Source organism: Pseudomaricurvus sp. ABR4_320 (assembly GCF_056159445.1).
Genome location: NZ_JBSWVF010000005.1, coordinates 1 through 57671 on the forward strand (window position 1 = coordinate 1; position 57671 = coordinate 57671).

The following is a 57671-nucleotide window of genomic DNA, read 5'->3' on the forward strand; positions in this document are numbered from 1 at the left end:
AGACAAAGCGCGTAGCGGTTTGGCTGTCCCTCTGGCTGGCTTTGTTATGTGATTGGTTAGTCATGGCATACAACGACGAGTTTATTGCCCGTTGGATCGCGAATATAGGTGGCATAAAAATTTGGGTGGGCTTCTTCTCTAATACCTGGAGAACCTTCATCAATACCTCCGGCGTCTATTGCTGCTTTATAAAAAGCATCTACTTGCTTTCGTGAGCCAGCAAGTAGAGCAACATTTACCCCATTCCCAGGACTTGCTTCTTCACCATTGAATGGCTTTCCTATCCATAGACAATTCATACCAGTTGATATATCGGCTTTATTTCCATAACCGGCAAATGATGCACCTGTAGATTGTCGTGAATAGCCTAATATTGGCATCACCTGATCGTAGAACTTTATTGATTCTTCAAGATCATTAGTTCCTAACATTATATGGCTAAACATCTTTATCTCCAGCTATGGTTCACATAACGCCGCGGTAAGCTGCGGCTATGTAGTTGATTTTTTTGTGGCAGCGTAGCCACCGCCACATAAACAAGCGACGGAATAGCCGTCAGACTTGACCGCTTTGTTATGCATTTGTTTCTCTTATATGTTTTGCTAAAGCAGCCAATTCGTTGTCATTAGCTCGCTGACAATCATGAGAGGACAAATACCCTTCATATTTTTCAATGAAGGGTCCAAACGTCGGCTCTATATGCTTGAACTCTGACGACTCGCCTGTTCCATGCATCGGAGATAGTTTGCTGTGTAGATGATCTATTTCGTAACCTTCTAAGAACATACCTGTTCGCCCAACCCCATCCAAAGCCTTATCCAGTATTAATGCTACCTTTTTTGTAGCAACAATCAGATCCATAAGCACTTCATCTGTTTGTGCAAAAGCGTAGCTTGAAACGTGCTTTTTTGGTATTACAACGGTAAATCCTTTTGTATTCGGATAAATTGAGAGAAAGGCCAAGTGATTTTCATCTTCCCATATTTTATGGCATGGCTCTTCACCACTAACGATTTTGCAAAATACACAATCCATTGCTATTCCTCGTTTGCATAACGCCCGGCTCACTGAGCAAATTTTTGATGGCGGCTTTTGTGCGTGTCTTTGCACAAAAGGTGACAGCGGAAATTTATCCGGTGCAGCCGCTTGTTAGTTGCTGCCATAGTTTCCAATGCCTGTTTTATATGATTTCTCTGCCTCGGCAAAATAGTGAAGGCTAAAAATATAGCATGGGAGCCAAATTACCCCCAAGCCAACGTATGGGAAAATTTTGGCAAAAATCTCAATGTAAATACCCACAAACGAAAAAACGAACAATACAATTGCTAGCGAAAAGTGCTTTGCAAGTGTTACCCATTGTTTCCTTTCTTTAATTGGTGAATAGGCAATTTTTTTAGCGACATCATAAACAAAGTTGCAACCAAAAATTACAGCAACAAACGCCATAAATGACTTATTAACTGCGAAGTTTATCAAGAATAACAGGCCCATGGATGGAACTAACCATAGAGCGAGAACACCGACCTTCAAATAATCAATTTGTATCTTTTTCACGAAACTATCCCTGTGGGCAACTAACGCCTCAAACACCGGCTTGGTGAAGTTGGCGGCTTTTTTGGAACAAAAAAGGTGACAGCTTTACCAAGTCCGCGTGCTTTGACTTGTTAACCCCACTCAACGAGACTCTCCCCTTGCCGAGTTATTTCAACAACCAGGTCCGAATAGGGCGACACATCGGGATATTCATTACCGGGGTCACACCTTACTTTAACCTCAAGCGAATTTACGATACACCTCGCAAATTCAACATCGGATTTCCATTTTACTATGCCCTTTAAATAGATTGACATGTAACCGTCTTGGATTCCGGTGTTAATGAGAACCTTTGCATCACCATATGTGTAAAGGACATGTCCTTCATCAATTTCTGAATCGTAAGACAAAGTGCCGATCTCATTATTTAGGAATGAAACCACCTGTTCTGTTTCGCTCCCTTCAATGTAGATTTCTATATCTTCTGAATCGCTCATATGGGTTAACGCCTCAATTTGCGGCGAGCGTTAGCGAGTCCGACAACATTGACTTGTTAGCCGTGACTAGCTCGACGTCTGGCAAATTATCAGCGACTTCTTGATAAGTTGTACTCTTGAGAAGAGTATCCGTAACAACCGGCAATGGCTCAGCCCAAATTTCAAGCAAATCTGCTTCACCTTGCGTTACTATAGGAAAAGCCAATTTCTCAACTGGTGGACAGAATTCAGTTGAAACCCCTTGCTTGTTGCCCCGCGCATCCATGCGATACCAGCCATAGCTTTTTAAATATATGGCGTTTAGACCATGAAGACAAAACGGGGGTACGTCGGTAATAGTTAAACGTTGGTAGCATAGGCCCGCTGGAATTTCATTTGCACGTAACAACGCTGCCAATAAATGACTTTTGGCATAGCAATAACCTGTAAGATGTTTTAGAACATCTGATGCTTTACAAGTTACGGGGTTTTTCTTGTAATCCCAACTATGCTGAATCTCATCGCGCACAAACTCAAAACATCTACGAGTAATTTCTTCTGGCTCAGAAGCGCCGCGTGCAAGTTCTTTTGCCTGCGCGAAGACGTGGGTTGTTTTCCAGTCAATGTATTCTGAAGATGCCAAATACTTGTTCATACTCTCAAACTCGGAAGACGGCTAACATTTCTATATGAGGCATGCCTCTTTTGCCGATTTAGAATAAAACTATCTCTTTGATTTCATTTAAAAATCCTAGAGAATGTAACCGAGCAAGCTCGCTTTGTACAAATACCTAGGCATGCGCGTTATCACCTTTATTGGTGGATTAACCCCTTGATCTATAATCCTTTTTTCTAGACCTCAGTAAAAATACCGCGTTGCTTTGATTTTGCCCACAAAAAAAGGAGCCGTAGCTCCTTTTTGTCACTTCATTCAACGCTTAATTTTAAAGTAGCGCCTGATACGTCTTTTCCAGCTTCTTCTGCTGTTTCTTGCCTAGTTCACCAAAGCATTGGTTGAGTGCATATCTCAGTCGTGCACGACTCATATCCGGTCCTAACAGCACCATGGCGTCCATGACAGAAATCGATGAATCCGAACCGGTAATCCCGATAAACATTGGCGTGAGGAAATCCTTAATTTTGATCTCCATTTGCGTCGCCAGGGTCTTTAACTCGTTGAAAATGGCATCCCGCTCCCAGGTTCTGAGGGCTTCCAGTCGCCAGAGGGCAAACTGCATGACTTCTTTGAGTTTGTCGTCTTCCATTTTGCAGCTGGCAAAGCTGTCTTTGGTAATGGGCAAATTGCCGCTGACCAGGAAAGCGACCAAGGGAATAAAATCACTGAGGGTTTGCATTCGAGGTTGGGCGTGGGGCAAGACCGACAGCAGAGTGTCTTTATTCAGTGCCCAGTTGTGTAGGCGTTCCGCCAGCTGTTCAACGTTACAGTCTTCACGGATCCACAAGCTGTTGAGCCAGGAGAGTTTTTCCACGTCAAAAACAGGACCACCCAGGGATACCCGATGGATATCGAAATTGTCGATCATATCGGCGAGGGTGAATTTCTCCCGCTCGTCGGGCATGGACCAGCCCATACGCCCCAAATAGTTGATCACTGCTTCAGGCAAAAAGCCCATGCGCTCATAGTAGGTAATGGAGGTTGGGTTTTTGCGCTTACTGAGTTTGGAGCTGTCAGGATTGCGCAGTAGCGGTAAGTGACAGAGCACTGGCATTTCCCATCCGAAGTATTCGTACAGCAATTTGTGCTTGGGCGCGGAGTTCAACCATTCTTCCCCACGCAGTACGTGAGTGATTTCCATCAGGTGGTCATCAACCACATTGGCCAGGTGGTATGTGGGCAGTCCGTCGGATTTTAACAGTACCTGGGCATCCACTTGGCCCCAGTCCAAGGTTACTGTGCCGCGCAACAGGTCTTCTACTGGGCATGGGCCGTCTTCTTCCGGTACGCGCATGCGAATCACGCTGGGCATGCCCGCTTCGCGGCGTTTGGCCTGCTCTTCTTCCGATAAAATCAATTCACTGGGCTTGAGTGCAGTAAAGCCACCTTTCTCTCGACGGGCTGTACGCAATTCGTTCAATTCTTCCGGGGTACGGTAGCAATGGAAGGCTTTGCCTTCGGCAACCAGCTGCTCGGCATACTGCTTATAGATGTCGCTGCGTTCGGACTGACGATAAGGCGCATGGGGTCCACCCACATCCGGCCCTTCGGCCCAGCTTAGTCCCAACCATTTCAGGCTATCCAAAATGGCCTGTTCGGATTCCGGTGTCGATCGCACTTGATCGGTATCTTCAATACGCAGGATAAATTCACCCCCTTGCTGTTTGGCAAAGCAGAGGTTGAACAGCGCGATATAGGCGGTGCCGACGTGGGGATCTCCGGTGGGAGATGGAGCGATACGAGTACGAACCTTCATGAGTGTCCTGTCTTACTGACTTACTGGGTGAGAGTGCTGGCAGCGAAGAGCATCGCCACAGCAGAACGAAATTAGGGCGCGATTATACGCATTCATCTGGCCGGCCTCTACTCAGCCAGACCATCTGCCGAACGAAAACTTTACATGTAAACTACTTGAGGTTTTGGGCAAGTCACCACACAATGGCGTCCCGCTCATCACCTGCTCCTACTCCATGAAATCCTGGCAAGCCGAACTTTGCATTTTCAGTGCTGCAACCATCGGCGCAATTACCTACCCCATTGCCCAGTGGACTTTGGGTCAGATGGATCTACTGCTGTTCCACATTATTCGTTTTCCGCTGTTGGCGCTGATTTTTTTGCCGGTAGCGCTGCATCGCAAACCGGACTGGCGCCGCCTGTGGCAAGCCGCGCTGCCAGGGCTCTTTATGTGGTTGGGCATTGTGGCCTGGTCTTACGGCATTATGATCACCGATCAATTGGGGAGCGTCGCCTTTATCATTGCGCTGATGAGCATTATCGCGCCCTTTCTCGCCAGAATTATCTTCGGCACGCCACTACAAAAGTCAACGCTCATCGGGTTGCTTATTGCTACGGTTGGCTTGGCGTTATTGACGTTGAAAGACGGCCTGCATATTAGCGAAGCCAGCCGGTGGATGTTGTTGTGTGCGTTTATGCAGGGTCTCTATCTGGTGACCAATTCCCGCTATTCCAGCCGCTTCGATCCCATCGTGATGAGCTGGGCGCAATTTGTCACCTGCGGCTTGATGTCGCTGGCTGTAGCACCCTTTCTGGGGCATTGGAATCTTGCGCCATCGGCCGGTCTGTTCGCCGCCTTGTTTTATATGATTTTTATCTCTACCGGTTTGCGCTTTGTGTTGATGACCTATGGCCAGGGCAAAACCTCGGCAGATCGCGCAGCGGTATTGGTGTTGATTGAGCCGGTGTTTGCGGCACTGATCGCCGTTGTCGTCTTGGGGGAAACCATGTCTGCTCAACAGTGGTTGGGCGCCGCCTTAATTTTGGTGACGGTATACGCGGCTCGCCCGAAACCCAAAGTGGCGGAACAGACGCCGGTGTAAAACTCGTGACAAATTAGTGTCGGAAAATCTAACGCCAAATGGCATAATCGCGCGCCAATTTGCCGGTGACCGCCACGGCAACAGAACATCGATTGAAATACCGTAATTAATTCAAAGACCTGCCTCAAATGGCGCGTAAATTGCCATTTGCAATGGTGTGAAGTAAAGAAGTTCGTTCCACACCGAGTGTGTTGTCCGGAGTGATGCCACCCATGAAGAAAGTCAGCAACACCAACTGCCCTTTGCAGGAAGAAAACCGCCGCTTTGCCAACACCGCTGGCGTTAGTGCCAACAATCAACACTGCGGCTGTCGCCCGGCGTTTCGCGATAACGCAACAGGAAACGTGTTTCTATCCTGCTTTGCCGATGGGCGCCCTGCACCGATTCATCTTTTGGAAGGGCTTCCGAAGGAGGTGATCGAGGAATTCAGTGATCAGGGCCGAGCGTTGCGCTCTATTCCCAGCCTGGAATCCGGGTTTGTTAAGGAAGGAAGGTTTTACAACCGCAGCGAGATGATTCGCGCTCTAGCAAAAGAAGCGGGATAATTAATCGCAGGCAACTCGCCTCTCGGTTGCCTGCGATTTTTTTGCGCCTTACATCCGTTCGATAATAATGGCCGGTGCCATACCACCCGCAGTACACATGGTGACCAAGCCAATCTGCTGATCGCGACGCTCTAACTCATCCAACACGGTTCCAATCAGAATTGACCCTGTCGCACCAATCGGATGCCCCAACGCAATCGAACCACCATTCACATTGACCTTTTCGCGGTCCAGCTCCAGATGGCGCATAAAGCGCTCGGCAACAACCGCAAACGCCTCATTAATTTCAAACAAGTCGATATCGTTAACACTCATGCCTGCACGCTTCAGAACTTTGCGCGCAGAGGCGACGGGTGCGTTTAACATCAAGGTCGGGCAATCGCCCATGTTTGCGGTCGCAACGATGCGGGCACGCGGCTTCCAACCCTGGGTGCGCGCATAGTCTGGTGAGGCCAGTAATAGCGCGCCAGAACCATCAACCACGCCAGAGGAATTTCCCGCATGGTGGACGTGGTTGATGTTTAAATCCGGGTACTTGGCCAAAATCAGCTGGCGATAGGTGGTACCCGCTTCGTCCATGGGCTTATCGGCCAATTCAACGAACGACGGGTTCAATTGCGACAGAGCCTGCAAGGTGGTTTGTGGCCGAGGGTATTCGTCTTTGGCCAACGCCAGCTCGCCATTGTTGTGGTAGACAGGAATCAAACTGCGATCAAAGCGCCCATCTTCTATCGCCGCTGCGGCACGTTGCTGACTGACCACCGCCCATTCGTCCAGTTCTTCACGGCCAATGCCTTCAAGCGTAGCAATGGCATCGGCACAAATCCCCTGGTGGCCCTGGGGATGCATCTCACGCAGGACCAAATTGCCGCTGTCCATAAACGTGGGCAGACCGTTGTCGAAACCGTAACTGGACATCATTTCTGCCCCGCCCGCAATAACCACGTCTTCCATACCCGACAGCACAGACGCTGCCGCAAGGTTGACGCTGGTAATGCCAGACCCACAAAAGCGATCCAGAGTGACGCCACTGCTGCGAATATCATAACCCGCCGCCAATGCCGACATACGTCCCATATCGCCACCGTGTCGACCATGTTGACAGGAGGTGCCCCAAATCACGTCATCCACATCGGCGGTATTGAGTTGATTGCGTTCCACCAACGCGCGCAAGACCGCGGCACCCAACTGCTGCGGGTGAATATCGGCCAGGGCGCCTTTGCCCCGCTTGCCAATACCACGCGGGGTACGGCAGGCATCAATAATCCAAGCTTCGTTTGTCATAACTACCTCCAGACGTGAATCACAGGGTTATTTGACGGCATGGCATAAGGACGGTTCTTTTGATGATCGGCCAATGATCCGCGGAACTACCGTCTTGCTTCTTCATAAAGGTTGCATGATTGACCCTTTATGAAGACGCTTTTTTGCTCGCTTTCTTGCACACTTTTTGTGCAACCATACCCTCATATTGGGGCGTATGATAGGGATCCCATAGCGATCAAACAATGACCGGGCTTCCCGAAGAATTTGATAATTCGTTATAATCACAGACTCCTAAAACTGCCGTGATTCCCTATGCGAGCCCCTTCTGTCGCGATTTATTTTGTCAATGCCACACTCACGCACCTGCAGGATAAACCCTGGCTGAGGGACAGGCTGCTGCGGCAAAATCACATACCAACGGACATGCTCAGCAGCCCCACAGCGCGCATTCCCGGCGATGATTTTGCCAATCTGGTCCGCGATGTCGTCCTCGAAACCCGCGATGAGCAAATGGGCCATGCCTACACCCTGCAGCCGGTGGGCAGTTGGGTGACAATGACGCAACTGGCCATCGGCGCCCGGGATCTGCACGAAGCTCTTAGGCGCATGGCGCGGTTTTATCGTTTGGTCCCCTGGGGCATGACCACCCGTTTAAAAAAGCAGGGGGACGAAGTCCACTTTGTGGTGGAGCCGGGGCACGACTTCCATGTAAACGACTACTTGTACGAATCCTTCGTCTTTTATATTTACCGCTTCAGTAATTGGCTGATCAACCAGCAAATCCCGCTGATTGGCGTTAATTTCCCGTTTGCAGAAACACCGCAACGCCAGGAATACCGCTACCTTTACTTTACCGGCAATATCCACTTCAACCAACCGCGCTGTGCACTGCGCTTTCCCGTCAGCCTGCTGCAGGAGAAGGTCTGCCAGGACGACTACAGTCTGCGTAAATTTCTTAACCACGCCGCCTTGTCGATTCTTACCCAGCGCTTTCAGCAGAAAAACTGGCGCAGCCAGGTCGAGCACGCCCTGCTGCCACAATTGCCAGAAAACCCAGACATCGTCGATATTGCATCGCAACTTAAGGTACACCCGCACACACTGCGCTCGTACCTGCGCCGGGAAGGCGTGCAATTTAAAGAAGTACGGGAAAACCTGCGCTGCGAAGTCGCCATCGATTTGCTGCGCCACGAGAACACCAGCATTGAAGAAACCGCTTTGCGGCTCGGCTATTCAGAAACCAGTGCTTTCAGTCGTGCCTTTAAACGTTGGATGGGAATTTCACCCCTGGCCTATCGCCGCGGGGAAGACGAACAGACTGCGGGCTGATCTGAGTCAATGTTCACAGGCATCACAGCAATTAAGCTATTGCTAATATTTCTTCGGAGAGGTTAGCGCGATGATGATCAACGAAGGCAAGATCGATCGAATTTTACGCATTGTGGTTGGCTTAGTGTTGCTAAGCCTGACGTTTATCGGTCCGCAAACCCTGTGGGGTTTGGTTGGGCTGATTCCACTGGGCACTGGATTGATAGGTTTCTGCCCCGCGTACAAAATATTTGGGCTGAGCAGCTGTCCGCTGAAAAAATCCTGAGCACTGCGTCATAGAATACGGAGCCGCTATTACCAGCGGCCCCGTGAAAGAACATCAATACAATCAGTGTGCTTTGTAGTGGCGTTTGGGTTTGGCTTTACGTTGTAGCTGTAACTGGGCGTCCCGTGCTTTTTGCAAAACACTGTAAGCCTGCTGCTTGCCAGACAGGTAGGGTTTCTCCCAATCCTGATCATCCGCCACACCATAGTAGGCAGCACACTGTCGGGTGAAGAATGGGTTCCATAAATGTGGTCGGCCAATCGCGACCAGATCGGAACGTCGTGTGTGCAAGATGGTGTTCACTTGCCCGCCGTCGGTGATATTGCCAACGGTCATGGTTGCCATCTTGTTAACGTTGCGAATCGCCTCGGCAAACTGCACCTGGAACATGCGCCCGTAAATCGGCTTTTGATCGGGTACAGTCTGACCGGCAGACACATCCATCAAATCACAACCGGCCTCTTCAAAAGCACGGGCAATGGCAAAGGTATCTTCTTCAGTTAAACCGCCCTCTTTCCAATCCGACGCGGAAATACGCACAGACATGGGCTTGTGTTGCGGCCAGATATCGCGCATGGCATTAAACACCCGCAGCGGAAAACGCAGACGATTATCAAGGCTACCACCAAACTCATCGGTGCGTTGATTGGTCAGCGGCGACAGAAAAGAGGCCAACAAATAACCGTGGGCACAATGCAGCTCGATCATGTCGAAGCCTGCACGCTCTGCCCGTCGGGTTGCCTGACAGAAGTCTTCCAGAATTCGATCCATTTCGCCGCGATCAAGCTCTATTGGCGTTTGCGACACACCGTCAAACCAGGGAACGGGTGACGCAGACAACAATGGCCAGTTATCACTCTCGTTATTCAACGGATAATCCGCTCTCTCCCAGCCGAGTTGCGTCGAACCCTTACGACCGGCATGGCCCAGCTGCAGACACATTTTTGTGCTGGTGTAGGTGTGAACTCGATCAACAATGGCGGCCCAAGCGGCTTCCTGTTCATCCGTCCACAGTCCGGGACAACCCTGAGTGATGCGGGCGTCTGGCGATGGGCAAGTCATCTCGGTAAACATCAATCCCATACCACCACGGGCGTTGCCAGCGTAATGAAGCATATGCCAATCGGTGAGATTGCCGTTTTCATCGGCGGAATACTGAGCCATGGGCGACATCACAACCCGATTACGTAATTCCAGATCACGCAATTTATAGCGGGTGAACATGGGCGTTGGACGAGATTCGCGATAGTCGTAGCCGCTCTCTTGAAAATAGCGTTCGTACCATTCTGAATCTGCCTGCTCGACAAATTTTGGATCGCGCAAAACCAGATTGTCATAGGTGATCGACTTGGCGCGGCACATAACAACCATGGCGAATTGCATCGGATCCATATCCCAGGAACGATCCATATGTTCAAACCAGGACAGAGACACATCGGCATTGTGCTGCACCACTTGCACGGGGACACGGCGACGATCGTCGTAGTCTTTAAACGCCGCTTCAACACTGGTTTCAGCATGGGCGATCACCGCATCGTGCAGACCAATGGCGCATTCCATCGCCAGCTTGGTGCCAGAACCAATGGAAAAATGTGCCGATGCTTTCGCATCCCCCAGAATCACAATATTGTTGTGCCACCACTGCTGACAGAAAATTCGCGGAAACTGCCGCCAAATGGAACGATTCAAAATGAGCGGATGCCCTTCCAGTTCGTCGGCAAAAATCGCCTCCAACTGCTGACGGGATCCCTTTTCGTCGGTCTCCGTAAAGCCCCACTTCTGCCAGCATTCGTCAGACATTTCGAACACCCAGGTGGAACGCCCGGGCTCATACTGATAGGTGTGCGCGCAGATCAGGCCGTGTTCCGTTTCTTTAAAAAAGTAGGTGAAGTCCCGCAGCGGACGCGTCGAGCCCATCCAGCAAAACCGATTGGATTTCATGACGGTGGTCGGCTTAAACGATTCTGCGTAACGCTCGCGGATGGCAGAGCCAATTCCGTCGGCCGCCAGAATGATGTCACTGTCGGCAAATTGCACTTCCAAATTATCAACGTCAATACGGGCTTCAAACTGCAGGTTGACGCCCTCTTCCCGGCAACGCTGTTGTAAAATATCCAGCATTTTCATTCGCGATGTACCGCAAAAACCGTTGCCTTCGCAGTGAATATCCCGCCCTTTACGGCGAATAACAATATCGTCCCAGTAGGCAAAATTATCGCGAATACGTTCGTAGGATGGCATATCCCGTGAAAGAAACTCCTCGAGAGTTTCATCGGAAAAAACCACTCCGAAACCAAAGGTATCGTCCGCCTTATTTTGCTCAAAGACAGAAATGTCCCAGTCGGGGCGCTGCTTTTTGGTTAAGAGTGCGAAATATAGCCCGCCTGGGCCGCCTCCGATGACAGATATCTTCACGGTCAATCCTCCTGCCGCATACCAATTAAATTACTTACAACTTATTTACATGTAATATATATACATAAAAGTGACCCGCTTTTTGCGGTCACTGCTAACTAACGAATCAACCCCGCTTTGCTCTACAATAGCGGTCGTCACTGGACCCAATGAACAGAATTCTATGAACCCACCCAAGCATTTGGATCTGCCCGCTGCAGATACCCTCTACTTGAAGCTCTGGCTGCAACTGGCAAAAAGCTCCAAAATCCTTGAACAGGAAATGGAAGCTCGCTTCCAGAAAAACTTCCGCCAAAGCCTGTCCCGCTTCGATGTGCTCTCACAGCTGGATCGCTGTGATCCAGAGCTGTTGTCTATGGGAGAGCTCGCCAGCCAGCTGCTGGCCTCGCGGGGCAATATCACTCGCCTGGTAGATCGCATGATCGCGGAAGGCTTAATTCAGCGGCAGCCCAGCCTGGAAGATCGCCGCAGTATTCACGTCGGTCTCACCGATAAAGGTCGCGACCTCTTTGCAGAGATGGCCAGTGCCCACGCCCAATGGGCAAAACAACTGTTGGGCAAACTCAAAAAAGACCAAAGCCGTCAACTGTTGGAACTGCTAACCCAGGTCAACACATCGTTTAAAGCGGGAATCGATCGCTAACCGCTGCGATCACATCACCTCGCCACCGGCGACAGCGATTGCCTGGCCGGTTACTGACATTGCAGCATCGGAACAAAGCCAGGCGACTGTCGCGGCAATCTCATCCGGCTGAATGAAGCGCCCCTGGGGATTGTCTTTTACCAGTTCTGCACGGGCTTCAGCCTCGCTTCTGCCGGTTTTTTCACAAATGGTTGCCACGGCAGTACTGACAATATCGGTCTCTGTATACCCTGGGCAGACCGCATTAACGGTAATACCTTTGGTCGCCAACTCTGTCGCCAGCGCTCGCGTTAACCCGATGACACCGTGCTTTGCCGCACAGTAAGCCGCGACATATCCATAACCTTTAAGACCCGCAGTACTGGCGATATTAACAATGCGACCAGCGCCTGCGGTGCGCATGTCATTAAGCACTTCACGGCAGCAGTAAAAGACGCCATCCAAATTAACAGACAGCATGCTGCGCCATTGCTCATCAGATGTTTTGTGCGCGGGCGCAGTACTGGCCGCCCCTGCGTTATTGATCAGGGTATCAACGGGACCAAAAGCCGCCCTCGCTTTTGCAAAGGCCTCTTTAACGCCGGCTGAATTCGTCACATCGACGGTGACGACTTGGGCATTTGGTAGTTCAGCCGCCACCGATTCCAACGAAGACGCCTGCCTGCCCATCAAGGTGATACGCGATGCTGATTCACCCAAACACTTAGCAATGGCGGCACCGATGCCGCGTCCAGCACCGGTAATAACGATATGTGAATTCGATGTTTTCATGGATAACCTCGATAACTGCAATTCAATATATATTACATGTAATATATTTGCGAGTAATTTTTTTATTCGCTACACTAACGCCATTCTTCAGCGACGACAGACAGCGTGCTATGAACAGAAAGAATTCTCTTAACCCAGAAACATTTTCGCCAGAGCACTTCCTTTGGTCTTTTAACAAGGGTGTTGCCACTGTCACCCTAAACATTCCGGCGCGCAAAAATCCGCTGACCTTTGATTCTTACGCCGAGCTGCGCGACACCTTTCGAGAGCTCGTCTACTGTGATGAGGTAAAAGCCGTGGTTATCACCGGCGCCGGTGGGAATTTCTGTTCCGGTGGAGATGTTCACGACATTATTGGCCCACTGACCGCCATGAATATGCGGGATCTTTTGGCCTTTACGCGCATGACCGGCGATCTCGTTAAAGCGATTCGCAATTGCCCGCAACCCGTTATCGCCGCAGCCGATGGCGTGTGCGTTGGCGCTGGCGCCATTGTCGCTATGGCGAGTGATCTGCGCATGGGTACTGCCAACACCAAAACCGGCTTTTTGTTTACCCGTGTTGGTCTCGCTGGTTGTGATATGGGCGCCTGCGCGATACTTCCTCGAATTATTGGTCAGGGACGCGCCGCTGATTTATTGTTTACGGGCCGCATTATGACCGCAGACGAAGGTGAGCGCTGGGGCTTTTTTAATCGAATGTCAGCGCCTGACTCCCTATTATCCGACGCCGAAACTTGGGCTCAAGAGCTGATAAAAGGCCCGACCTTTGCCCATGGCATGACCAAAACCATGCTCAACCAAGAGTGGAATATGAGCATCGAACAAGCCATCGAAGCCGAGGCGCAAGCGCAAGCAATCTGCATGCAGACAGCCGATTTTGAGCGTGCTTATAACGCATTCGTGAATAAAGAAAGGCCGGAATTTCAAGGCAATTGAACGTCGACGCCAACAGCCACACACAGAGATTCAAACATGGAAATTGTAAACCCCGAACACTGGCCACGCCCTAAAGGCTATTCTAACGGCATCGTCGCCGATGGAAAAATGGTGTTTATTGGCGGACAAATTGGCTGGAACAGTGAAGAGAAATTTGAGAGCGATGACTTTGTCGATCAGATCCGCCAAACCCTGGAAAACACCGTCGCCGTATTAGAAGCAGCCGGCGCAGGCCCGGAACACATTACCCGAATGACCTGGTATATCACCGATCGCGACGAATATCTGTCACGCTTAAAAGACGTAGGCGCTGCGTACCGAGACATTATCGGCAAACACTTTCCGGTTATGGCGATGGTGCAAGTCGTTGCATTAATGGAAGCCGAGGCGAAAGTCGAAATCGAAACAACAGCGGTCATTCCTCATAGTTAGGGGATAACAGTTTTCCTTGAAACCCCAAGGTATCGCTTTGGGGTGGTAGAAGACCCTTATAGATCTACCACCCACTTTTTCTTTTTTTTCTTTCTCAGCGCGTTTTCTATTCACTCAATGAATAAAAGCGCCCTATTCAGTCGCAGCTTTTGAATCGCTATTGTTGGAACAAGTCTTCCCTCGAGCGACGTGATCTCCCGCACCCGTTTTTAATCGCACACTGTCAATAACTGCGATTAAAGACGTCAAAGCAACAATCAAAAACGCAATTCGAAATGGCGTTGCAGGATCCGTACTAACAGCAACGGCCTCCCCGATGCGCCAACCCACGGCCCCAAGGGCAATCCCTAATCCCATCGCAAGCTGAAATGCTGTCGAAAAAAGTGTATTCGCATCGGACATGGACTCATCAGGAATGTCTGCAAACGCGATGGTATTAAACGCGGTAAATTGCATCGACCGAGTCATTCCGCCGACAAACAGTACACTACAAGAAATCCAGAGTGGGGTTTCGGCATTAAACAATGCACATGTACCGATCATGGCTGCATTCAGCAAACCGTTGGTAATCAAAACAGGACGAAAACCAAAACGCTGCATCACAAAGGTTGTCCATGGCTTCATGATCAGATTACCGGCAAACACCGCCATTAACATCATACCTGCTTTAAAAGCACTAAAACCAAAAGCGATTTGAAACATTAATGGAATCAAGAAGGGAACTGCACTGATTCCCATGCGAAACAGAGAGCCGCCCCAAACAGTGACCGCAAAGGTTGGAAAGCGCAGCGACCCAAGATCAAACATAGGCTGCTCTGCTCGCCGTAAATGTCTGACGCTCGCAACCATCAGCCCCACACCAGAAAGTAACGCAGCAACGGCAAGGGGCCAGCTCCCTTCTGGCCGCGACAAAATTTCCGCCCCTGCCATCAACAAAAACAAGCCACCACCGGTCATGAGGAAGCCGGGCCAATCAAACGCTTTATGGCTTCGCTCATCTGAGTGAGGCAACAAACGCAGAGCAAAGAACAGTGCGATAACGCCAAGGGGTAAGTTGAGCCAAAAAATCCAACGCCAGTCGCCGTAATCCGAGATCAATCCTCCAAGGGGTGGTCCCAAAACAGGTGCAATAAGCGCAGGCCATGTCAGCACTGCAATCGCTCTTACTAAGCCATCTTTAGGCGTTTCCCGAAGCACCACTAGACGCCCAACTGGCACCATCATGGCACCGCCAATACCCTGTAATATTCTAAGCCCCACAAACATTGGCAGAGAGCTAGCGAATCCACACAGTAACGAAGCCACGGTAAACAAGGCAATTGCCGACGTGAATACTTTACGCGCACCAAACCTCTCAGCAGCCCAACCACTGATGGGAATGAATACACCAAGAGTTAGCATATAAGCGGAAACCCCGATATTCAGTGCAACAGGTTCTACCCCAAAACTCTTAGCCATGGTGGGAATAACTGGCGTTATCACCGTTGCATCGAGGTTTTCCATGAAAAAAGTAGCCGCTACCAGTAGGGCTAGAGCTGTGCGTAATTGCATCAAAGTGTGTCTACCCCGCGTCTTTGGCTTTTGCTCGCAAGTCGTCAACCAATGGCACATGGCAACGCTCAGACATCTGCAATGTATAACCAGCGACGGCTTCTGGTAGCTCTAGCTCAGGTAGAATCGTTAAGGATCGCAATATGGGAAATAAGAGAATATCGTTGATATTACCGGCACCCAACTCGGCCAGTAGTGGTATTAATTCATCTACTCCTACCGACAGCCGCTCTTTAAATTCAGTGGTTCGATCAATCAAGCTATCGAAGTCGCCAAAGGTCCGCTCTTTTTTTCCCGTAAAATAGGCTCGAGCTGATTGGCTTGCAAATTCAGGAAAAACAGGGTCAGGTGTACGCGGAATGACCAGGCCATTAATGGTTGAGTCCCACTTGTTCAACCAATCTACCAGTGCCTTATTCGGTTCACCTTTGAATAAACGCGTTCCCGACAGACCATCCACTTTGGCAACGATGTCGAGACTCTCCCCAATATAGCGGCCACCCTGCTCAAGAATCGGCAGCATTTTCTGACCGATCATTCCGATAGGTGTTTCCTCGTCATCATTGGGCAGAAAAACCTCTTCCACCGGAATATCTTTTAGTCCAAAAGGCATTCTCGCCCGCACACAAAATGGGCAATGATCGTACAGATAGAGTTTCATGTTGCTATACCTCGCCAGTGACAAGCGAGGTGAATTTCCTCGCCAAAAAGGAGTGTACGCCTTTTGCCACTAGGCCAGATTACTATCTGACAACAGAATAATGACGAGTTTTAATAACTCAGTATTCGATATTAATTGATAATCAATGCCGTATTATCAACCTCATCGTGAACAATCGGCAACAAGGCCAATCGTACTGCGAACGTGACCGAAGTCCCTCTCCTTCGAAATTGGATTAGGCGACGGCATCCAATCTGACCGTATTCATATGAGTAATCAGCGCTTGGAATGACTTACCGTCTTCCCCAGATTGTGCCGCAACAAGCAATTCCCGGACATCGTCACCCGACAAGGAATGTGTTTTATCCGTCGCTAAAGCCATAATGGTTTCGAATCGAGACAACCCTCGCGTATGAGTATCGCCATACCCTTTAATCAAACAGGGCAATTCAGCCATGGCAAGCGCAAGATCGTAATTACGCGTAGCAACTTCGGCGATACTCGCCAACCAACTATCTATGGCTTTTGCTTCACGCAGAAACCGTTGGCTTTTTGGGCGTAAAAACTTAAAGCTGGCCAAGGTATACAGTAAAAGAAACCCGCCAATCTTTCCGCTGTGGATTTTTAATCCCCGACAGAAATATCGATCTATGAATTTTTTTAACCGCGGTGACGACTGAATATAGCGAGACAGATTGTCCGGAAGCGTATCACAGACTTCTTCTAAACGCGGATGGAGAAACTCGACAGGATAGACAAATTGGCCCTGCGCCGCTTTCACTTCGGTTCGAATATCATGGGTTCGAGCTTGACGAATCTTCTGTTGAGCAACCTGAATCGTATCCTGAAAAGCCATCCATAGTGCCAGTTGACGTGCCGTTGCGCTGGTTAATTCACCCAGCTCATCATCAAAACACGCCACCTTCTGCAAACGTTCGAGATACAGTTCTGCATAGGCTGTATCCTGGTATTCCGCCAACTGACGAACACCTTCCCACACGGTCGGTCGACTGGCTTCAGGAAAGTCTTTCTGCACACGGTCCAAGAATGCTTGCCCTCTTGCAGTCTGAGCCCTTTCCGGTAGCAGCAGTTCGTCTCCGGATTTCTTGATATCCATTTCCGTTTCACGACCACTGCTGGCACGCTCAAACGCGGCAGAAAACGCACGCAGGTTTGTGTCAACGGCGATGCCTTGTTTGCGAATAGCGGCTTCAAAATCTTCACGGACGAAGGGCAAGGCACCAGAACCTGCCACCGCGCCGAGCAAAATGGCACTGATAACTGACCCTGTCTCTCTGGCCATTTTTTCCATATCAAACGCAATACAAACTTTCGCTGCCGCTTCACAGGCTGCCAGTATCTTGTCGCTGTCGGCCAGGCCATTGGCCATGTGTTCTTTTTCTACTACGGTATACGACCGGTGGGTCGTGGTGACCAGCGTTGTACAATTCTGAGTGACGAAGCCTCGCTGTAGCGCTCTTGCGGCCTCTACAAGCTCAGCTGCGATTAACAGATCAACATCGCCGGGGATTGGCGTCAATCCCAACACAGGTCTTGAGGCTAGCCGCTGGGCTTCTTCGCCGGGAAAAATTTCCAGGTAATAGATGGTCGCTCCGGTGCGTTGTGCAACACCAGGAACTGAGGTGGACTGAGCCAAATAGCCGTTAGCCTCTGCCACATCTCTGATCCAATTGGAGAGAACCCCACCACCTTGTCCGCCCATGGCGGAAATGGCGATTTTTATTGGCTGAATATTGGATGCAAACATAAAAATTCCATTCACAGTGGAATGCCCGTTATCGAGCACTCCAGAAAAAAACACTTACAACTGACTGGTGGTGTGCAGTCGTTTTTCGAAACGACGCTGTAAAAATCCGATAACGGATTCACGCATCCGCCCTAACCAGCGATCCGATGCGGTCGGATTAAAAACAATTTCGGTTCGAGAAAACGACGGACAAAGAACGGCGGTATGAGCGTTTTCACCACACAGTCCACAGCCCAAGCAATCGTTGTCGACGTAGGCGACCGGGTCTGACTTCAACGGATTTGGGTTATCTTTTACGGTTAATGACGGACACCCGGAAAGCCGAATACAGGCGTGGTCCCCCGTGCAGGTATTGGGATCGACGTAAAATCGCTCCCTCACAACCCGCTCACCAGACTTCATTTTCTGTTTGAGAATTGGCTTTTCACGGCGCTGGCGGTTCAGCATACATTCGTTGCGAGCAACAATAACCTTCGGGCCTTTGGCCTTGGTGGTCATGGCCTCTTCTAACGTGGCTTTCATATCACCCACTTTGTAGGTATCCACGGTTTTTACCCAGCTAACCCCTACGCCCTGCACCGCTCGTTCGATGGGATGCTGAGTGGAACGATTGCCAAGCTCCCCCTTGGATGACAGCAAATCCTGGCCACCGGTCGCCGCCGAATAATTGTTGTCGACGATGACAATCACTTCATCGCTGCAATTAAACACGGCATTGCTGATACCACTGGTCAAACCGTTGTGCCAAAAGCCGCCGTCGCCCATCACAGAGATACTGCGCTTGTCCGATTCGACGTTAAACGCGGAACCACCGGCAGCCCCAAGGCCATACCCCATGGTCGAATTACCAATGTTGAACGGCGGCAGAATTGAAAACAGATGGCAACCAATGTCACAGCTCACATGTAACTCACCCAGTTCCTTTTGTACCTGTTTCATGGCGCTGAAGATGGGTCGCTCCGGACAGCCCACGCAAAAACCCGGTGGCCGCCCAGGCACGTCGTCATCCAGAAGTTTTGCGGGGATTAATGCATTACTGGAGGCTTCACGTGCATTTGATGATGGCACCTGAGGGTCAAACATTTCGACCGCTGCGGACTCTGACGACAAGAGCGCAGGTCGCACCGCTTCAACAAACTTGCGGATACCTTCTTGCAGCACACCACCTTGGTATTCACCGTAAGACGGCAACACATCCTTACCGAATATGCGCGTCTGCAAGTCGGCTTTGCGCAGAATTTGACTCAGGGCTTGCTCGATATATTCCGGCTGCCCTTCTTCAATCATGAGGACCGCTTTCTTCCCGGCGCAGAACTCGATGATTTCGTCATCGACATAGGGATAAGTCACGTTCATAACGTACATGGGGAAAACACAGTTGCCGAAGCTGTCGGCCAGTCCCAGGGTACACAGCGCACGTATCACCGTGTTGTAGAGCCCACCTTGTAAAATCAAGCCAAAGTCGTTCTCTTCACCTTCAAAGAATTCGTTGAGTTTGTTGTCTTTAACAAACTGAATGGCAGCAGGCTTGCGCTTCTCAATTTTCTCTTTCTCATGGAGGAACACTGACGGCGGCAAAACAATACGACTGTAGTCGCGATTGGGCGACTCTTTCGCCTCTCTCACAGACATGACTGGGCGCCGATTGTCCTTAGCGGTAAAGCTGCCGTGCACATGACATGCTCTAACTCTAAGCTGTAACATTACCGGCGTATTGCTGGCTTCTGATAGCTCAAAACCTTGCTCTACCGAGCGCATAATTGACGGTAAGTCCGGTCTTGGATCTAACAGCCACATCTGGGATTTCATGGCAAAGGCATGGGTTCGCTCCTGCATAATGCTCGAACCTTCGCCGTAGTCTTCACCAACAATCACCAAAGCGCCACCGGTTACACCACCCGAGGCCAGATTCGCCAAAGCATCAGAGGCTACGTTTGTCCCCACTGTTGATTTCCAGGCTACCGCTCCCCGTAAGGGATAATTGATCGATGCCGCCAGCATCGCAGCTGCGGTGGCCTCACTGCCGTTGGATTCAAAATGTACGTCCAATTCTTCCAGTACATCCTGCGCATCATTGAGCACATCCATAAGATGGGATATCGGTGACCCCTGATAACCACCAACGTAGGCAACGCCAGACTGCAACAGCGCCTTGGTAACGCCGAGAATACCTTCCACATGAAGGGTTTCGCCGTCGCCTTTGCGCAGTAGCTGGACTTCTTTTTTAAACGATCTCTCTGCCATCAGAGAATCCTCCTGAACACAATAAAAAGGACGGCCGACCGGTCAGTCACCAATCGACGCGCCTAAGAGGAAGTCAGATTATTGTCCCGGTACGAGGGCCAATACTCGAACGGGACTGCCAGAACCATTTTTGATTTTCAGAGGGGGCGCAATGATCACTGCACCCGTCGGAGGCAGTTGATCAAGGTTACACAGGCTGGCAAGCCCGCACTTATTAGCGCCGTGCATTAAATTATGGCAGGGAAACATGGGGTCTTGCGTTGGCGCCTGACCGGCATCGGTACCGACGGTTTCAACACCCACGCCGATGATGTTTCGCTCTTCGGCAAGAAATTTCACCGTTGCAGGATCCCAACCGGGGGTATGACCGCCATCTTCCGACATATTTAGATAGTCGTCGTTAGAGGTTTTTTTCGACCAATCAGTCCGATACAACACCCAGGAACCTTCAGTGATTACTCCGTGCTTTTCTTCCCAGGCTTTGATGAAGTTAACACTCATCAAAAAGTCAGGATTGGCCGCGGCTTCTGCTGCGGCATCAATCACGAATGCCGGAGCGACGAAGCGGTCGGTTGGTAAGGTATGAGTTGCGTTGTTCTCGAAGTCTTTTCCGGTGACCCAATGGATGGGGGCATCAAAATGCGTACCTGTGTGCTCGCCACATTTAAAATTGTTCCAGTACCAGAAAGGGCCCTTATCATCGTAACGAGACACTTCCTCCATGCTAAACGGCCAGGATTCTCCCCACCCCATTTCCGGAGGTAACTGCAAAATTGGCGTGGAGTCTTCAAGGGTACGGGTAAGATCGACAATACGAATATTACCGTTAACGAGCGCTAGAGCGAGATCACCCAGCAGATTTTGCGCGGACATACGCGTCTCCTATAACAAATGGACAGACCAAGTCGGCAATCTCTGAGCGGTACGTGTCAGCATCCCTTTTACCCGCGCATCACAAAAGTGATGTTTGAAACTACCGAAAGACCGCTTCCCCCCGGTATTAGGCACAGTCTTCCGGTAGCAACCGGTTGGATTCGCTGGATCTGATCTTTGTCAGACCTTCACGTCCTTTCGCTTTCTGGCAGCCAGCCAGCAAAGCGTTCTCGCAGCTCAAGGGGAAAACCTCGGCTGCGAATTTCTGTAGTATGTGTCGCGACATAGACTAAGGATATGTTCGCGTTAAGCAGAACTGTCTCACCCTTTTCAGCAAGCACCTCAATCTGGCAAGAGCTGTTACCTAATTTCAGCAGTTGCAGGTGAAAATCAACAATATCACCCAATCGTGCAGGGGCATGAAAAGCGCACTGCAAGTTCACGGTAGGTAAACCTTCCTGACGCTCGCCATGGATATACCCAAAAGACCAACCAAGCTCGGCTAACCAGTCTTCCACCAGGCCATTGATCATCTCGAAATAGCGAGGATAGAAAACGATACCAGCAGGATCACAGTGAGCGAATCGAATATCCAACTGCCGACTGAATCTATGATCTGCTGTTCCCACGTTTACCTTTCCATTTTCTTCGCCTGATCAATGCCAGCAATGGTTTATAAAGTACTGAATACCTCGACTCCATAACAGGACAGATCACTATCCATTTTTTGCAACCCATGCCATTCAGGCAATGTTGTCAGACGGCAAACCTGGCGCGAATAGCTGCACCAGAGTGCGTTTTTCGCTAACATCAGTCCATATTGACCTGAAGACTGCCCATGGATTTCAAAATCAACGACAATCCGTCAGCCACGATGGCGACAGCCTTCTCCGCCGAGACGGACCTGCCTGACGACGCCTGCCAATTGATGTCAGACTTTATGGTGTCTCACCACCTGTCCGTCGCCAATCCTGACGCCGTCCGCTTCCGCCATTCCGGCATTCAGATGACTGAGGTCAACGTCAGCCAAATTCAATACGGTACGAAGGTGACCATTGACTTGGCGCCCATGCAGGAGCACTACTCAATCAGCTTGCCGATCAGCGGGTATCAAACCCTCACGACGGGCGATCGCGTGGTGCATTCAACCCCCAATCAAGGCCTGATTCTCTGCGCCCACCAACCGGGGCAACTGCTGATGAGTGCCGACTGCCGCAAACGGCTGGTTCGAATCAGCACCGCAGCATTGGAACGCCAATTACAGCGGCTGTTAAATTGTGAATTGGAAGAGCCTGTCTTGTTCGAACCGTCCGTCGACGTTAACAGTGGCCGTATGTCGTCCTGGTGGCGCATGGTCAAAAACCTCGAAAATGAGCAGAAACAACCCGAATCCCTGTTTGCCGAAGGCCCGGTGCTCTCCTCCATAGAAGACATGCTGATCACCGGCTTGCTGTTTGGTCAGCCCCACAATTATTCCCAAGATTTGGAACAGATTACGACGGTTACTGTGCCAGTACCGGTACAGCGCGCGTGCCGTTTTATCCACCGCCACGCTCAAGACCCGATTCGATTTGAAGAAATTATCGCCGCGGCCGGCGTGCCAAAACGCACCCTCTATGATGCCTTTAAGCGCTGCTATGGCGTGCCCCCGATGCGCTATTTGCGAGAAGTGCGCTTGCGAGGCGTACACGGAGAACTGCAAAAAGGCCCCAACGCCGACGACATCACGACAATCGCCTTGCGCTGGGGATTTACCCACTTGGGCCGTTTTACCGCAGACTACAAACAGCGGTTCGGCGAGCTGCCCTCAAAAACGAGAGCCGACGCGTTATCAATCGCAGACGACTAAAGAACATAGTGCGTCCACTTAATTACAACCGACCAGCTTTCAACTCTTTAACCGCATAATCGACCGCTCTCGCAGTCATTGCCATATAGGTTATCGAGGGACTGTGGCAGGTAGAGGACGCCATCGCGGCACCATCGGTGACAAACACATTCGGAACATCGTGACTCTGGTTGAAGCCGTTAAGCGCAGAGGTTTTTGGGTCGCGCCCCATACGCACAGTGCCCATTTCGTGAATCGCCAATCCCGGTTGATAATCCCAATGGACCTCTTGCACGTCATCCAGTTTAACGGCCTTGAGCATATCGACGGCATCGCTGATGATCGCTTTGCTCATCGTCTTCTCGTTCTCGCCCCACTGTACATTGACGCGAACTTGGGGAATTCCCCACTGATCCAATTGGTTACGATCGAGAGTCATGGCGTTGTCGTAATTGGGCAACATTTCACCAAAGCCGATGATCATAAATTTCCAGCTGCCAGCATCGTGTAGCGTCTCTTTAAATGACTCACCGATACCTGCCATGGATTTACCTGCAGACCAACTTGGTCGGGACGCCGCACCTTGATAGCCGAAGCCGCGCACGTAGCTCTCTTCCTGACCTTTCACATTTCGAAAGCGAGGAATGTAAATACTGGTCGGACGCCGCCCGGCGTAGTACTTATCATCGAAGCCCTTCAACGTACCCGATGCGCCACCAATCATCATATGATCCATCAAGTAGTGACCGACAACACCACTGGAGTTGCCCAAGCCTTGCGGAAAATACTCTGATGTAGAATTCAGCAAGATTTGCGCACTACCTAATGTTGAAGCACAGAGGAACACCAGTCTCGCATGATATTCACGCTCTTCTTTCGTCACTCGGTCGACAATGCGAATACCTTTTGCCCGCCCGGTTTCAGGATCGTAAATGACTTCTTTGACGATGGCGTCGTGAAGCATTTCGAGATTACCTGTGCGCTTAGCCGCAGGCAGGGTCGCGCTCAGGCTGCTAAAGTAAGCGCCGAAGGAACAACCGCGATTGCATTGATTACGGTATTGACAGCTCCCTCTCCCCAGCTCTAAATGATGAGGTTTGGGTTCGGTAAGATTGGCGGTACGACCACAGATAAGTTTGCGGTCCGTATACGCTTTTTCTAAACGTTGCTTGATTTCTTCTTCTGCGCAATTGAGCGGCATGGGGGGCAGAAAAACACCATCTGGTAGATGCGCAATCCCCTCTTTACTCCCGCTGATCCCGGCAAAATCTTCGACGTGGTCGTACCAGGATTCCAAATCAGCATACCGAAGCGGCCAGTCAGTACCATGACCATCCAGTTTATTTGCCTCGAAATCCAAATCACTCAGGCGATAGCTTTGGCGCCCCCACAAAAGCGATCTGCCACCGGTATGGTAACCGCGAATCCATGAGAAAGGAGAATCCTCAATGTAAGGATGCTCGCGATCATTTACAAAGCGATCACGAACGTATTCGTTGAAACTAAAACAACGGCGCTGTACTTCGTAGTCCGAAGCCAGCAAGTCTTCGTTAACCTGGCCGCGAAACTCCAAATCCCAGGGATTACTGAAATCATGGATATAGCTTTTCCCGTGAACCATTTCTGGTCCGCGCTCCACCACCAAGGTCTTTAGATTGTTCTCAGTCAACTCTTTAGCAGCCCAGCCACCAGACATGCCGGAACCGACGACAATCGCGTCGAAAACGGGTACAGTCACAAACATCTCCTTAATGTCGCCTCACGGTTGGCGACTTATTTTCTAGTGAGTATCTCGACAAGACTCTGCTCAGGTTGCCCAAGCACTACCGATTTCTTCATAGGGAATGCACGGCTCGTATCGACCGGGTACCGCCTCGTAGGACAACTCTTGGGTTGCGCCAATTTCAGACGTGTAATAACCAACGACGACCAGCCCCTTAAATTCGCGATAGAAATCTGCCGGTGGCAGCTTCCCCTCACCAGCAAAGACGTCACTGTCAATTTTCGTCACTAGCGCCGTTTTTTCCCGACGTGAAAGCTCGGAAAATCCTTTTGCTGATTCATCCTTTATCCAAGCAGAAAAAGCGTCTAAGCCAGCAACAAACGAGTCTTTATGGCTCTGAGCAAAACTACGACTTACCAATGCAGAGATATAGTCGGGAACACCCGCCTCAACCGCGCCAGGCGTCTGAGTTGAGGGAAGGATTACGTCACAGAGATCAGAGATGATCTCTCGCTGACTCGAAGAAAAAGCAGAGGTTGACGGTCCGGGTGTGTCGTCTAAAACCGCTGCAACCAACTGTGGGGAAACGGCCGCGGCCCCGACGACGAGTGCGGCATGACGCAGAATTGCGCGTCTAGATATACGATTTGGAGACATTCGTTTACTGAACACCTTTGTGTAACCACTTAAACAGAGAGTAAGACAGTATTATCCAATCTGCGCAGTCGCTTCAATTTCGATAAGAATTCCTGGCATCGCCAGTGACTGCACGCCAATCAGTGTGTTGGCCGCCGGCAGGGCCTCCCCATAAAAATCGGCAATCGCGCCACAGACGCCCTCAAGATACTCAGGCTTATGATCGACAATATACGTGCGAATACGCACGACATCCGCAGGCGTCGCTCCGGCTTCCGCCAATACAACTTTGAGATTCTCAAGCGCTTGCTTCGCTTGAGCCACAACGTCACCTTCCCCGACCAATTGCATTTCTTTATCCCAGGCGACCTGTCCGGCGAGATGAATTAACTTGCTATCGCTGGAAACCGTCGCATGAGAAAAGCCAAAAGGGACTGCGGCATACATGGATTCTGGATTGAGCGCGTCACGAGCCATAAAACAACCTCTTTAATATCAGAATTGGAAAAACAAATAGGATGAAATGCTATAGATAACGGACAAGCTCCAGTTGATGCCCGAAAGGATCTATAACATACCAGCTGTCAGAATCAGGACAAGGGCCGCCTTCAGAATGAATAGGACCTGCCAATATCTTGCAACCGAGGCTTTCTAAATGTGCCAGAGCAGCCGACATATCAGAAACTTCTATGCAAATATGGCTACTGCCAGTATTGCAATTGGGCGGTACTTCTTTCAACGCGGAACTTGGCAAGTCATACTGAAACAGTTCTACTTTGAGATTATCAAATAGTTGCACCATTCCGATGACAAGACTGGCACCGGGAACATTGACATGGGCTTCGGTCCAATCACGCCCGTCATCCATTTTAGGGATTTCTGCAGCGTTAAATGGCCCCATACGGTAAAGCACTTCCGCACCAAAAGCCTTTTGATAGAACTCGATTGAAGCTTCAATATCAGTCACAGTTAACGAAACGTGATCAGCACTCTTAAACAGGGTTTTCGTATCAACGGCAGTCATCTTTTGTCCTTTCTACGGCAAGGTTATACAAGATTCATAAAGAAAACAGCGGTAACCGCTAGCGGTACAAGAAAGCGCACAAGCAGATACCAGAGTTGGAATAAAAAGGGAGAATTTAGATTGAGCTCTTTTTCAACACGGTCTCGTGTTAGGGCCCAACCTGCGATAACGGCGACGAAGATGCCACCTAACGGCATCATAATGTTCGACACCAGGTAATCGATCAGTTCAAAAACGGTTTTGTCTTGGAACGGCGAAAACGCTGCCAGGGGTTTAAAGTCAGCCCACCAATTAAACGAAAAGACTGTCGCTAATCCGACGACCCACAGCGCCATTGCCGTCCACATCGCCAAATAACGCCGACGGATGGGTGTGACCTCCTCCAACCAGGCGACGACCGCTTCGAGCAGCGTAACCGAAGACGTAAATGCAGCCATGGCGAGCAACAGAAAGAACAGTGGTCCAATGATCGCGCCACCGGGCATTTGACTGAATGCGATAGGAAGCGTGGTAAAGATTAATCCGGGGCCCCCCGCCGGTGACAATCCGTATTGGAACACAATGGGGAAAATCGCTAAGCCCGCTAGTATTGCGACCCCACCATCAGCGGTCGCAATGATCAGTGCGGCACGACTCACCGAAAACTCTTTTTTCATGTACGCACCGACGGTCATCAATACGCCCAGACCAACACCTAAGGAGAAAAACGCTTGACCAACGGCCACAAGAATCACGTTTACATGAAAATCCTCAGCTGAGGGAATAAACATAAATTTAAGCGCCGCCAGAAAATCACCTGCGATTGCCGCATAAATAACCAGCCCGATAAGAATGACAAAAAGCCCAGGTGTTAACCAGCGGAGTACGCGCTCTAATCCGCCTTTGATACCACCAGCAACAACGATTGCGGTCAATACCAGAAACGCTGCCTGGAAAAACATCATTAGGCCAGGACGTGAAAGGAAATCGTTAAAAAAGGCCGCGGATGACTCCGCGGAAAGTTGGTTGAGAGACGGTCCTAACGATTCAGTAAAATAAAAAAGCGTCCAGCCTGCGACAACACAATAGAAACTCAGCGCTAAAAAAACACCCAGTGCTGCCATGAGTCCATACCAACGCCAATGACGACTGATCCCTTCTCGTTCTGCGAGTACCTGCATGGTTCCCACAACACTGCGACCACCAGCGCGACCAATCAATAGCTCTGCGACAAGCGCAGGAATCGAAATCACCACCAGCGCCAAGAGATAAACAGCGATAAATAATCCACCGCCGTTTTCCCCGGCGACATACGTAAATTTCCAAATGTTGGAGATACCGACCGCGCTGCCAATGGCTGCAGCCAGAAACGCAAATTGCGTAGACCATTGACGATTGGCAGGCTGTTGACTCATACAAACTCCGAAATAAATACCCGTAAAAGCGAGAGTGGACTTGCCTAAAATGGCTCGTCCAGGTAACACGCTTAATTAAAGGTTTTCTTTACGCTCAACAGGAAAGTACGAGGCATATTGAAGAGATAGCCATCGGGGTACATACCAGGGATGGTGCGATAGACATCAGTGATGGTGTCATCATCGAACAGATTGTTAACAGTCAGCCAGACTGACCAATCATCGCCATCAACACCACCACGAATATTAGTAAGGCTGTAGCTGTCAAGTTTCATATACAGGTCATTGTCGGGACGATATTCAGTGGCTCTTTCACCGACATACGCAACGTCACCTCCGACAAATCCATACATATCCGTATTGCCGACTGGCCATTCATACCGGCCTGTAACAGAAAACGTGGTTTCCGGCGTGTACGGAATCTGGTCTCCGTCCATTCCCGTGGATGTAATCGGGTTGTCTTCCGCTAATTCCGCCTGGTTAAAGTTGCCGCTAACGCTTAACTGTAACCCCTCCATCGGGAAGAGAGAGACATCGAGTTCTAGTCCCGTAATTTCTGCTTTACCGCCATTGCCCTGGTAGGGAAACGACACCACGCCGTCCGTTGCTTGCTGGGAAATTTGAATGTCAGACCAATCGATATAATAAGCAGATGCGTTGGCCACCATCATGCCATCGAGCAATGTGCTCTTGATACCGAGTTCATAATTGTCGAGGGAATCCGAACCATAGCCCGCAGGAATTGAGACGTTAGCCAGCTGCGCAGATGTCTGGTCGTTTGTTCCACCAGACCGGAAACCTTGAGCCCATTGAAAGTAGGTCATGATATCGTCGGTTAACTGGTAAGAAACATTGACTTTGCCAATAACATCATCTTCGCCGAATTTCAGTGTTGGGCCAACACCACTACCAGTAGTTCCAGCGATACCCTGTATGGAATTTGATGTCTCTTCGATATCGTATTCAAACCAACGCAAACCACCGGTGAGTGTTAGCTTTTCCGTAAGGTCATAACTTAATTCCGCAAAGACTGCATCTTCATCAACTTTGGTATTGACCTTGCGATCCAATGAATAATAGTTGCCGTTTATGACACCATTAGCATCTGTCTGAACGATACTACTACGGAAATCCCGCTCTTCGTTCTGCAAGAAAGCACCCGCCAACAACTGTACTGGGCCATCCCAATCTGAAGAAAAACGGACTTCGTAGGAGTTAACTTCGCGCTGCTTTGGCTGAGTAATAACGCTGCGACCTTCAGTCAGGTAATCCCATCCTAAGTAATTTTGCAAGGCCCAACTGGTATCCCGATTAAAAAGAGTCTCTCGATCGAGACGAGAAGCGGTTGCCGTAAAAGTACCATAATCCGCAGCATACTCTGCGGTCAGGTTATACAGCTTCATATCATCTTCGAAGCCATTATTGGTGAGATCCGCCTGTTCGTTACTGCCCAGTGAATTCCCCAAGTAATCTTGAGTCTGATAAAACGACGGACCATCGGTTTCCGTCTGCTGGTTCATGTACATACCGTACAGAGAAAACTTGTCGGAAGGCGTGAACAAAAAAGAAATCCGCCCGGCGTCAGTTTCTTCGCTATTCACGTCATCTTGAATTTGATTATCAATAAAACCCGGACGGTCTAAGGTATAACCCGCCACGCGCACAGCTAAAACGTCTTCAATTAAGGGCAGATTCCCAGCAGCTTCGACTTCATAGCCAAGATCTGCGCCATCGGTTGAACGCAGCCCCGCTGTCACGTCTAAAGAAGGCCCTTCAAAATCTGGCTTTTTGGTAATGTAGCGAATGGATCCCGATAAAGAACTGGACCCAAACGTTGTACCCTGCGGCCCCTTCAGAACTTCCACCCGATCAATATCGAACAATTTGATGTCCGGTTGGCGGCCGCCACCGTCCTGGGCATTTTCGCCGGTGACAATCACTTCGTCCAAATACAAACCAACCGTTCCAGCCCCAGTGGAGTTAACACCGCGAATAATGTAGCGCTTATCCCCAGGACCCTGATCAAAAACGGCAAGTCCTGGCACCATGCGGAAGAACTCACCGAAATCGGTCGCGCCCATGGATTCCAATTGCTCGCCGCCCAGGGCTTGTACCGCAAAGGGAATATCCTGAATGCCAGCGTCACCGCGCTTGGTCGCCGTAACAACGAGCTCTTCGATTATTGATTGTTCTGCAAGAACATCAAAGGATACGCCCATCGCTGCAGCGGCAATGGCTCCGGATAAAAGTTGGCAATAACGGCCTGTCATTTTCATCAGCACTCCTAGTAAGACATAGCTCCGGCGCTTCTTAGAACACCTGCTATAGATCGATTGGAATCACCGGTAACCCATCCCGCTACCGCCGTTCTAGAAGTCACATTAACAGTCACAAAAATTTCATCAATGACACTGTTTAGCGAATGATTTTGCATTGAAAGCAAAATGCATCGCGATAATGCACACCTTCGGCAAGAGCACTCCTGTAGTGCACAAACACAGTAAAAATAGGGGTTTAATGAGAGAATTTCGTACGAAAAACAAACAAGCGCGCCCTTAAGAGGTCGCACCGGTTCGAAATAAATTGAGAATTTTTACGAAGATTTTTGGTCGCTATTCAGCAGCGTCATTATTGAAATAGGTTTCGCGGGGAATTGACCTCGAAATGGGCCTATCTCTTCTTCGTTGAGCTGCTTTGCTTGAGACAGCTGGTGTGTCAGCAAATAATTGCAATAGCGACCTTGGCACAAGCCCATCCCGACTCGGGAAAGCAATTTAACGGCATTTGCTGAGGCGATCGTACTATTTTCATGGATAACACGCTTAACCTCCTCAACGGTAATACCTTCACACTTGCAGAGGTTGGCTTGGTCGCTGGTAACACGATCGAGCCAGGGGCGAGGATCCGCCAACCGACGCAACAGCGCAGCAAAGCGAGAAAGACTTCTGAGTCTGTGCCGAATAGGACTCGCACGCCGAGCGGCCTGCTGATCGGAGAGATCGCCCAGAGAGCGCAACATTCCCAGCGCCGCTAGGCTGCCCTCTTCCATGGCACTGTCTGCACCCGCGACGCCTGTTGTCTCACCCGCAACGAAAAGGCCGGAAACCGAAGATTCTTGCCAATAATCGTGTTCAACAATCCAGCCACCGGCATCCCCAGCCCACTGGACTTTTGCGCCAGCCTGTCGGGCAAGCTCTGATGACACCAGAAAACTAAAACAAAATCCCAATCGATCCACATCAAACGTCTGTACATTTGAATCAGAATCACAAGCGCCAATCTCTACACTTTCTAATTTGCTGCTCCCTTGGGCTGAGCGAATGGATTTTCCAAAGCCAATCGGCACGCCCTTGCAGCGGACACGCAAAAAGGTTCGCACCATAAACAGGAACTTGCCAGCGTGACGCAATACTGTGATGGGATCTTTTAACGCAGCAAACGCAGCTGTCCATGACTGAGCAAAAAAGACACCCGCCACCTGTCCGCCCTGCTTGAGGATTTGATCCGCAACGACCAATTGCAACGGATGAGTACCCGCAAGGAGAATCCGCTCACCGGGAAGCAACTGCTGCCCTTTTACGAAGGCTTGAATGGCACCCGCTGACATGACGCCCGGTAGATTCCACCCTGAAAACGGCACCGGCATATCGTAACAGCCAGTGCACAGTAAAACGCGCCGAGCATGCTGTTCATGGATGTGCCCTTCTTGTTCCAAGACCACCCGCCAGGTGTTGTTTTCGCTATCGTGTTCATCCTGTGGAAACAGCCCCTGCACACAGGTACGAAACTGCCAGGTTATGCGGCTATCATTTTCCACGCGCTGCAACAGCGCTTTACCCTGTTTATACACCGAATCAGGGAGCCAACTACTCACCTTAAATGACGCCGGTGGTTGCCGAAAAATCTGCCCACCCGCACGAGCTTGCTCATCGACGACGAGCGTACTTAGTCCTGCAATAGCACACTGTTCCGCAGCGGCCATACCCGCAGGTCCAGCGCCAATAATGACAATATCAAACATCAAGGTTCCAGCATGGTTGGTAGCGGGGAGAATTCTTCGCCGACAAAGACCTGTAATCCCTCAGAAACGAGGGTCATACAGGATCGAACCCAGCGGCGATCAGCCCCTTCGGTATCGATTGAATATTCGAAACCAACCAAACATTCAAAGCAGGTTCCCATATTACACAGAGGTGCCCGCTGTTGACCGCGATGATTGGTTTGAAACACGGTTTGCCCTGCCGCCATCAATACGGTTGCCAGGGTTTCACCTTCGTAGGCGGTAACTGGCTGACCATTGATCGTTAACGTGACGGTTACACCACGTTCTACACCCTTCTGAATTCGCTCAGCCATGCTGCCCCATAAACATATTCATATGATCAAATCGCCCCGGAGAATAAGGTTTCAATGCATCGACGGGTATTTCTTCAAGAATTTCCTGACAGAGCAATTGCGCGTATATCGGCCCGTAGGTAAACCCTGATCCACCCGCAGCCACATAGAAGTCCGGCACTTGAGAAACCCGCCCGACCAGAGGCAGCTGGTCCGGCGTCACACCCGTTATCCCGGTCCAGGTTCTCAGCAAATGGAGTCTACCTACTGCAGGCACGACCTCCACTGCGGTAGAGATATTCTGTTTGAGAAGATTCAAATCGATCTGTGCATCCGTTGAGCGCGGCCACTGACCTTCTGTCACCTTCTGACGAGCAGACCAGCCACCACCAATCAGTAGGTTGCCATCGTAAGTCTGCTTGAGAGACAGTTTTCGGCCCGCGTGCTGAATAAGATGCCCCATAAACAGTTGAGCGGGTTCGGTAACGCTCATCATGAGCCCCACCGGAAAGACGGGAAGGTGAACATTCGCCAGAGTACCGATGCGCCCAGCCCAAGCACCACTCGCGTTAATCACTTTGGTCGCGGAAAAAGCCTCTTGACTGTCACCCTTGGCATGAGGGACTGAACTGTGGATTTGCCAGTGATCGTCAACCCGCGTCAAAGCGGCAACGTCCCTCTGCATCAACAGTTCAGCACCGGATTTAGACGCAGCCCGTGCCAGAGCCGGGGTCAACAGCCGCGGATTGCAATGACCTTCATCGCGACACAACAGCGCCGCTTGAACACGTTCGGAAAGATAAGGGGCCAATTCACGGGCTTCATTCCCCGTAAGTAATTCGACGGGTAAACCATAGCGGTTTTCTATCGTCGACTTGCGTTCGAGGCGGGCAATTTCAGCAGGGGTTTCGGCGACCATCAAACCGCCTTTCATCCCCAGACCGACGGACTCACCGAGCTCTTGCTCCAAACCCCGCCACTGTTTAATAGCGGCCAGAGTCAAGGGAATCAGTGCGGGTAGTTGCTCTTGTAACGCGGTTTCGTTTTGAATCAGGCGATATTCGAGCTGAAAATGGAGGGAGCCGGCATTGCGCCCGGAAGCACCGGCATTGATCTGTTCGCGCTCGATGAGGACACAAGAAACGCCCGCTTTAGCGAGATACCAAGCGCAGGCACAACCAATGATGCCGCCACCGATGATGGCGACGTCATAGTGCTTCATTCCGTCAGTTGTCCCACAGCTTGCAGGGATCGACGTACGATCTCCGCACCGGCGATATCCAGAGGCAACAACGGCTTGCGGGGAAACCCACCCGGTAACCCCTGTGCATTCAATGCCTCTTTAAAAATTGCCTGAGCCGAGCCAAATTTTCCGGTGTAATCGGCATTAAACCAGGTCTGCATAATATGGTTGTCCTTACGGGCCAACTCCCTGGCTTTTTCTATGTCTCCATCCCAGATGGCGTTAAAGAAGTCTGGCTGATTATGCCCTAGAACGCCGCCAGCGCCCATCATGCCATCAGCATTTTCTTCTTGCATTAATGCGACACCCAGGTCATTGATCGGAATACCGAAGACTTTTACCTTGTGCTTTAACGTATAAAAAACATTCAAAAAATGCCGCAAATCCGGCGTGGAGTTTTTGATGGCGACCACCTTGTCCAGATCTGCCAATCTGCTAAGTAGATCCAATGACATGTCAACAGAGGTGCCCGGAGGCCAGTTATAAACCACAATTGGCAGATTAACGTTATCACTGACGGTTTTATAAAACTCGTAGATTTCACGCTCAGTTGGCTTCATATACGCAGGGGCAGACAAAAGCACGCCATCAAAACCAAAACTCTCAGCAAGCTCAACGTTGGCAATAACCTCCACCTTGGTAAAGCCGTTACAGCCAGCAATGATGGTACACTTGCCTCGCAACTCACTGCTAACGGTATCAAAAAGTGCGGTTTTTTCTTCCTGACTCATGGTAAACCATTCACCTTGAGTACCCGCGGTAATCACACCGTGCATTTTTTGATCATGAAGCCAACGCACCAATTGCCGCATTCCGTCCGGATCAAACTCACCAGACTCTGAAAATGTGGTCGTGATTGCGGGAATATACCCCCGCCACTGCACGGAATTTCTATCCATAAACAATAATCGCCTTCACTGTTTTTGTTAGCCCCAAATCTTTGAGCGTTAACCTCTGTATCAAACCGTACTGAGTGAATATGTCATCACCCCGGTTCACTGGCATTGGGAAAGCAGTTACCGTAATGTCTAGACTGGGCCAGCTCAATGACAATCAATAGCTAATTATCTTGCATTTGCCGCAAAGTAGTAGCACCGTCAAAATTGCCTTGAACGCAAAATATTTTACTTTTAACGCGCATTGAATGTTCTGTTGATATACGTTGCAATCAAATGGCAGTTGAAAATATATATCTGAATTCGAGAAACAACTCGGATCATTCGTGGAATCGACAGTATTTGTTACCACAGAGAAAAGCACAGAGAGATCAATAACTTCGCACTCACGTCCCCCGCATGGGCTGGAGATTTGAACAGGAGCATTGGAAAGATAAGACCTTGCCGTTAAGGAAGAGACTTATCAAAGAGAAGATTTATATTCAAACCATTGCGAGGTGTTAACACCATGAATGACCTTCAAAGAGATAACACCACGACCAAGCCAATGCCAAGGTTTTGAATTTTTATTTTCATCTATCGAACCCTCGCAGCTTACCTCTACGGTATTTGCCCAGTTGTATTTGGAGAACAATATGTCGCGCCACCCTTCTCGCTTAATTTATGGTCGCCGAACACTTTCAGCCTGTATCGCTACAACCTTCGCATCAGCAGCGTTCCTGTCAGCGACTAGCGCCTGGTCGCAAGAGTCGACCTCCGAGCAGGCGTCTCCAGCAATGGAAGAAATTACCATTACCGCCCGAAAGCGGACAGAAAACCTTCAAGAAGTCGCCGACGCAGTGAGTGTAATCAATACGGAAAAACTGGAATCAGCCGACATCCAAACGGTTCAAGACGCGGCACGCTTGACACCAAGCCTTGTTATTCTGGATTACCTCTATCCGGGCACGAAAACCGTTTCTTTTCGAGGCTTCACCACATTGGGAAGAGACGGCGAATTTCCTTTCTCTACCATTGTTGACGGCGTTGTTCAGCCGGGACAGATGTTTTTTGATCAACAATTGGTAAATGTTGAACAGATCGAGATTTTACGAGGCCCTCAAGGCACACTCTACGGCGGCGGCGCGATTGCCGGTGCCATTAATATTGTTACCGAAGCACCGAGTAATGAATTCGAAGGCAATGCGAAAATATCCATGGCCAATGGCAACACCAGCACCTTTACCGGTAATGTGTCTGGCCCATTGGTTGAAGATAAACTCTACTATCGCTTGGGCGTCTACGGCATTGATTCAGAAGGCCTGATCAACAACAAAGCCAGCGAGAAAAACGCAGACTACTCTTCTGAACAAACCTACCGTGGTCAATTGCTTTATACCCCAACGGACGAGCTCTCATTGGCTTTCAATGCCAGCTACACCGATGGCGAACACGGTGCCTTATGGTTGGTACCCGTTCCAGATGCGAGTTTCGACGGCTATGTGGATGACCCAGATGAAGATGAACCTGGCAAGCTTGAGCGTACCTTGCAATCCTACTCCGTTAAAGTGGACTACGATTTCGCTGACTGGGCAACATTCACATCCATTTCAGCCATCAACAAAGCCGAAGAATTTACCACCGCTGACGCTGACTATAGCGCTGAACCACTGAATACTCAGGTCGTCGATTACACGGAAGATTTCTGGAGCCAGGAATTCCGCTTGGTCTCGGCCGGCGACTCTCGGCTGGGATGGAGTGTTGGTTTGTTTTACCAGGATTATGAAACCGAATCGTCATCGCTTTATGGTCCTGTCTCCTCGCCGCAAATTTGGAACAGTACAGTCAGGGACTACAAAAATTACGAAACGACCGCCGTTTTCGGACAGATGTCTTATGAATTTACTGACCGTATCGAAGCAACCCTGGGTCTGAGATATGACTCAGAAGAACAGGAGTTTGAAGATCGCGTCAACGGTACAGCTGACGATCAAACCTTCCACGAACTTCAGCCCAAAGTCAGCGTTTCTTACAAAATCAGCGAAGATGTCTTCAGCTACCTGAGCTATGCTCGTGGCTATCGTAAAGGTGGATTCAACGCGCGTACATCTGACACACTGGCGACCTACGACCCAGAGACGGCAGACACTTATGAGTTTGGTGTAAAAAGCACGCTAGCGGATGGCATGGTCGTTCTCAATGGATCTGTTTACTATACCAATTACGAAGGCCAGCTCTTCAACACCTCACGTGTCGTCGAAGGCGAAGGTATTTTCACCGTTATTTCCAATATTGAACAGACCGATGTTTATGGAATCGAAGGTGAATTGAACTGGTTCGCCACCGACGCTTTATCGATGAATTTTTCAGCGGGCTACTCAGACGCATCCATTGAAGAATTCCTGCCGGAAGACCCGGGTCTGTACAATGGAAACCGCATTCCACAAGTGTATGGACTGACGGCACAAGCGGGATTTGATTATAAAACCGAGGTTGGCGACAACTACACCCTGACCTTCCACGGCGACGTAGCGCATCGTGGCAATGTTTACTGGGATGTGCAAAATGAACTCGAAACCAGCCCCAGCACCTTCGTTAATAGCCGCGTCGCGATCGATAATGGCGAATGGACCATCGCGATCTTTGGCCGCAATTTGACGGATGAGCGCGTTCCCGCGGCAGTAGGTCCACACGCATTAGGGACAAGTTCACTGGCCAGCTACAACGCACCGAGACAATACGGTGTCGAGCTTGGTGTGAAGTTCTAACTCGACGACAACAGAGGGGCCTCTGACGTTACGGCGCCCCTCTTCTTTAGGAGAGCGACGGTATCGATATAAATGGTATCAACCAGAAATTCGAGCGATCGAAAATCTCCTTTTTCCTGCAAATCCAATGGAAACCCTCATGAAACGCCGCGATTTTCTTCGGTACGGCTCCACAGCCGCATTGATGACAACATTTCCAGGTTTGAGCATCGCTATGCCTGATAAAGCCAACCAACGCCCTCTCGGTCTGCAACTCTACACGGTCATGGAAATGCTGGATGCCGATTTTGAAGGTACGATCAAAACGGTATCCGAGCTTGGCTATGCGGAAGTCGAAACCCTTGGCGATTTCGACAAAGACCCTGCGTGGTTAAAGAAGCTTTTTAGCCAATACGGCTTAACCTCACCTTCCCAGCATTTGATGCCGCGTGGACTGGGCAAAATATTCGCCGCGGGCTTTCGTAAAGAAATTCCTTTTGACGAACTCAAGCAGGCGTTTCTCAAAGCCTTTTCTTTTGATTGTATCGACGATTTGATCCATGAATGTGCCGGCATGGCGCAAGGTATCGGTCAGGAATATCTTACCTGGCAGATCACCTGGGATGTGCAAATGCAATCAAAGGCCGCTGTTAATGAACTGGTACGCACGCTCAATAAAGCCGGTGAAATTTGCAAACAAAAAGGTCTGAAACTGGCATACCACAACCACGGCGCGGAATTTGTCGAAGTGGATGGAATTATTCCCTATGACCAAATTATCGAAGGTACAGACCCAAACTTGATGGATATGGAAATGGATCTCGCCTGGGTCACCCATGCAGGCGCGGACCCTCTCACGTATTTGCAAAAGTATCCGGGACGCTTTCGCCTTTGTCACCTTAAAGATGTTGCAGAAGACGGCAGCGTGAGAGGTTCTGGCAAGGGTGTCGTCGACTTCAAACGCTTTCTCGACGCCGCCGGTCCCGCCGGCGTAAAACACTACTTTGTTGAATATGATGCGCCTGAAGATCCGGCAGCAGTCATCAAAGAAAGCTACACCTATTTACGGCCAATGTTGTAACGCCGCCAGAGAAACAAAAGAGATATTATGAGTAACAACAGATACCGTATCGCAGTCGATATCGGCGGAACCTTCGTCGATGCCATCGAACTGGATCAGCAAACTGGCGCCGTGCGGCTGGCGAAAGCCCCAACAACGCCGGCGTGCCCCGCCGATGGCGTTATGGAAGCGATTCACCGATTAGGAACGCCACTCGAAGACGTGGATACCTTTGTCCACGGCACCACACTCGGACTGAATGCCATTATCGAGCGTCGCGGCGCCGTCACCGGGATTATCACCAATTCCGGTTTTGAAGATGTTTTCGAAATTGGCCGTGCGGATGTTCCTGGTCACGACATGTTCAACTTTGCCTATAACAAAGGCGAACCCTTGGTTAAGCGACGTCATCGCGTGGGCGTCAATGGTCGATTGCAATTCGATGGCAGCGAAAGCCGACCCCTGGATGAAGCCTCCGTTGTCGATGCCGCAAAACGACTGCAGACTGCTGGTGTTGAAGCCATTGCTGTATGCCTATTACATTCCTATCGCAATGCTGCCCACGAAGAGCGCGTTGCGCAACTGGTGCGCGAAACCTGTCCAGAGTTACCCGTTTCTATTTCCTGCGAAATTACTCGTGAGTATCGGGAATACGAACGCACCTCTACCACGGTTCTAGACGCCTATATTCGTCCGATCTACGAGCGTTATATTGACGCACTCGATACGGCACTCACCGAAAAAGGCTTTGGTGGTCGCTTCCTGATTATGCGCTCCAGCGGTGGCGCCATGACGGCCAAGCTGGCAGCGAAAGCCCCAATTTTTACCGTGATGAGTGGACCGGCGGGCGGCATGATCGGCACTGCCGAGTTGGCCCATGTGCTGGACAAAAATCAATTGCTGACTCTGGATTACGGTGGCACCAGTCTCGATGCCAGCCTGATTGAAAATCAGCAGCCGATTGTTATGCATGAAGCGAATATGGAGCATTTTCCGGTATTAATGCCCATCTTCGATATTCGCTGTATTGGTACGGGAGGTGGTTCCATCGCCCGTGTTGAGGACGGACTTTTGCAGGTCGGCCCACAGAGTGCAGGCTCGGATCCCGGACCCGTCGCCTACGGTCGTGGCGGTACGGAACCCACAACGACGGACTCCTCTCTTGCTTTAGGCTATCTCGATCCGGCGAGTTTCTTGGGCGGTAAGATGGCGCTGGATGGAGAAGCGAGCCTCGCGGCAATCGACAGCAAATTGGCCTCTCCATTAAACACCGATGCCACCACGGTCGCCGCTGGTGTGTTTGATGTTCTGATCGCAAAAACGGTCGGTGCAGTACGTGAAATAACCGTAGACCGGGGGCGCGATCCGTCTGAGTTTTCTCTGGTTGCCTTTGGCGGCGCCGGCCCCATGATCGCCCCGCTACTGGCCCGGGAAATCGATGTGGTCGAGTTGATCGTTCCCCGGGTTCCGGCAGCATTTTCTGCCTACGGCATGTTGATGTCTGACATTACCGCAGACTTCGCTCAAACCGATATTCGCCCTTTAACGGCGGAACAGCGCGACGCCATCATAGAGGGTTTTGATACGCTAGCACTTGCCGCCCATGAGCAGCTGTCCATGCAGGGACTGGTCGAATCCGAACGGGAAATGGAATACACCCTGGACTTGCGCTACGCAGGTCAAGAGCACGCACTCAAAGTTGTTGTTGAGCGAGAGCTGAACGTCGATGCGGCGGTCGCAGAATTCAACGACCAGCATAAAGAAAGATACGGCCATGTTATGCCGGATACCGTGGAAGTTGTCGCGCTGCGCGTGCGAGGAATTGGCAGACTGTCGAAACCTGCCATGCAACGTTTACCTGAAGCAACGACCGATGCCAGTGAGGCGATCAAATCGACCCGCGAGGCATTCGACTTTGCTGTACGCCAGCGGGTCCCCTTTGCCATCTATGATCGCGATCTTCTGACGGCTGGACATACCTTTGATGGCCCAGCAATCGTCGAAGAAGGCACCTGTAACACGGTTATTCACGGCGACCAAAGCTGTCGAGTTAACGACTATGGGCACATGATTATCACCACTAACCGCAACGGGGAGGCACGCCCATGAGCTTGGACGGAGCAAGAACCGAAATCATCCGCAGCTATCTCATTTCCGCCACCGAGGAAATGCGCCGCACCCTAATCCGCACGGCCTTCAATCCGGTTATTTACGAGACTCTCGATTTTGGCATATCGGTTTACGATGCCAATTTGGATCTCATCGCCGAAGCTCCAGGGCTGGCATTATTTCTCGGTGCGAATGACTACGCCATTAAAAAAGGTGTGGAATATATCGGTGTTGAGAACCTGGAACCGGGTGATATTCTGCTGATGAATTATCCTTACTGGAACAGTGCCCACGCCGCCGATGTGACGCTGTTTGCCCCGGTATTCGCGCCAGACAGCAATACCCCGTTTGCCTACACCTGTATTCGGGCTCACTGGATGGATCTGGGCGCGAAGGATCCCGGCTATGTTCTGGATTCCACCGATATGCATCAGGAAGGTTTGATCTTTCCCTGCACAAAAATTTATAAGCGCGGCAAACTGGATCAGGAAATTTTGAATCTGATTCGTTTTAATTCTCGCATGGCGGATCTCGTTATCGGTGATCTTGAAGCACAAGTTGCTGCGACGCGAACGGGTGAAGCCCGTCTGAACGCCATTCTCGAAAAGTTCGGCAAGCCCGCCTTAGACACCGCCATTGAGCACTTCTTGCACCACGGGGATATGACCACGCGCCGTGAGTTAGCAAAACTCCCCCAAGGTACCTGGGAAGCCGAAGACTGGGTCGACGACGATGGTATCACCGATGAGCCGGTTAAGATCCATGTCAAAGTCACACTCGATGACAAGGGCATGAGCTGCGACTTCAGTCAGTCTTCTGGCGCCACTCGCGGCCCGATCAATATGCCTTTTGGTCTGACTCAGACTGTGTGCAAATTTGTGTTGCGTTCACTGACCAACCCTCACTCCCCGAGTAATGCCGGTTATTCCCGCGCGCTGGATGTTATTGCCCCAGAGGGAAACCTCTTCCATGCTGTATATCCCGCTGCCACCTATACCTTGTGGACATCCCACCTGACCTTGGAATTGATCTACAAGGCCCTCGCTCAGGGGATGCCACAACGCTTGGCGGCTTCCAGCGGCGGTGACACCCCTGGCTTTATGATGGTGGGTAACAATCCCCAGACGGGCGCCATGTACGCCGTATCCAACAACGACCCGGTTGGCTGGGGTGCTACGGTCAACGCAGACGGCGCGAATGCCGTCAATCATCTCTCGGGCGCGCTCGTTCGCAATACACCGATTGAAGTGATGGAAATGAAAACCGGTATGCGGATGGAGTCTCTGGCTCTGCGTACGGACAGCGGCGGTGCCGGTCGTCAACGTGGCGGACTCGGCACCGAAAGGCGCATCCGCTTTGCACAGGACGGCGAATTTCTAACCGTCACCAAGAAAACCAAAACCCGCACCTGGGCTCTGGAAGGTGGTCAGGATACCGAATCCATCACCATGCTGTTATTCCCCGGCACCGACAAAGAAAAACGGGTGGGCACCTATCGTACTCCCGTAAAAGTGGATGAAACCATGCACTGTATTTCCGGCGGCGGTGGCGGCTTTGGCAACCCCGTAGAACGCGACCCTGAAGCCGTTTTGGAAGATGTACTCGAAGGCTATGTTTCCCTAGAGGCAGCGACCAACCTTTACAAAGTCTGTATCGAAGACGGCTGTATCAATATCGCAGAGACTGAACGCCTGCGTCATCAAGCGGAGAAGTAATGAATAATATTTTTGTCACCGGTGATATTCCCACCGGTAGTATTGAAGTTATCAACAGTGAAAACCCTTCCGACATCCGCTTGGCATTAAAGACGGATCCGGAAACACCTTGGATGGGCTGGTTTCATTATCGAGTCAGCGCATGTAAAGACGTCCCTTTGCGCATGGTGCTCACCAACGCCTCTCGCTCAGAAGAAGAGCGCCTCGCCGGCCGTGAAGAAATTGACGATGAATGGACCAATACCGGCGCTGTAGCGTCTTACGATTTGGAGAACTGGTTTCGGGTGCCTTACCAAAAGCAGTCAGACGGCAGTGTGATTATCGAGCACACACCAGAATACAACACCTGTACTTACGCAAAATGGGCGCCTTATACTCCAGAACAGGAGCTGAGGTACTACGCAGATTTGCAGACTCGCGCCGATTTCACCACATCAATTATCGGTAAAAGTACCCAGGGGCGCCCTATTGAAGAGTTGATGTTTAGCGAGCCTGGCGATACGAAAAAGGTTTGCTGGATTGTTGCACGACAACATCCTTCCGAAAATATGAGCGGCTATTTTCTCGAAGGTTTTCTCAATCGACTGACGGATCCACAAGATACTGTCGGTCGCACATTATTGGAGAAAGCCGTATTTCACATCATTCCCAATATCAATCCAGACGGTGTGGCTATGGGCCATACCCGCGGTAACGGCGTCGGTTGTAACCTCAATCGGGAATGGGTCGAGCCTTCCATGGAGCGTTCACCTGAAGTCGTCGCGGTACGCAATCGTATGGAAGAGACAGGCGTAGACTTTTCTCTGGATTGTCACGGCGACGAGGAATTGCGCTGCGTTTTCCTCGGTGGTCCGTTGGAAATTCCTTCGCGCTCCAAAGAGTTGCGACGCAAGTTTCGTCAGTTTGAACTGGCCTGGGCTGCAGCCACACCTGAGTACGAACTGGGCCACCCCTACCCTGGTGGCTCGCCAGAAGAAGCCGATTTAACCATGGCCTGGAACTGGATTGCAGAGCGCTTCAACTGTCTGTCTGTACTGCTGGAACAGCCCTACAAAGACACCAGCTGGAGTTCGGATCCCGTTTACGGATGGTCACCACAACGCGCTTACGATTTGGGTGCCGCACTGGTACCCGCGTTGCTCTCCCAACTGCCGACACTACGCTAGATTTCAAACTTCGAAACATCAGCTCAGTGTTGTTAACGTGTTTGCCGTAGGCTAGTAGGCTACGGCTTTTTTCTTTCCAAACCTTTCTTTCTAAAAAAAGGAGTCTGCATGGACGCCCTATCTTCGATGTTCCAATGGTGGAATGCCGCTTTTAACGATCCCGAAGGTTTTACACCCGAAAGCTTTTCACAGTACTGGACAGACGACGCAGAATTGATCGTCAATGGACGCCCCGCCGTCAAAGGCTTGGATGCGCTTTCAAAGCACTTTATCGGTATTCAGGCCCGCGTAGAAAATGTGGAGATTATTTTGCCTTTCGAATTGATGCAGCAACAGGAGAATCGAATATTTACCTGGCACTATGTTCGCGTTGTCGATCAGGGCAACTTAATCATCGAACAAGTCATGGGGTTCGCAGACATTGAAGACGGCCGTATCGCACACGTCAATTTTACCGGTGTTGATCTCGCCACTGATTGTATTCCTAGCGCCCTGCGCGGCTGACCAACGCCTCTCACCTTATGTTCGAGCCGGTCTCTTTACCAGCGACTCTCCGGCTCGGCTCAAGCCCCAGTACACGACTGCCGCCGGAATCACCGAATCCATCGCGGCAACCGTGGTAAATCCCACTTGATGATAAACGCTTAGATAACCGGTAAGAATACCTACCCCCCAGGCAACAAACGCTCGCCAGTTGTAAGCCGGTAGAGCTTCTACCTCTGCCTCTCGATACTGTCTACGTTTTACCAGATAGAAATCGCAGACATACAGTCCACAGAGGCTGGGAACGCATATTGCCAGCAGACTGATGTAAGGAACAAAGAGAGAAACCACCTCAAACAAAGACAAAGACGTTGCCACAAGGCCGATAACCGTCGCGACATATTTAAATTTAAGGCGTTCGTTGGTAGACGCAATCCCCAACCCGGAGGAATACAGCATCAGACAGTTGCTGGATATCGTCGAGAAGATAAGAACAATCAGAGCACCCGTACCCAGCCCCAGAAACAACAGAATATTAATTAGGTCTTTCTCACCGGCGATAATTGATGGAATTGCTGTCACAGTAAGAACGATCGGAAATGAAATCCCGAGAGAGAGAAAAATCGCCCCGGATCCCCCCAGAAGGCTTTTGCTGTAACGGGTATAATCCGGCAAAGTCACGATACCGCCACTGTAGGCGCCGATAACGGCGGAGGCTACAGCACCGATACCCATAGCCGCAGAACCCTCAGCAGATAAGGCAGAGAGGTCATAGGTATGCAGTGCCTGCCAGAGGCCCGCCAACAATAAAATGGCCATTACCGGCACTAGAATGCGCGCCATTTTATCGAGCATTGCAATGCCGTACAGAGAAATCGCCGTCATCAACAATCCGCCAATGACGCTGAAAATACGACGGTCAACAGAAAGGTCGAGAATGCGTTCACAAACACTTGAAAGAGCATTACCAAACAGATTCCCGATCATCGCAAACCAGAACAGACTCACCAACGCGGTAATCAACGTGCAAATCTTGAAGCCCGAGCGGCCGAAGGTGTGGCGCAGAATCAGATAGGTCGTAAGCTTCGATTGGGCTCCTACACTGCCCGTTAGGGCTCCGAGAACACCAAGAATCAACCCGCCAACGATAAAACCGGTAACGGCATTATGGAACCCTGCCTGCTGACTGATCTCTGCAGCCATCAAAAAACCGGGCACCGCAATGGTTCCACCAATGACGATCAGTGCAATATGCCAGGATTTTACGGATTGAGATTCGGGTACCGCGGTATGTTCATAGCTGGCAGGATTTTGATGTTCAGGCATGGTGACAACTCGTGCAGGGACCAGACATAACCCAGCTTTCGTTAGCCAGATGATGCTGACGCTGGGAGGAAAAGATCCTCACCGTAGATTGACCAACGAATGATCGCAACGACGACAAACGTAATACATTTTTGCGTTTAGCGCAAAATAGTAAATTTAGACAGCAATCCATTTAAAATGGATACCGAGTCTTGAACGGCGCTCAATTTAGACATGTTTTAGGGAAACAGCCTGCTTCTCGGGAAGCAACAGTGCTACGGTTTAATCTAGAACGTTTCACCTCCATAACAACAGCTGAACAAATTACTTTGCATTTGACGCAAATTTTGTATTCTATGGATGCTTCTAATGATCGATGACTTTTCTTTTTCTCCCGACAGGCTTGCCATGGAAATCAAAATCAATAATACACGCCTTATGTATTTGTATGAGGCTCAACGCTTTAAGACCATGAATGCGGCCAGCGAAGCCATGGATGTCGCCCCCTCTTCCGTTACCCGGCAGATTGCCGCCCTAGAAAAAGAACTCGGTGTTCCCCTGATCGAAAAAGGGCGGCGAGGCATCAAGCTAACAGAAGCTGGCATACTTGCCAGAGATCACTACCTCGAACGCTGCGCTCAAGAAGAAGTTTTTCTTTCCAAAATAGACAATCTAAAAAGTTTGAAAACGGGAACCATTAAAATCGCCATTGGTGAAGGTTTCGTCTCGGACGCGTTTAGCCGTTTGATTAATCATTATATTGAAGAATACCCGGGGATATCCGTTGATATTTTGTTAGCAAAAACCAATCACATTATGGAATTGGTAAAGGAAGACGAAATTCACTTTGGTTTGATCTTTGATATTCCGCGCGACCCGAAAATCAGAACCAAGCTTGAGCTATCGCAGCCCATTCGAGTCGTCATGAGCCCCAACCATCCCCTTGCGATGCAGGATATGGTCAGCCTCACCGAAGCCAGTCAGCATAAAATGACACTGCCGAATAAGTCTTATCGCATTCGTCAGATTGTCGATATGGCAGAAACGTTTCTCGACCCTGACCTTACCTCCAACTCACTGCTTTTAATTAAAGATTATGTAAAATCCGGCAAGGGCATCAGTTTTATGCCGCAAATAGCTGCGCAGAAAGAAATTCTGGGTCAGGAGTTGGTCAGTCGTCCTACCGACAGCGGCTTGTTTGAAGGAACCAAAATCAGCATGATCAGCCGTCTCGGTCGCCAATTGCCCGACAGCGCTGATCTTCTGCTTAGACGCATTCAATTGTATTTAAAGGAAACTGTTGCCGCACTCACAGCCGTCGATAACCGAGTGGCTTAATGCGCCGAGTTTCGAGGAAATAAAAAAGAGCGCAAAGCTCAAAGAGACGATTCTTGTGGCAATGTCGCGAGTACATCCAAGACTCGCTGACTGAGCGCCGTAACACCTTTTTCCGTCACCAGATCCTGCTGGCCTTTTATTTCCACTTCAAAATCATACACCCGTTGAGGGGAATGAACGGAGATCAACTTCGCCTGCAGGTATGCAAACAAAAAACTCGGCTTATACACCCGCCCGACTATCACCCAATCTGCCTGGTGGGTCGCGCCAAGAGCACCGGCAACATCGGTGTGTTCATACAAATAGCCAACACCTTGATCCGCCGCCTGTTGTTCGGCAACGGGGACTGAAACCAAACGAACTTGGGCAGGAGTCGTCATCGCCGCCTTAAACAGTGGTGTCACCGACGCTGTTCGCGCTTGCTCGGCCTCTGTGCCCGGCAGCAAGGTAACATCCCTCAAATGAAAATCCAGAATCGCAATCGCAGCGCCGTCTTGTTCAGCAAAAGCCGTTACGCTGCACCATATCAGTAAACTCGTTACCATGCATCGAGCAAAACACACGAGGCCATATCTAATGATCGCCATGGAGTTCTCCTTTAGAGAGACGTTGCAAAAACGTATCTGCCATACTGAACAGATCGCCCCTCGTTGATCGTGTTGCGCCAAATATATCCCTAAGGGATCGCGGGATAAGGGCACTTTGTGGCTCGGCGCCTTACGGGTACAATACTGCGCTTTTTTTGATCGCCCGTCTGCCGGGATTTATTGTTATGCTGAACCGAACCTTTTCCTGCGCCCCGATGATGGACTGGTCAGATCGCCACTGTCGCTATCTGTGGCGACAAATGAGCGAGAGAACATTGCTCTACACCGAAATGGTCACCACCGGGGCATTGATTCATGGCGATACCGCGCGCTTCCTCGATTTTAATTCTGAGGAACACCCTGTCGCCTTACAACTGGGCGGTAGCAATCCGGACGATCTCGCACGCTGTTGTGAACTCGCTGAACAATGGGGTTACGACGAGATCAATTTGAATTGTGGATGCCCCAGTGACCGGGTTCAAAACGGCATGATTGGGGCCATTTTGATGAAACACCCCCAATTGGTGGCAGATTGCTTTAAAGCCATGCAGGCCGCCACCGATCGAGAGGTCACCATCAAACACCGTATCGGTGTCGACGACACGGAAGACTACGCCTATTTAGCGCAGTTTGTCGAAACCATTGCGGCTGCTGGCTGTAAGGTTTTTATCGTTCACGCGCGTAAAGCCTGGCTCAAAGGGTTGAGTCCGAAGGAAAACCGGGAAATTCCCCCACTGCAATATCCGCTTGTCTATCAACTCAAAGAAGACTTTCCGGAGCTTACCATCGTAATAAACGGTGGTATCGAAACGCTGGCGGACTGCGAAACGCACCTGGCAAAACTTGACGGTGTTATGGTCGGACGCGAAGCTTATACCAACCCGTATTTGCTGGCCGAGGTAGATCAACAACTGTTTGGGCTGGATCAGCCGATACTCACCCGCAAACAGGTCGCAGCTCGCTATATTGATTACTGCCGCCGACAGGTGGACAACGGCCAGCCGCTGTATCAAGTTGCTCGACATATGCTGGGCTTATTCCACGGCTTGCCGGGAGGACGCAAGTTTCGTCGGCACTTGAGCGAGAATGGCCACAAACCGGGTGCGTCGGCCGCTCTTTTAGAGGAAGCCGTCGATCTGGTTCGCAGCGACTAAAGACACACATTAGGAGGTATCCATGATACAAGCCCTGAAAACCCTGTTTACCGACCTGATGTCCGAAGAGCAGGCCCCGGAAGTCGAAACCAATACCCGCGAATTGGCCGCGGCAGCACTGATGATTGAAGTGGCGACGACCGATGAAGACTTTTCCGATGTGGAATTACAAACCCTCTCTGACGTCTTGCGTCAGCAATTCAATCTCTCGGCCAACGCGCTGCAAGAGCTGATTCGCATTGCCCGCACCGAAAGCCGTGACGCCACCTCACTGTTTCAGTTCACCCGCTGCGTGAACGATGAATATTCCATGGAAGAGAAATGTGAGCTGATTACCGGCATGTGGAAAGTGGCGTTTGCCGACAGTGATCTGGACAAGTACGAGGAGCACCTGATCCGACGGGTCGCGGACTTGATCCATGTGTCCCACTCGGATTTTATCAAGGCGCGCAACATCGCTCGAGGCGAATAAATATCGGGAGCTACTCTTCCTGTTCCAGCGTGGCAACCAGATCCCGAAAGGTGTCTGCGTTGCGGCTGTTTAAATCCATCAAAATTCGGTGGGACTCCAGCACCTTTCGCCGCACAGAATCCTCTGAAACATCTTCGTGATCCAAAGAAACCGCCTCCGCCAGAGGCTGTAGCGGGCGATCGATAATATCGAATATCTCATCAAATCCCATGGTATCCAGAAGCCGATTAATACCCGGCGATGAGGAAATAATAATGGGCCGAAAGTCCTTCCTCTCGTCGGCTCCCATGGAGATCTTTGCCATTAGCCCTAACGTTGTACTGTCGATGCTTTTGGCTTCAGTCAGATCAAAAATGATGGATGTGAAGTCGTCTGCGGCAAACATGGCCTGTATAAACTTATCAAAGGAAATGCACAGGGTCAGGCGTACATTGCCGACCATGCGAATCAGGTAGACACCATCGCGATTGGCCACCCAAATTTTACCCGGCTGCATGATTCCCTCCAGCGCCGTTACGCTCAATTCTCAAGATGGCAATATCGTCTGGAGCCTCGTGAATCTCCGTCAATTCCAACGCTGCCAGTGTTCCTTCCATGCCCGGACGACTGTCTGCCAGTACCCGCAGCAAATGCGCTTCTTTGTCCTGCAATTCATCTGGCGGCATCACTTCCAAGATACCATCGGAAAATGCGAGCAATACGGCACCGGGCGGAAAATCTACGTGATGCAAACGCCACGATTGATTGGGAAACAAGCCCAGTGGTCGCCCTTTACCTTCCAAAAACTGGGCGTGACCATCGTAGGTCAATACAGGCAGTGGTAGATGGCCCGCAATCGAATAACGCAAGCGATTCAGCTGCAGGTCGATGATACCCACCAGGCAGGTCATATGATGGCCCAGGCGGGTTTCCAATAACTGACGGTTGATTTCACAAAGCCAGCGATTGATGTCCGTGTCTAACTGGGATTCCTGCATAAAGAGGTTGAGCTCTGTCATCACCTCCCCCGCCGCATGCTTCAGCCAAATGGTGGTAAAGGCTGAGGAAGCTCCGTGTCCGGACACGTCCGTCAGATAGAACGCCAAAAACCGATCCGCGCGATAGGCAATATCGATAAAGTCGCCGCTGAGAAACAACGACGGGATGACCTGGTGCTCAATGCGGAAATCCCCCCGCGAAAACGGCGTCGGAGGCAACAGCCGCTCCTGCACACGTCGACCCGCCTCCTGATCTTTTTCGAGAGTGCGTACATGCTCTTTTAACTCAGAGTTAGCGGCTTCCAACTCCTCGCGGTAACGCTGGTTTTCAGCCTGCAACTCGCGGGTTTCGAGACTGCGCCGCACCGAATGGACGAGCACTTCGAGATCGACCAGGGGTTTGATCAGAAAATCGGCCGCCCCAAGGCGCAGCGCCTGAACGACGTCGGCAATAACACCAACGCCGGACATAATAATGACTGGAATTTCGGGATTGACCCCATGGACGCGCGCCAGCACGTCCAAGCCATCAACCCCTGGCATTCGCAGGTCGGTAATGATGGCATCGGGTTCATGTTGATGAAACAGATCCAAGCCTTCCTGGCCGTGATCGGCCTGAAGCACCCGAAAACCACTGTCTTCCAAGTAAGCTACCAGGCTCTGGCGCACAATGGTGTCATCATCAATGATGAGTAGAGTCCAATTCTCGGAGGTCATGGTTGACTAGTGAATACGAAAAACAGGCCAAAATTATCGGTAATTACCCGCGGACGAGCTTCTTATAAAGCGGCTTGCACGCCCTCGTACGGTCCCAAGGACTCTGAACCACAGATGTGATCCAAAACACTACTCCCATAGTAGACTTCATGCAAGCTTCCTAAAGCAGGAGTTATCCTCATAAAACCGGCCTTGAGCGCAGTTTCGATCATAAAACTTTTCGCGAAGAATAGAGTCAAGGTCTAAAATTACACAGAAAGATAAACCGTCTGTACTTTTAGCTCTCACCCACAGGAGTTCTACATGGACCTAGCCAGTCGACCGTACACAGAAAAACGAAATTTTCTGAGAATGCAGATCGACACGCCTGTTAAGGTTTTTGTTCAATCTGAAGATTCGGAATTGACCGGTATCTGCCACGACCTGAGCGGCGGCGGTATGATGATTGAGCTGGATAAAACCCTGCCCGTTGGCGCAGAACTTAAGGTCTCTATTCAAGCGCCCACCGGGATAACCCCGATGCTGCAGGCCAAAGTTCGAGTCAATCGAGTAGAAGCTGGCCCGAATGACAGCTGTCGTCTGGGCATGGAAATTATTGAAGTGATTAAGTAGTCCCGCCTAGCCAAACGGGATCACAGACTCTCACTGACCAGGCGTCGTTACCGCTAACTGGCCAGTCGTTATCAGTACCAAGGGCGACGCTTGTTTATCCTCACGCCAACGAGGACGGTGTTTGTTTCCCTTAAAATTCGTCATCTCCGAATTCATCGGCGGGGGCACCTTCCCCAAATTCATCGTCATAACCACCAAATTCACCGCCGAAGTCGCCACCAAAATCATCTTCCACCTCGCCATCGTGTATCAAATACTCACGACGCTGAAGGAAAGCATCTCGTACAAACGCATACTTATCACCACTGAGCAGTGACTCTGCATCCAATAGGCGAGCTCTGGTGTCGACCATACTCACACCGTAGAGAGTGTTACGAGTCGCAACATCATCAATATACGGATACGGCATGGTGTAGGAATTCAACGGTATACCAAATGCATCCCGCAGAGTGGTTGAACCAAGGAAAGGCAATACCAAGTAAGGCCCCTGCCCACTACCCCAAGTGGCAAAGGTCTGACCAAAGTCTTCGCCATCCCCTCTGGGCAACCCCATGTAACCCGCAACATCGAAAATACCAGCGAGACCAACCGTCGAATTGATCAAAAAACGTCCAGTATCATTCCCAGCTTGACCCAATTTGCCCTGCAGCAAATTATTGAGCACGTTGCGCACTTCCAATAAATTGGAAAACACATTGGAGACGCCCGTCTCAACAACGTCTGGGGTGACAGTACGATAGCCTTTGGCCACGGGCCGCAGAACATAGACATCCAGAGTATCGTTGAACTTGAACATCTTGCGGTTAAATGATTCCCAAGGATCCGGGTCTTTTTCAGCGCCAAGAGCCGTTGATGCGGCAAACAGCACCACACCGGCCAGTAGCACTTTGCAAAGATCACGAAAATACATGGGGTTTCTCCTGGACAGTTCGCGGCGCAAGTGTACCTCAAGATTCGAAAGCAGGGAAAAGGCCCTTTTTGCGAGGATTAGCGGCACTCAAACCGATAGTATAGATAATAAACGCTATCTTCTGGCTGGGCCCATTCATCCAGCTTGGTCCAACCATCAGGACACTGCTGCATCATTTGAGTGAATAGGCCATTGATGGCGGACTGAGCTCCACCTGTTGCTGTGAAGGGTTCGCGAGTCGTGTAATGAACATTGCGGTTACCACGCCCCGACTTTCCGGACAACTTGGTTTCTACGCTCGCTGTGTTAGAAGAGTTCACTTCGGCAGCAGACTTCTCAGCCACGGCATCCGCACCCTCTTTATCTGTATCGACCAGGGACTTCTCTTCTGGCGCTTCAAAGAGCTTCACTTCCTTTTCACCGCATTCCATATGCATTTTATGGAAATTCAAGCTATCGGCCATATCGACCATGGCTTCACAATCGTCCTCTTGTGAATCCGCAATGGTGACAGAACTACCAAACAGGACCACAGACAGCAGGCTTACGATTACATACGCTTTTGGCAAGTTTGCCTCCCTCATTCTTACAGAGTTCTTACCGGGCCAAAATACGGCCGCGAAAGATACCAAAAAGGGGCGCACTCGCGCCCCCTCCTTTACAACACTTTTAATTTTCTTGAGACAACCTATACGACTGTCTCGTTGCGGACTAGGTGAGAGCACTGGCACCCTGGGAACCTATGGCACCTTGGAAACCTCTGATTAATGTCGGCGAGGCGGCCAGCGCAAGGCAAAAATAACCGAAAAAGCACAGTTTACGTGTTGTAAATGAGCATTTTGAGGTCATTTTTAACGAAGCGATGGCAACGCAGTTAATTAATCAGAGGCTTTCCTGATCATGACCGCAAAAACCATCAAAGTCTTACTCAGAATTTGTGTTCCATACCAAAACCGAACACATTTTGCGCATCTTCACCGGAAGTCGCACCGTCTTCATCGGTATTCATGGTGTAATAGACAAGGGCCTTGGTGTTTTTAGCCAGTTTGTAATCCGCGCCAACAGAAAAAGTTTCCTCTTCGTGGTCATCGGCATCACTTTCCAACATACCGTACTGGCCTTTCAAAGAAATATCACCCATTTTGTATTGCGCCGACAGCAACCAGCCATCTTCGTCAACGTCGTCACCGGTACTGGATTCGTTCATCTGGTACATACCGCCGAGTTGCAAATCACCAAGCGTGTATTGAACCACTCCTCGATACAACTCCTGATTATCGATGTCCTGATCCATAGCAAAACCCAGATACAAATCATCGAGGGTGTAGGTCAACGACAGCGAAGTGCCATCGAACCCATCATCTTCTTCTCCATCAACATCAACGTCGTCTCCCTCAGACGCCACGAATGCGAGAGTGGCCGTAAAGCCTGACATTTCTGGCGTAGAATACATTACGATATTGGATTCGCGGTTCTCTCCTTCAAAAGTATTTTTGAGGTCACCATAGAGATCGTTAAACAGATCGATCTTATTTTGGACCAACTTGGTCGGAGTATCGTGACGCCCCGCGATGGCCGTACCAAAGTTGCCCATCAAACCAACGTAGATGTTACGCTGGCTAAAGACTTCGTCATCACCGTTATCGCCATCATCGACGTAGATTTCAAACTCGGCCTTGTAAATGGCATAGAGACTGTCGGTTAGCGCGGTCTTACCTTCCAGACCAATCCGCGAAGCATTGCTGTTCATTTCCCACTGATCGTAGTCATCATCTGGAACGTCATCGCTTTCGAAATCGACAGCGTCCATTGTGACAAAAACCTTACCGTATATTTCACCATCGATCGGCCCTACCGCATACGCGGAGACAGGAACACAGGCCGCAACGGCCAATGGTAACAGGGCTTTTTTCATGGGGATGTCTCCTCAAGACAATAGAAAAAGGGCTCAAGCAACCCGGATTTATTCCATCCAAAAAGATTAAGGAATATGGCGCGAATTGTGAGTTTGTTATATGACAGTAATATGACAATAGTCTAACAATTTAAAGACCGCTAAAATTTGTCATTCAGGACCTTTCACGAAAAAGCTTTAAGCGCCACGCCACTCATTTGAAAGAAAACCGCTGCTTTTTTTGGGTTCTTTTTCCCGCCATTAAACGGCAGTGACATGTCCTTTTGACAGCGTACAGTTAACTTGCTGACAGTGGCCTGCCATAGGCTCACTTGGCATAAGTATGGCAAAGGATTTGGAATTTGCTGCCAAATTGGACAGCAGGATGAAAGTCAATTACAAAGAGATGCCCGGCAGGCGGCGCATCCACGCCGAAAGATCTTCCATGGGAAGTTCCACACCTTCGAAAACCGGCGATCGTCGAAAAATAGATCGTTTTTTCTCTACTCCTCTCAACCACATTGCATCGTGTTCACCCAGGCGTTTTAGCCACTGCCGATGCCCCTCTTGTTGTTTAAGGGAATTGTTCTGAGTCAGATAGAATGACGGGGGTAAACCTTTGGTTTGTAGGGCGATGGAAATGTCTCTGCCATCAATGGGGTCTAACCATGGCAGCGTCGCGCTCCAGGAAGGAAGAGACAGCCGCAAAGCCCGGCTTAAGATTGAGTCCGGTTTGGAGCGAGTTTGACGCCAGCGTCTAACGCTGTCGAATAACCGTGTAAATCCAGATTTTGCGTGGGCAAATAGCGCTCGATCTGCGTCTACATGAATAAAGCCGCAAAGAGGAGATTCCAGACCCTGACAGCGGGCGTAAAATGCCAAGAGCAGCAAACTGCCATTGCCCTCCCCTAACCAAACCTGACCGGCGCCAGGTCTAAGCTGAGAGATTTTATGCAACTGATGAGGATAACTGTCACCGAGTATATGTTGCAGAGCCCATTGCTCGTTATCCTCTGTCAAAGCGGGTGCCGACCGGCTGAGCGCACCAATATGAAAGACATCCATACCTTGATCGGTCAGCCATCGAATGGGGCAATCCAACTCGCCATGCATTTCTGTCATTGAAGAGTCGGCCAGAGGATCACTGAAAATAACTAGTACATCACCATCATTGCGACGGGAATATCGCTCAAGAGTCGCACTGCCACCGGAAAACGGCAGACTGTATCGCTGATGCATTAATCTTGGCAGACTGTCCATAAAGGCGTTATTCCCGTAACGCTAAGCGAAAATGTCTCTCATTGAGTGAGCATAGCGGTTACTTAATCTCCTGCCAAAAACGCTTAATACGTTTTGGCGAAACCGGCATTGCCGTTTTTAATGTCTGAGCAAAGAGCGAAACACGTAATTCTTCACACATCCAACGGTAGCGCACCATATCGTCATTTTGCAGAACATGGCTCTCGCCTTCAGCAGCGACACGATCCTGCCAAGGCTGAAGCAACTCCTGTATTTCTGCCGTTGCCAACTTGTCTTTTTGCACCTGACCGGCGGCCTTTTCAAGTCGGACCAAAATAGCCTTTAGATACCGAGGGTAATGACTTAACCATTCCAGAGGTGTTCGCAACAGAAAACCCGGCCGTAACAGCCAGCGCATCTGCTCCTGAATATCACCCGCCGCATGAGCAATCAATAACGCCTGTCGACTGTTTTTGATGGTTTTACGAATGGTCACCGCTTGACTGAGGATATCGGCCAGAATGTCTTCCCGCTGCTTTGCGTATTCGGCAAGACGCCCTCGCCCGACAGACAGTCCCGCGCGAAACGCTTCCTCTGTCTGAGGTAAACACTCGGCAAAACAGGCATCTAGCGCCGCCGCCAACAAGAGATCGTCAATGACGGCTTGCCGATTTCCTAGATCCAGCACGGTAAGTCCCAGATCCCGACCTTTTAACAAAGATCGCGCAAGTGCGTTGGCGTCAACGGACGCCTCCAGTAATGTCAGCCTCGCCACGCCCTGAATATTCTGCCAGTGAGCCAGTTGCGGATCCGCATCAATCTTTAACGCGACACTGGTGCGCTCATCCTTCATGTACGGATAGGCCGTGATGCGCATACCATTACGCTTTAGCCGCGTCTCTCGAGGCAAATCGCCAAAATCCCAGCGAGTGATATTGTCCCGCTCAAACGTGGAATCGGCTTCCTCCAACGTTTTTCGAACCTTGTGCCCCCACTGAGTTTTAAGCGCTGCCAGGTCCCGCCCCTGTGCTAACAACTTACCGCCGTCGTCCAATACTTGGATGTTAAAAAGATAAAAATCGTCCAGTGGTTCTGTTTGCCAGGCCTCTGCGGGAATCTGCACACCGGTTTCACGCAGTAATTGATGGGCCAGAGCCTCAGTCAATGGAGTGTCAGAGGGTTTTAATCTGGCCAGCGCTTTATCCACGTAGGCGGGAACGGGAACAAAGTGTTTGCGCCACTGTTTGGGTAACGCCTTTACCAATTGCACACACTTGTCACGCAATAACCCGGGTACCAACCAATCCAACCGCTGTTCCGGCACCAGATGCAGAGCTGCAACAGGGACTCGCAAACTCACGCCATCATTAGGGCTGCCCGGTTCAAAGTGATAGTCGAGGGGAAAGGTCACTTCTTGCCAATCCAAACGCTTGGGGAATTGTGCTTCGGTGACACCTTCCGCGTCGTGACGCATCAACAAACTGCGATCCATAAACAGCAGTCTGCCATCGTCTTTTTCCGACGAGGCTTCCTGCTGTTTGCGCCAGTGTTCAAAACCCGCCAGATTGACCACGTCAGCCGGCAATCTTTCGTCATAAAACTGGTAGACGGTTTCGTCGTCAACGAGAATGTCGCGCCGTCGGGATTTGGCTTCCAGATCCTGAATGTCGGCGATCAAGCGCTGATTATGCTTGAAGAATTTTCCTTTTCCCCGATAAAGCCCTTCCACCAATGCCACCCGAATAAACACCGAGCGCGCCAGTACGGCGTCTGTTTTGGCCAGACTGACGCGACGCTTATCCTGCAGTGTTAAGCCATAAAGACTCACGCGCTCATAGGCGACCACTTGTCCGGCACGCACATCGTAGTGAGGTTCGAACTGCTTACGCTTTACCAGATGATTGGCTGCTTCCAGTATCCACTGAGGATCCACCTCTCCCACCTGGTGAGCGAACACTCGCGAGGTTTCCAACAGCTGACCGGCAACCAACCAACGCGGCGGTTTTTTTGCCTGGAAAGAACCGGGAAACACGTGAAATTTGCGATTGCGAGCGCCGATAAATTCTTTATCTTCACCACGTACGCCAATGTTGCCCAACAAACCCACCAACAGGGCCCGATGAATGGCTTCATAGCCGGCGACGTCGCGGTTTTGATGCAAGTTAAGAGGTTTCAAGGTCACCACAAGCTGGCGATGGACCTCCCGCCACTCCCGCAACCGCATAAAGGAAAGAAACTCTTTGCCGCACAAGCGCCTGAATTGATTTTGTGTCAATTCCTGGCGCTGCTCTTCAACATAGTCCCACAGTGCCAGCCAGCTCATAAAGTCCGACTTTTCCTGTTTGAAACGTCGGTGCTTTTCATCGGCAGCCTGCTGCTTTTCCGCGGGTCTTTCACGAGGGTCTTGTACCGACAGAGCACTGACGATGATCAACATCTCGCGCAGACATCCCTTGGCAGAGGCCTCAACCAACATTCGCGACAAGCTGGGATCAACAGGAAACGGCATCAGCAACTTGCCGAGTTTGGTCACCTTGCCCTGGCGATCTACCGCCTGCAGCTCTTCCAGCAGTTTAAAGCCGTCGTTGATCAGGCGGTTATCCGGTGGATCCACAAAGGGAAATTTGCGTACATCGCCAATACGCAGATTTAACATCTGCAAAATCACCGCGGCCAGATTTGTGCGCAAAATTTCGGCATCGGTAAATTCTGGCCGAGTCTGAAAATCCTGCTCGTCATAGAGTCGATAACAAATGCCTGCTTGCACTCGTCCGCAGCGACCTGCACGCTGATTGGCACTCGCCTGGGAGATAGGTTCAATGGGTAATCGTTGAATTTTCGAGCGAAAGCTGTAGCGGCTGATACGTGCGAAACCGGGATCAATCACATATTGAATACCCGGCAC

At 50.4% G+C, this 57671-nt stretch carries 52 protein-coding genes (1 of these 52 running past the window's edge); 18 read left to right on the top strand and 34 right to left on the bottom strand.

Translation table 11 applies throughout. From position 1 onward, the window contains the following. Positions 1 to 56 precede the first annotated feature (56 nt). The 6 genes from ACXAFR_RS11510 to gltX form a co-directional block, all read right to left on the bottom strand. The gene (locus tag ACXAFR_RS11510; protein ID WP_475176898.1) at positions 57 to 446 is read right to left on the bottom strand and encodes a VOC family protein; all 390 of its coding nucleotides are present in this window, start codon (positions 444 to 446) and stop codon (positions 57 to 59) included. 127 nt (positions 447 to 573) lie between these two features. Beyond that, positions 574 to 1035, bottom strand: a complete 462-nt coding sequence (locus ACXAFR_RS11515) for an HIT family protein (protein WP_475176901.1) — start codon at positions 1033 to 1035, stop codon at positions 574 to 576. A 114-nt stretch (positions 1036 to 1149) separates the two neighbouring features. Beyond that, positions 1150 to 1554 carry a hypothetical protein gene (locus ACXAFR_RS11520; RefSeq protein ID WP_475176904.1) on the bottom strand — a complete coding sequence of 135 codons (405 nt, stop codon included), beginning with the start codon at positions 1552 to 1554 and terminating at the stop codon, positions 1150 to 1152. Between the two features lie 110 nt (positions 1555 to 1664). Beyond that, a complete protein-coding gene (locus tag ACXAFR_RS11525) occupies positions 1665 to 2030 on the bottom strand; it encodes a hypothetical protein (RefSeq protein ID WP_475176905.1) in 366 nt (121 codons plus the stop codon). 13 nt (positions 2031 to 2043) lie between these two features. Next, positions 2044 to 2664, bottom strand: a complete 621-nt coding sequence (locus tag ACXAFR_RS11530) for a transglutaminase-like domain-containing protein (RefSeq protein ID WP_475176908.1) — start codon at positions 2662 to 2664, stop codon at positions 2044 to 2046. Between the two features lie 289 nt (positions 2665 to 2953). Continuing rightward, positions 2954 to 4441, bottom strand: coding sequence for a glutamate--tRNA ligase (gene gltX, locus ACXAFR_RS11535; RefSeq protein WP_475176910.1), 1488 nt, complete (start codon positions 4439 to 4441; stop codon positions 2954 to 2956). A gap of 214 nt (positions 4442 to 4655) precedes the next feature. Between gltX and ACXAFR_RS11540 the strand changes: the two genes are divergently transcribed. Further along, positions 4656 to 5522 carry a DMT family transporter gene (locus tag ACXAFR_RS11540; RefSeq protein ID WP_475176912.1) on the top strand — a complete coding sequence of 289 codons (867 nt, stop codon included), beginning with the start codon at positions 4656 to 4658 and terminating at the stop codon, positions 5520 to 5522. Between the two features lie 212 nt (positions 5523 to 5734). Beyond that, the gene (locus ACXAFR_RS11545; protein WP_475176915.1) at positions 5735 to 6067 is read left to right on the top strand and encodes a ribbon-helix-helix domain-containing protein; all 333 of its coding nucleotides are present in this window, start codon (positions 5735 to 5737) and stop codon (positions 6065 to 6067) included. A gap of 48 nt (positions 6068 to 6115) precedes the next feature. Here ACXAFR_RS11545 and ACXAFR_RS11550 read toward each other — a convergent pair whose 3' ends face one another. Next, positions 6116 to 7351, bottom strand: coding sequence for an acetyl-CoA C-acetyltransferase (locus ACXAFR_RS11550; RefSeq protein WP_475176917.1), 1236 nt, complete (start codon positions 7349 to 7351; stop codon positions 6116 to 6118). Positions 7352 to 7645: 294 nt separating this feature from the next. On the opposite strand from ACXAFR_RS11550, the gene ACXAFR_RS11555 reads away from it, so the two are divergent. Further along, on the top strand, positions 7646 to 8662 hold the full coding sequence (locus ACXAFR_RS11555) for an AraC family transcriptional regulator (RefSeq protein WP_475176920.1): 1017 nt from the start codon (positions 7646 to 7648) through the stop codon (positions 8660 to 8662). A gap of 70 nt (positions 8663 to 8732) precedes the next feature. Beyond that, positions 8733 to 8927 carry a YgaP family membrane protein gene (locus ACXAFR_RS11560; protein ID WP_475176921.1) on the top strand — a complete coding sequence of 65 codons (195 nt, stop codon included), beginning with the start codon at positions 8733 to 8735 and terminating at the stop codon, positions 8925 to 8927. Positions 8928 to 8990: 63 nt separating this feature from the next. Here the strand turns inward: ACXAFR_RS11560 and ACXAFR_RS11565 are convergent, their stop codons facing one another. Then, complete coding sequence (locus ACXAFR_RS11565; RefSeq protein WP_475176922.1) at positions 8991 to 11342, bottom strand: oxidoreductase; 2352 nt, start codon at positions 11340 to 11342, stop codon at positions 8991 to 8993. A gap of 163 nt (positions 11343 to 11505) precedes the next feature. Between ACXAFR_RS11565 and ACXAFR_RS11570 the strand changes: the two genes are divergently transcribed. Beyond that, positions 11506 to 11985 (top strand): MarR family winged helix-turn-helix transcriptional regulator, encoded by a 480-nt coding sequence (locus ACXAFR_RS11570; protein WP_475176924.1) that lies wholly within the window; start codon positions 11506 to 11508, stop codon positions 11983 to 11985. A gap of 9 nt (positions 11986 to 11994) precedes the next feature. Here the strand turns inward: ACXAFR_RS11570 and ACXAFR_RS11575 are convergent, their stop codons facing one another. After that, entirely contained in the window at positions 11995 to 12756 is a 762-nt protein-coding gene (locus tag ACXAFR_RS11575; protein ID WP_475176925.1) for an SDR family NAD(P)-dependent oxidoreductase, read from the bottom strand. 110 nt (positions 12757 to 12866) lie between these two features. On the opposite strand from ACXAFR_RS11575, the gene ACXAFR_RS11580 reads away from it, so the two are divergent. Further along, the gene (locus ACXAFR_RS11580) at positions 12867 to 13694 is read left to right on the top strand and encodes an enoyl-CoA hydratase family protein (RefSeq protein WP_475176928.1); all 828 of its coding nucleotides are present in this window, start codon (positions 12867 to 12869) and stop codon (positions 13692 to 13694) included. Between the two features lie 36 nt (positions 13695 to 13730). Then, positions 13731 to 14126, top strand: coding sequence for a RidA family protein (locus ACXAFR_RS11585; protein ID WP_475176929.1), 396 nt, complete (start codon positions 13731 to 13733; stop codon positions 14124 to 14126). A gap of 132 nt (positions 14127 to 14258) precedes the next feature. Here ACXAFR_RS11585 and ACXAFR_RS11590 read toward each other — a convergent pair whose 3' ends face one another. From ACXAFR_RS11590 to ACXAFR_RS11615, 6 genes are all read right to left on the bottom strand, one after another. After that, a complete protein-coding gene (locus ACXAFR_RS11590) occupies positions 14259 to 15677 on the bottom strand; it encodes an MFS transporter (RefSeq protein ID WP_475176931.1) in 1419 nt (472 codons plus the stop codon). 10 nt (positions 15678 to 15687) lie between these two features. Then, positions 15688 to 16338, bottom strand: coding sequence for a glutaredoxin 2 (gene grxB / locus ACXAFR_RS11595; RefSeq protein ID WP_475176933.1), 651 nt, complete (start codon positions 16336 to 16338; stop codon positions 15688 to 15690). Between the two features lie 235 nt (positions 16339 to 16573). Then, positions 16574 to 18106, bottom strand: a complete 1533-nt coding sequence (locus tag ACXAFR_RS11600; RefSeq protein ID WP_475176934.1) for an indolepyruvate oxidoreductase subunit beta family protein — start codon at positions 18104 to 18106, stop codon at positions 16574 to 16576. 54 nt (positions 18107 to 18160) lie between these two features. Beyond that, positions 18161 to 20350, bottom strand: coding sequence for a thiamine pyrophosphate-dependent enzyme (locus ACXAFR_RS11605; RefSeq protein WP_475176936.1), 2190 nt, complete (start codon positions 20348 to 20350; stop codon positions 18161 to 18163). Between the two features lie 78 nt (positions 20351 to 20428). After that, a complete protein-coding gene (locus ACXAFR_RS11610) occupies positions 20429 to 21223 on the bottom strand; it encodes a cyclase family protein (RefSeq protein ID WP_475176940.1) in 795 nt (264 codons plus the stop codon). Positions 21224 to 21411: 188 nt separating this feature from the next. Then, a complete protein-coding gene (locus ACXAFR_RS11615; RefSeq protein WP_475176942.1) occupies positions 21412 to 21852 on the bottom strand; it encodes an acyl-CoA thioesterase in 441 nt (146 codons plus the stop codon). Between the two features lie 209 nt (positions 21853 to 22061). On the opposite strand from ACXAFR_RS11615, the gene ACXAFR_RS11620 reads away from it, so the two are divergent. Continuing rightward, positions 22062 to 23072 (top strand): AraC family transcriptional regulator, encoded by a 1011-nt coding sequence (locus tag ACXAFR_RS11620; protein WP_475176945.1) that lies wholly within the window; start codon positions 22062 to 22064, stop codon positions 23070 to 23072. Between the two features lie 22 nt (positions 23073 to 23094). Here the strand turns inward: ACXAFR_RS11620 and ACXAFR_RS11625 are convergent, their stop codons facing one another. From ACXAFR_RS11625 to ACXAFR_RS11670, 10 genes are all read right to left on the bottom strand, one after another. Beyond that, positions 23095 to 24795: a GMC oxidoreductase gene (locus tag ACXAFR_RS11625; RefSeq protein ID WP_475176946.1), complete on the bottom strand. Its 1701-nt coding sequence runs from the start codon at positions 24793 to 24795 to the stop codon at positions 23095 to 23097. A gap of 63 nt (positions 24796 to 24858) precedes the next feature. Beyond that, positions 24859 to 25431 carry a gluconate 2-dehydrogenase subunit 3 family protein gene (locus tag ACXAFR_RS11630; RefSeq protein ID WP_475176949.1) on the bottom strand — a complete coding sequence of 191 codons (573 nt, stop codon included), beginning with the start codon at positions 25429 to 25431 and terminating at the stop codon, positions 24859 to 24861. 51 nt (positions 25432 to 25482) lie between these two features. Further along, positions 25483 to 25887, bottom strand: a complete 405-nt coding sequence (locus ACXAFR_RS11635; protein ID WP_475176950.1) for a RidA family protein — start codon at positions 25885 to 25887, stop codon at positions 25483 to 25485. 49 nt (positions 25888 to 25936) lie between these two features. Beyond that, positions 25937 to 26434 carry a VOC family protein gene (locus tag ACXAFR_RS11640; RefSeq protein ID WP_475176953.1) on the bottom strand — a complete coding sequence of 166 codons (498 nt, stop codon included), beginning with the start codon at positions 26432 to 26434 and terminating at the stop codon, positions 25937 to 25939. A gap of 23 nt (positions 26435 to 26457) precedes the next feature. Further along, positions 26458 to 27828 carry a sodium-dependent transporter gene (locus ACXAFR_RS11645; RefSeq protein WP_475176954.1) on the bottom strand — a complete coding sequence of 457 codons (1371 nt, stop codon included), beginning with the start codon at positions 27826 to 27828 and terminating at the stop codon, positions 26458 to 26460. 71 nt (positions 27829 to 27899) lie between these two features. Further along, positions 27900 to 30104 (bottom strand): TonB-dependent receptor, encoded by a 2205-nt coding sequence (locus ACXAFR_RS11650; protein WP_475176956.1) that lies wholly within the window; start codon positions 30102 to 30104, stop codon positions 27900 to 27902. A gap of 317 nt (positions 30105 to 30421) precedes the next feature. Next, complete coding sequence (locus ACXAFR_RS11655; protein WP_475176957.1) at positions 30422 to 31849, bottom strand: FAD-dependent oxidoreductase; 1428 nt, start codon at positions 31847 to 31849, stop codon at positions 30422 to 30424. Beyond that, positions 31849 to 32184 (bottom strand): (2Fe-2S)-binding protein, encoded by a 336-nt coding sequence (locus ACXAFR_RS11660; protein ID WP_475176960.1) that lies wholly within the window; start codon positions 32182 to 32184, stop codon positions 31849 to 31851. The genes ACXAFR_RS11655 and ACXAFR_RS11660 overlap by 1 nt, the downstream gene beginning before the upstream one ends. Further along, entirely contained in the window at positions 32177 to 33385 is a 1209-nt protein-coding gene (locus ACXAFR_RS11665; protein WP_475176961.1) for an NAD(P)/FAD-dependent oxidoreductase, read from the bottom strand. Before ACXAFR_RS11665 ends, ACXAFR_RS11660 begins: the two co-directional genes overlap by 8 nt. Beyond that, positions 33382 to 34305 (bottom strand): dihydrodipicolinate synthase family protein, encoded by a 924-nt coding sequence (locus ACXAFR_RS11670; protein WP_475176964.1) that lies wholly within the window; start codon positions 34303 to 34305, stop codon positions 33382 to 33384. Before ACXAFR_RS11670 ends, ACXAFR_RS11665 begins: the two co-directional genes overlap by 4 nt. Positions 34306 to 34937: 632 nt before the next feature. Between ACXAFR_RS11670 and ACXAFR_RS11675 the strand changes: the two genes are divergently transcribed. The 6 genes from ACXAFR_RS11675 to ACXAFR_RS11700 all read left to right on the top strand — a co-directional run bounded on the left by ACXAFR_RS11675 (position 34938) and on the right by ACXAFR_RS11700 (position 43582). Further along, positions 34938 to 37049: a TonB-dependent receptor gene (locus ACXAFR_RS11675; RefSeq protein WP_475176965.1), complete on the top strand. Its 2112-nt coding sequence runs from the start codon at positions 34938 to 34940 to the stop codon at positions 37047 to 37049. Positions 37050 to 37188: 139 nt separating this feature from the next. Beyond that, entirely contained in the window at positions 37189 to 38109 is a 921-nt protein-coding gene (locus tag ACXAFR_RS11680) for a sugar phosphate isomerase/epimerase family protein (RefSeq protein WP_475176966.1), read from the top strand. A 27-nt stretch (positions 38110 to 38136) separates the two neighbouring features. Next, entirely contained in the window at positions 38137 to 40197 is a 2061-nt protein-coding gene (locus ACXAFR_RS11685; protein ID WP_475176967.1) for a hydantoinase/oxoprolinase family protein, read from the top strand. Then, positions 40194 to 41912: a hydantoinase B/oxoprolinase family protein gene (locus ACXAFR_RS11690; protein ID WP_475176969.1), complete on the top strand. Its 1719-nt coding sequence runs from the start codon at positions 40194 to 40196 to the stop codon at positions 41910 to 41912. Before ACXAFR_RS11685 ends, ACXAFR_RS11690 begins: the two co-directional genes overlap by 4 nt. Further along, on the top strand, positions 41912 to 43078 hold the full coding sequence (locus tag ACXAFR_RS11695; RefSeq protein WP_475176970.1) for a M14 family metallopeptidase: 1167 nt from the start codon (positions 41912 to 41914) through the stop codon (positions 43076 to 43078). The genes ACXAFR_RS11690 and ACXAFR_RS11695 overlap by 1 nt, the downstream gene beginning before the upstream one ends. Positions 43079 to 43186: 108 nt before the next feature. Beyond that, positions 43187 to 43582, top strand: coding sequence for a hypothetical protein (locus ACXAFR_RS11700; protein ID WP_475176971.1), 396 nt, complete (start codon positions 43187 to 43189; stop codon positions 43580 to 43582). Between the two features lie 15 nt (positions 43583 to 43597). Here ACXAFR_RS11700 and ACXAFR_RS11705 read toward each other — a convergent pair whose 3' ends face one another. Further along, a complete protein-coding gene (locus tag ACXAFR_RS11705; protein ID WP_475176973.1) occupies positions 43598 to 44887 on the bottom strand; it encodes a purine-cytosine permease family protein in 1290 nt (429 codons plus the stop codon). Between the two features lie 348 nt (positions 44888 to 45235). On the opposite strand from ACXAFR_RS11705, the gene ACXAFR_RS11710 reads away from it, so the two are divergent. After that, on the top strand, positions 45236 to 46204 hold the full coding sequence (locus ACXAFR_RS11710) for a LysR family transcriptional regulator (RefSeq protein ID WP_475176975.1): 969 nt from the start codon (positions 45236 to 45238) through the stop codon (positions 46202 to 46204). Between the two features lie 38 nt (positions 46205 to 46242). On the opposite strand, the gene ACXAFR_RS11715 is transcribed toward ACXAFR_RS11710, so the two are convergent. Next, complete coding sequence (locus tag ACXAFR_RS11715; protein ID WP_475176976.1) at positions 46243 to 46791, bottom strand: DUF2380 domain-containing protein; 549 nt, start codon at positions 46789 to 46791, stop codon at positions 46243 to 46245. Positions 46792 to 46976: 185 nt separating this feature from the next. Here ACXAFR_RS11715 and dusA point away from each other — a divergent pair, with 185 nt between their 5' ends. Next, entirely contained in the window at positions 46977 to 47945 is a 969-nt protein-coding gene (gene dusA, locus ACXAFR_RS11720; RefSeq protein ID WP_475176978.1) for a tRNA dihydrouridine(20/20a) synthase DusA, read from the top strand. 22 nt (positions 47946 to 47967) lie between these two features. Then, positions 47968 to 48417 (top strand): tellurite resistance TerB family protein, encoded by a 450-nt coding sequence (locus ACXAFR_RS11725; protein WP_475176981.1) that lies wholly within the window; start codon positions 47968 to 47970, stop codon positions 48415 to 48417. 10 nt (positions 48418 to 48427) lie between these two features. Here the strand turns inward: ACXAFR_RS11725 and ACXAFR_RS11730 are convergent, their stop codons facing one another. Together ACXAFR_RS11730 and ACXAFR_RS11735 are read right to left on the bottom strand one after the other, a co-directional pair. Next, entirely contained in the window at positions 48428 to 48913 is a 486-nt protein-coding gene (locus tag ACXAFR_RS11730) for an STAS domain-containing protein (protein WP_475176984.1), read from the bottom strand. Then, positions 48900 to 50111: a SpoIIE family protein phosphatase gene (locus ACXAFR_RS11735; protein ID WP_475176986.1), complete on the bottom strand. Its 1212-nt coding sequence runs from the start codon at positions 50109 to 50111 to the stop codon at positions 48900 to 48902. Before ACXAFR_RS11735 ends, ACXAFR_RS11730 begins: the two co-directional genes overlap by 14 nt. 303 nt (positions 50112 to 50414) lie before the next feature. Here ACXAFR_RS11735 and ACXAFR_RS11740 point away from each other — a divergent pair, with 303 nt between their 5' ends. Then, positions 50415 to 50723 (top strand): PilZ domain-containing protein, encoded by a 309-nt coding sequence (locus ACXAFR_RS11740; RefSeq protein ID WP_475176989.1) that lies wholly within the window; start codon positions 50415 to 50417, stop codon positions 50721 to 50723. A 130-nt stretch (positions 50724 to 50853) separates the two neighbouring features. Here ACXAFR_RS11740 and ACXAFR_RS11745 read toward each other — a convergent pair whose 3' ends face one another. The 5 genes from ACXAFR_RS11745 to hrpA form a co-directional block, all read right to left on the bottom strand. Continuing rightward, the gene (locus ACXAFR_RS11745) at positions 50854 to 51633 is read right to left on the bottom strand and encodes an MlaA family lipoprotein (RefSeq protein ID WP_475176990.1); all 780 of its coding nucleotides are present in this window, start codon (positions 51631 to 51633) and stop codon (positions 50854 to 50856) included. A gap of 77 nt (positions 51634 to 51710) precedes the next feature. Beyond that, positions 51711 to 52202 carry a hypothetical protein gene (locus tag ACXAFR_RS11750; protein WP_475176992.1) on the bottom strand — a complete coding sequence of 164 codons (492 nt, stop codon included), beginning with the start codon at positions 52200 to 52202 and terminating at the stop codon, positions 51711 to 51713. A gap of 359 nt (positions 52203 to 52561) precedes the next feature. After that, entirely contained in the window at positions 52562 to 53548 is a 987-nt protein-coding gene (locus tag ACXAFR_RS11755) for a porin (protein WP_475176994.1), read from the bottom strand. Positions 53549 to 53923: 375 nt separating this feature from the next. Further along, positions 53924 to 54787 carry a hypothetical protein gene (locus tag ACXAFR_RS11760; protein WP_475176995.1) on the bottom strand — a complete coding sequence of 288 codons (864 nt, stop codon included), beginning with the start codon at positions 54785 to 54787 and terminating at the stop codon, positions 53924 to 53926. 58 nt (positions 54788 to 54845) lie between these two features. Further along, positions 54846 to 57671, bottom strand: the 3' portion of a protein-coding gene (hrpA, locus tag ACXAFR_RS11765; RefSeq protein ID WP_475176997.1) for an ATP-dependent RNA helicase HrpA. Its footprint extends 1047 nt past the window's final position; the window shows 2826 of its 3873 coding nt (coding positions 1048–3873); its start codon lies off the right edge, out of view — the gene reads right to left on this strand; the stop codon is at positions 54846 to 54848.

What these genes read in the sequence shown, in the direction of transcription:
- ACXAFR_RS11510 (WP_475176898.1), bottom strand. Translation starts at nt 446, where the DNA reads ATGTTTAGCCATATAATGTTAGGAACTAATGATCTTGAAGAATCAATA.
- ACXAFR_RS11515 (WP_475176901.1), bottom strand. Translation starts at nt 1,035, where the DNA reads ATGGATTGTGTATTTTGCAAAATCGTTAGTGGTGAAGAGCCATGCCAT.
- ACXAFR_RS11525 (WP_475176905.1), bottom strand. Translation starts at nt 2,030, where the DNA reads ATGAGCGATTCAGAAGATATAGAAATCTACATTGAAGGGAGCGAAACA.
- ACXAFR_RS11530 (WP_475176908.1), bottom strand. Translation starts at nt 2,664, where the DNA reads ATGAACAAGTATTTGGCATCTTCAGAATACATTGACTGGAAAACAACC.
- gltX (WP_475176910.1), bottom strand. Translation starts at nt 4,441, where the DNA reads ATGAAGGTTCGTACTCGTATCGCTCCATCTCCCACCGGAGATCCCCAC.
- ACXAFR_RS11540 (WP_475176912.1), top strand. Translation starts at nt 4,656, where the DNA reads ATGAAATCCTGGCAAGCCGAACTTTGCATTTTCAGTGCTGCAACCATC.
- ACXAFR_RS11545 (WP_475176915.1), top strand. Translation starts at nt 5,735, where the DNA reads ATGAAGAAAGTCAGCAACACCAACTGCCCTTTGCAGGAAGAAAACCGC.
- ACXAFR_RS11550 (WP_475176917.1), bottom strand. Translation starts at nt 7,351, where the DNA reads ATGACAAACGAAGCTTGGATTATTGATGCCTGCCGTACCCCGCGTGGT.
- ACXAFR_RS11555 (WP_475176920.1), top strand. Translation starts at nt 7,646, where the DNA reads ATGCGAGCCCCTTCTGTCGCGATTTATTTTGTCAATGCCACACTCACG.
- ACXAFR_RS11560 (WP_475176921.1), top strand. Translation starts at nt 8,733, where the DNA reads ATGATGATCAACGAAGGCAAGATCGATCGAATTTTACGCATTGTGGTT.
- ACXAFR_RS11570 (WP_475176924.1), top strand. Translation starts at nt 11,506, where the DNA reads ATGAACCCACCCAAGCATTTGGATCTGCCCGCTGCAGATACCCTCTAC.
- ACXAFR_RS11575 (WP_475176925.1), bottom strand. Translation starts at nt 12,756, where the DNA reads ATGAAAACATCGAATTCACATATCGTTATTACCGGTGCTGGACGCGGC.
- ACXAFR_RS11580 (WP_475176928.1), top strand. Translation starts at nt 12,867, where the DNA reads ATGAACAGAAAGAATTCTCTTAACCCAGAAACATTTTCGCCAGAGCAC.
- ACXAFR_RS11585 (WP_475176929.1), top strand. Translation starts at nt 13,731, where the DNA reads ATGGAAATTGTAAACCCCGAACACTGGCCACGCCCTAAAGGCTATTCT.
- ACXAFR_RS11590 (WP_475176931.1), bottom strand. Translation starts at nt 15,677, where the DNA reads ATGCAATTACGCACAGCTCTAGCCCTACTGGTAGCGGCTACTTTTTTC.
- grxB (WP_475176933.1), bottom strand. Translation starts at nt 16,338, where the DNA reads ATGAAACTCTATCTGTACGATCATTGCCCATTTTGTGTGCGGGCGAGA.
- ACXAFR_RS11600 (WP_475176934.1), bottom strand. Translation starts at nt 18,106, where the DNA reads ATGTTTGCATCCAATATTCAGCCAATAAAAATCGCCATTTCCGCCATG.
- ACXAFR_RS11605 (WP_475176936.1), bottom strand. Translation starts at nt 20,350, where the DNA reads ATGGCAGAGAGATCGTTTAAAAAAGAAGTCCAGCTACTGCGCAAAGGC.
- ACXAFR_RS11610 (WP_475176940.1), bottom strand. Translation starts at nt 21,223, where the DNA reads ATGTCCGCGCAAAATCTGCTGGGTGATCTCGCTCTAGCGCTCGTTAAC.
- ACXAFR_RS11620 (WP_475176945.1), top strand. Translation starts at nt 22,062, where the DNA reads ATGGATTTCAAAATCAACGACAATCCGTCAGCCACGATGGCGACAGCC.
- ACXAFR_RS11625 (WP_475176946.1), bottom strand. Translation starts at nt 24,795, where the DNA reads ATGTTTGTGACTGTACCCGTTTTCGACGCGATTGTCGTCGGTTCCGGC.
- ACXAFR_RS11630 (WP_475176949.1), bottom strand. Translation starts at nt 25,431, where the DNA reads ATGTCTCCAAATCGTATATCTAGACGCGCAATTCTGCGTCATGCCGCA.
- ACXAFR_RS11635 (WP_475176950.1), bottom strand. Translation starts at nt 25,887, where the DNA reads ATGGCTCGTGACGCGCTCAATCCAGAATCCATGTATGCCGCAGTCCCT.
- ACXAFR_RS11640 (WP_475176953.1), bottom strand. Translation starts at nt 26,434, where the DNA reads ATGACTGCCGTTGATACGAAAACCCTGTTTAAGAGTGCTGATCACGTT.
- ACXAFR_RS11645 (WP_475176954.1), bottom strand. Translation starts at nt 27,828, where the DNA reads ATGAGTCAACAGCCTGCCAATCGTCAATGGTCTACGCAATTTGCGTTT.
- ACXAFR_RS11650 (WP_475176956.1), bottom strand. Translation starts at nt 30,104, where the DNA reads ATGAAAATGACAGGCCGTTATTGCCAACTTTTATCCGGAGCCATTGCC.
- ACXAFR_RS11655 (WP_475176957.1), bottom strand. Translation starts at nt 31,849, where the DNA reads ATGTTTGATATTGTCATTATTGGCGCTGGACCTGCGGGTATGGCCGCT.
- ACXAFR_RS11660 (WP_475176960.1), bottom strand. Translation starts at nt 32,184, where the DNA reads ATGGCTGAGCGAATTCAGAAGGGTGTAGAACGTGGTGTAACCGTCACG.
- ACXAFR_RS11665 (WP_475176961.1), bottom strand. Translation starts at nt 33,385, where the DNA reads ATGAAGCACTATGACGTCGCCATCATCGGTGGCGGCATCATTGGTTGT.
- ACXAFR_RS11670 (WP_475176964.1), bottom strand. Translation starts at nt 34,305, where the DNA reads ATGGATAGAAATTCCGTGCAGTGGCGGGGGTATATTCCCGCAATCACG.
- ACXAFR_RS11675 (WP_475176965.1), top strand. Translation starts at nt 34,938, where the DNA reads ATGTCGCGCCACCCTTCTCGCTTAATTTATGGTCGCCGAACACTTTCA.
- ACXAFR_RS11680 (WP_475176966.1), top strand. Translation starts at nt 37,189, where the DNA reads ATGAAACGCCGCGATTTTCTTCGGTACGGCTCCACAGCCGCATTGATG.
- ACXAFR_RS11685 (WP_475176967.1), top strand. Translation starts at nt 38,137, where the DNA reads ATGAGTAACAACAGATACCGTATCGCAGTCGATATCGGCGGAACCTTC.
- ACXAFR_RS11690 (WP_475176969.1), top strand. Translation starts at nt 40,194, where the DNA reads ATGAGCTTGGACGGAGCAAGAACCGAAATCATCCGCAGCTATCTCATT.
- ACXAFR_RS11695 (WP_475176970.1), top strand. Translation starts at nt 41,912, where the DNA reads ATGAATAATATTTTTGTCACCGGTGATATTCCCACCGGTAGTATTGAA.
- ACXAFR_RS11700 (WP_475176971.1), top strand. Translation starts at nt 43,187, where the DNA reads ATGGACGCCCTATCTTCGATGTTCCAATGGTGGAATGCCGCTTTTAAC.
- ACXAFR_RS11705 (WP_475176973.1), bottom strand. Translation starts at nt 44,887, where the DNA reads ATGCCTGAACATCAAAATCCTGCCAGCTATGAACATACCGCGGTACCC.
- ACXAFR_RS11710 (WP_475176975.1), top strand. Translation starts at nt 45,236, where the DNA reads ATGATCGATGACTTTTCTTTTTCTCCCGACAGGCTTGCCATGGAAATC.
- ACXAFR_RS11715 (WP_475176976.1), bottom strand. Translation starts at nt 46,791, where the DNA reads ATGGCGATCATTAGATATGGCCTCGTGTGTTTTGCTCGATGCATGGTA.
- dusA (WP_475176978.1), top strand. Translation starts at nt 46,977, where the DNA reads ATGCTGAACCGAACCTTTTCCTGCGCCCCGATGATGGACTGGTCAGAT.
- ACXAFR_RS11725 (WP_475176981.1), top strand. Translation starts at nt 47,968, where the DNA reads ATGATACAAGCCCTGAAAACCCTGTTTACCGACCTGATGTCCGAAGAG.
- ACXAFR_RS11730 (WP_475176984.1), bottom strand. Translation starts at nt 48,913, where the DNA reads ATGCAGCCGGGTAAAATTTGGGTGGCCAATCGCGATGGTGTCTACCTG.
- ACXAFR_RS11735 (WP_475176986.1), bottom strand. Translation starts at nt 50,111, where the DNA reads ATGACCTCCGAGAATTGGACTCTACTCATCATTGATGATGACACCATT.
- ACXAFR_RS11740 (WP_475176989.1), top strand. Translation starts at nt 50,415, where the DNA reads ATGGACCTAGCCAGTCGACCGTACACAGAAAAACGAAATTTTCTGAGA.
- ACXAFR_RS11745 (WP_475176990.1), bottom strand. Translation starts at nt 51,633, where the DNA reads ATGTATTTTCGTGATCTTTGCAAAGTGCTACTGGCCGGTGTGGTGCTG.
- ACXAFR_RS11755 (WP_475176994.1), bottom strand. Translation starts at nt 53,548, where the DNA reads ATGAAAAAAGCCCTGTTACCATTGGCCGTTGCGGCCTGTGTTCCTGTC.
- ACXAFR_RS11760 (WP_475176995.1), bottom strand. Translation starts at nt 54,787, where the DNA reads ATGGACAGTCTGCCAAGATTAATGCATCAGCGATACAGTCTGCCGTTT.